The 54,056-nt window shown below is 72.3% G+C and carries 53 protein-coding genes, 1 tRNA gene and 1 pseudogene; 22 read left to right on the forward strand and 33 right to left on the reverse strand.

The window, feature by feature from the left end; translation table 11 throughout:
- Positions 1-167 precede the first annotated feature (167 nt).
- Positions 168-1,766: an outer membrane protein assembly factor BamB family protein gene (locus tag EUA98_RS13125; protein ID WP_130103144.1), complete on the reverse strand. Its 1,599-nt coding sequence runs from the start codon at positions 1,764-1,766 to the stop codon at positions 168-170.
- A gap of 287 nt (positions 1,767-2,053) precedes the next feature.
- Between EUA98_RS13125 and EUA98_RS13130 the strand changes: the two genes are divergently transcribed.
- Both EUA98_RS13130 and EUA98_RS13135 read left to right on the forward strand, forming a co-directional pair.
- Positions 2,054-2,719: a hemerythrin domain-containing protein gene (locus EUA98_RS13130; protein WP_207219087.1), complete on the forward strand. Its 666-nt coding sequence runs from the start codon at positions 2,054-2,056 to the stop codon at positions 2,717-2,719.
- A gap of 28 nt (positions 2,720-2,747) precedes the next feature.
- Positions 2,748-3,203: an SRPBCC family protein gene (locus EUA98_RS13135; protein ID WP_130103146.1), complete on the forward strand. Its 456-nt coding sequence runs from the start codon at positions 2,748-2,750 to the stop codon at positions 3,201-3,203.
- Positions 3,204-3,285: 82 nt separating this feature from the next.
- Here the strand turns inward: EUA98_RS13135 and ychF are convergent, their stop codons facing one another.
- Genes ychF through EUA98_RS13150 form a run of 3 tightly spaced genes read right to left on the reverse strand, consistent with a single transcriptional unit; the run spans position 3,286 to position 6,805 of the window.
- A complete protein-coding gene (gene ychF, locus EUA98_RS13140) occupies positions 3,286-4,371 on the reverse strand; it encodes a redox-regulated ATPase YchF (protein ID WP_130103147.1) in 1,086 nt (361 codons plus the stop codon).
- A gap of 56 nt (positions 4,372-4,427) precedes the next feature.
- Positions 4,428-6,002 (reverse strand): hypothetical protein, encoded by a 1,575-nt coding sequence (locus EUA98_RS19790; protein WP_165372832.1) that lies wholly within the window; start codon positions 6,000-6,002, stop codon positions 4,428-4,430.
- Entirely contained in the window at positions 5,984-6,805 is an 822-nt protein-coding gene (locus EUA98_RS13150; protein ID WP_130103148.1) for an ABC transporter ATP-binding protein, read from the reverse strand. The genes EUA98_RS19790 and EUA98_RS13150 overlap by 19 nt, the downstream gene beginning before the upstream one ends.
- A 111-nt stretch (positions 6,806-6,916) precedes the next feature.
- Here EUA98_RS13150 and EUA98_RS13155 point away from each other — a divergent pair, with 111 nt between their 5' ends.
- Positions 6,917-8,242, forward strand: coding sequence for a DNA recombination protein RmuC (locus EUA98_RS13155; protein WP_130103149.1), 1,326 nt, complete (start codon positions 6,917-6,919; stop codon positions 8,240-8,242).
- A 62-nt stretch (positions 8,243-8,304) separates the two neighbouring features.
- On the opposite strand, the gene EUA98_RS13160 is transcribed toward EUA98_RS13155, so the two are convergent.
- Positions 8,305-9,330, reverse strand: a complete 1,026-nt coding sequence (locus EUA98_RS13160) for a 4-hydroxy-3-methylbut-2-enyl diphosphate reductase (protein WP_130103150.1) — start codon at positions 9,328-9,330, stop codon at positions 8,305-8,307.
- Between EUA98_RS13160 and xseA the strand changes: the two genes are divergently transcribed.
- Genes xseA through EUA98_RS13175 form a run of 3 tightly spaced genes read left to right on the forward strand, consistent with a single transcriptional unit; the run spans position 9,329 to position 11,880 of the window.
- Positions 9,329-10,657 carry an exodeoxyribonuclease VII large subunit gene (xseA, locus tag EUA98_RS13165; protein WP_130103151.1) on the forward strand — a complete coding sequence of 443 codons (1,329 nt, stop codon included), beginning with the start codon at positions 9,329-9,331 and terminating at the stop codon, positions 10,655-10,657. The two genes, EUA98_RS13160 and xseA, sit on opposite strands and share 2 nt — an antisense overlap.
- Before the next feature lie 24 nt (positions 10,658-10,681).
- Entirely contained in the window at positions 10,682-10,942 is a 261-nt protein-coding gene (locus EUA98_RS13170) for an exodeoxyribonuclease VII small subunit (protein WP_130103152.1), read from the forward strand.
- Positions 10,939-11,880 carry a carbohydrate kinase family protein gene (locus tag EUA98_RS13175; RefSeq protein ID WP_130103153.1) on the forward strand — a complete coding sequence of 314 codons (942 nt, stop codon included), beginning with the start codon at positions 10,939-10,941 and terminating at the stop codon, positions 11,878-11,880. The genes EUA98_RS13170 and EUA98_RS13175 overlap by 4 nt, the downstream gene beginning before the upstream one ends.
- 19 nt (positions 11,881-11,899) lie before the next feature.
- Here the strand turns inward: EUA98_RS13175 and EUA98_RS13180 are convergent, their stop codons facing one another.
- Positions 11,900-12,307 carry a rhodanese-like domain-containing protein gene (locus tag EUA98_RS13180; protein ID WP_130103154.1) on the reverse strand — a complete coding sequence of 136 codons (408 nt, stop codon included), beginning with the start codon at positions 12,305-12,307 and terminating at the stop codon, positions 11,900-11,902.
- A 134-nt stretch (positions 12,308-12,441) separates the two neighbouring features.
- Between EUA98_RS13180 and EUA98_RS13185 the strand changes: the two genes are divergently transcribed.
- Positions 12,442-13,077: a carbonic anhydrase gene (locus EUA98_RS13185; protein ID WP_130103155.1), complete on the forward strand. Its 636-nt coding sequence runs from the start codon at positions 12,442-12,444 to the stop codon at positions 13,075-13,077.
- A 67-nt stretch (positions 13,078-13,144) separates the two neighbouring features.
- Complete coding sequence (locus EUA98_RS13190) at positions 13,145-14,578, forward strand: class II fumarate hydratase (RefSeq protein ID WP_130103156.1); 1,434 nt, start codon at positions 13,145-13,147, stop codon at positions 14,576-14,578.
- Here EUA98_RS13190 and fes read toward each other — a convergent pair.
- Positions 14,544-15,854 (reverse strand): enterochelin esterase, encoded by a 1,311-nt coding sequence (gene fes, locus EUA98_RS13195; protein WP_130103157.1) that lies wholly within the window; start codon positions 15,852-15,854, stop codon positions 14,544-14,546. The two genes, EUA98_RS13190 and fes, sit on opposite strands and share 35 nt — an antisense overlap.
- A gap of 89 nt (positions 15,855-15,943) precedes the next feature.
- On the opposite strand from fes, the gene fepB reads away from it, so the two are divergent.
- From fepB to EUA98_RS20090, 4 genes and pseudogenes are all read left to right on the forward strand, one after another.
- Positions 15,944-16,957 (forward strand): Fe2+-enterobactin ABC transporter substrate-binding protein, encoded by a 1,014-nt coding sequence (gene fepB / locus EUA98_RS13200; protein WP_130103158.1) that lies wholly within the window; start codon positions 15,944-15,946, stop codon positions 16,955-16,957.
- Positions 16,954-17,994 carry a FecCD family ABC transporter permease gene (locus EUA98_RS13205; protein ID WP_130103188.1) on the forward strand — a complete coding sequence of 347 codons (1,041 nt, stop codon included), beginning with the start codon at positions 16,954-16,956 and terminating at the stop codon, positions 17,992-17,994. Before fepB ends, EUA98_RS13205 begins: the two co-directional genes overlap by 4 nt.
- Entirely contained in the window at positions 17,991-19,076 is a 1,086-nt protein-coding gene (locus tag EUA98_RS13210) for a FecCD family ABC transporter permease (protein WP_242511490.1), read from the forward strand. The genes EUA98_RS13205 and EUA98_RS13210 overlap by 4 nt, the downstream gene beginning before the upstream one ends.
- A 5-nt stretch (positions 19,077-19,081) precedes the next feature.
- Positions 19,082-19,890 (forward strand): annotated as a pseudogene (locus EUA98_RS20090) (ABC transporter ATP-binding protein).
- A 15-nt stretch (positions 19,891-19,905) separates the two neighbouring features.
- Here EUA98_RS20090 and phoH2 read toward each other — a convergent pair.
- On the reverse strand, positions 19,906-21,285 hold the full coding sequence (phoH2, locus tag EUA98_RS13220; RefSeq protein ID WP_130103159.1) for an RNA 5'-3' helicase PhoH2: 1,380 nt from the start codon (positions 21,283-21,285) through the stop codon (positions 19,906-19,908).
- Between the two features lie 297 nt (positions 21,286-21,582).
- On the reverse strand, positions 21,583-22,344 hold the full coding sequence (locus tag EUA98_RS13225; RefSeq protein WP_130103160.1) for an isoprenyl transferase: 762 nt from the start codon (positions 22,342-22,344) through the stop codon (positions 21,583-21,585).
- A 268-nt stretch (positions 22,345-22,612) separates the two neighbouring features.
- On the opposite strand from EUA98_RS13225, the gene trhA reads away from it, so the two are divergent.
- Positions 22,613-23,326: a PAQR family membrane homeostasis protein TrhA gene (gene trhA, locus EUA98_RS13230; RefSeq protein WP_130103161.1), complete on the forward strand. Its 714-nt coding sequence runs from the start codon at positions 22,613-22,615 to the stop codon at positions 23,324-23,326.
- Here trhA and EUA98_RS13235 read toward each other — a convergent pair.
- From EUA98_RS13235 to mca, 3 genes are read right to left on the reverse strand one after another with little or no spacing between them, the layout of a single operon-like run.
- Positions 23,323-24,192, reverse strand: coding sequence for a carbon-nitrogen hydrolase family protein (locus EUA98_RS13235; protein ID WP_130103162.1), 870 nt, complete (start codon positions 24,190-24,192; stop codon positions 23,323-23,325). The genes trhA and EUA98_RS13235 overlap by 4 nt on opposite strands.
- Positions 24,189-24,539, reverse strand: coding sequence for a hypothetical protein (locus EUA98_RS13240; RefSeq protein WP_130103163.1), 351 nt, complete (start codon positions 24,537-24,539; stop codon positions 24,189-24,191). Before EUA98_RS13240 ends, EUA98_RS13235 begins: the two co-directional genes overlap by 4 nt.
- The gene (gene mca, locus EUA98_RS13245) at positions 24,539-25,396 is read right to left on the reverse strand and encodes a mycothiol conjugate amidase Mca (RefSeq protein WP_130103190.1); all 858 of its coding nucleotides are present in this window, start codon (positions 25,394-25,396) and stop codon (positions 24,539-24,541) included. The genes EUA98_RS13240 and mca overlap by 1 nt, the downstream gene beginning before the upstream one ends.
- Positions 25,397-25,560: 164 nt before the next feature.
- On the opposite strand from mca, the gene EUA98_RS13250 reads away from it, so the two are divergent.
- Both EUA98_RS13250 and greA read left to right on the forward strand, forming a co-directional pair.
- A complete protein-coding gene (locus EUA98_RS13250; RefSeq protein WP_130103164.1) occupies positions 25,561-25,977 on the forward strand; it encodes a DUF4307 domain-containing protein in 417 nt (138 codons plus the stop codon).
- A gap of 197 nt (positions 25,978-26,174) precedes the next feature.
- Positions 26,175-26,660, forward strand: coding sequence for a transcription elongation factor GreA (gene greA, locus EUA98_RS13255; protein WP_130103165.1), 486 nt, complete (start codon positions 26,175-26,177; stop codon positions 26,658-26,660).
- Between the two features lie 149 nt (positions 26,661-26,809).
- On the opposite strand, the gene ilvA is transcribed toward greA, so the two are convergent.
- Genes ilvA through EUA98_RS13270 form a run of 3 tightly spaced genes read right to left on the reverse strand, consistent with a single transcriptional unit; the run spans position 26,810 to position 30,482 of the window.
- Complete coding sequence (gene ilvA, locus EUA98_RS13260; protein ID WP_130103191.1) at positions 26,810-28,042, reverse strand: threonine ammonia-lyase; 1,233 nt, start codon at positions 28,040-28,042, stop codon at positions 26,810-26,812.
- 23 nt (positions 28,043-28,065) lie between these two features.
- Positions 28,066-29,253 (reverse strand): AI-2E family transporter, encoded by a 1,188-nt coding sequence (locus EUA98_RS13265; protein ID WP_434063496.1) that lies wholly within the window; start codon positions 29,251-29,253, stop codon positions 28,066-28,068.
- Positions 29,250-30,482: a cystathionine gamma-synthase gene (locus tag EUA98_RS13270; protein WP_434063497.1), complete on the reverse strand. Its 1,233-nt coding sequence runs from the start codon at positions 30,480-30,482 to the stop codon at positions 29,250-29,252. The genes EUA98_RS13265 and EUA98_RS13270 overlap by 4 nt, the downstream gene beginning before the upstream one ends.
- 121 nt (positions 30,483-30,603) lie before the next feature.
- Between EUA98_RS13270 and msrA the strand changes: the two genes are divergently transcribed.
- Positions 30,604-31,263, forward strand: coding sequence for a peptide-methionine (S)-S-oxide reductase MsrA (gene msrA / locus EUA98_RS13275; RefSeq protein ID WP_130103166.1), 660 nt, complete (start codon positions 30,604-30,606; stop codon positions 31,261-31,263).
- A 107-nt stretch (positions 31,264-31,370) separates the two neighbouring features.
- Here msrA and EUA98_RS13280 read toward each other — a convergent pair whose 3' ends face one another.
- The 4 genes from EUA98_RS13280 to EUA98_RS13295 all read right to left on the reverse strand — a co-directional run bounded on the left by EUA98_RS13280 (position 31,371) and on the right by EUA98_RS13295 (position 34,691).
- Entirely contained in the window at positions 31,371-31,808 is a 438-nt protein-coding gene (locus EUA98_RS13280) for a nitroreductase family deazaflavin-dependent oxidoreductase (RefSeq protein WP_130103167.1), read from the reverse strand.
- 6 nt (positions 31,809-31,814) lie between these two features.
- A complete protein-coding gene (locus tag EUA98_RS13285; RefSeq protein WP_207219088.1) occupies positions 31,815-32,219 on the reverse strand; it encodes an FKBP-type peptidyl-prolyl cis-trans isomerase in 405 nt (134 codons plus the stop codon).
- Between the two features lie 62 nt (positions 32,220-32,281).
- Positions 32,282-33,685, reverse strand: coding sequence for a cystathionine beta-synthase (locus EUA98_RS13290; protein ID WP_130103169.1), 1,404 nt, complete (start codon positions 33,683-33,685; stop codon positions 32,282-32,284).
- Positions 33,686-33,842: 157 nt separating this feature from the next.
- Complete coding sequence (locus EUA98_RS13295; RefSeq protein WP_130103170.1) at positions 33,843-34,691, reverse strand: Bax inhibitor-1/YccA family protein; 849 nt, start codon at positions 34,689-34,691, stop codon at positions 33,843-33,845.
- A gap of 295 nt (positions 34,692-34,986) precedes the next feature.
- Between EUA98_RS13295 and EUA98_RS13300 the strand changes: the two genes are divergently transcribed.
- From EUA98_RS13300 to EUA98_RS13315, 4 genes are all read left to right on the forward strand, one after another.
- On the forward strand, positions 34,987-35,958 hold the full coding sequence (locus tag EUA98_RS13300; protein ID WP_130103171.1) for an ABC transporter ATP-binding protein: 972 nt from the start codon (positions 34,987-34,989) through the stop codon (positions 35,956-35,958).
- Positions 35,955-36,827 carry an ABC transporter permease subunit gene (locus EUA98_RS13305; RefSeq protein WP_130103172.1) on the forward strand — a complete coding sequence of 291 codons (873 nt, stop codon included), beginning with the start codon at positions 35,955-35,957 and terminating at the stop codon, positions 36,825-36,827. The genes EUA98_RS13300 and EUA98_RS13305 overlap by 4 nt, the downstream gene beginning before the upstream one ends.
- Positions 36,828-36,984: 157 nt before the next feature.
- On the forward strand, positions 36,985-38,298 hold the full coding sequence (locus tag EUA98_RS13310; RefSeq protein WP_130103173.1) for a sensor histidine kinase: 1,314 nt from the start codon (positions 36,985-36,987) through the stop codon (positions 38,296-38,298).
- Positions 38,299-38,384: 86 nt separating this feature from the next.
- On the forward strand, positions 38,385-39,101 hold the full coding sequence (locus EUA98_RS13315; protein WP_255424309.1) for a response regulator: 717 nt from the start codon (positions 38,385-38,387) through the stop codon (positions 39,099-39,101).
- Here the strand turns inward: EUA98_RS13315 and EUA98_RS13320 are convergent.
- From EUA98_RS13320 to EUA98_RS13335, 4 genes are all read right to left on the reverse strand, one after another.
- Complete coding sequence (locus tag EUA98_RS13320; protein ID WP_130103175.1) at positions 39,098-40,306, reverse strand: bifunctional 2-methylcitrate synthase/citrate synthase; 1,209 nt, start codon at positions 40,304-40,306, stop codon at positions 39,098-39,100. The genes EUA98_RS13315 and EUA98_RS13320 overlap by 4 nt on opposite strands.
- Entirely contained in the window at positions 40,303-41,211 is a 909-nt protein-coding gene (prpB, locus tag EUA98_RS13325; protein ID WP_130103176.1) for a methylisocitrate lyase, read from the reverse strand. Before prpB ends, EUA98_RS13320 begins: the two co-directional genes overlap by 4 nt.
- Positions 41,211-42,719, reverse strand: coding sequence for an MmgE/PrpD family protein (locus tag EUA98_RS13330; RefSeq protein ID WP_130103177.1), 1,509 nt, complete (start codon positions 42,717-42,719; stop codon positions 41,211-41,213). The genes prpB and EUA98_RS13330 overlap by 1 nt, the downstream gene beginning before the upstream one ends.
- A gap of 94 nt (positions 42,720-42,813) precedes the next feature.
- A complete protein-coding gene (locus tag EUA98_RS13335; RefSeq protein WP_130103178.1) occupies positions 42,814-43,674 on the reverse strand; it encodes an oxygenase MpaB family protein in 861 nt (286 codons plus the stop codon).
- A gap of 58 nt (positions 43,675-43,732) precedes the next feature.
- On the opposite strand from EUA98_RS13335, the gene EUA98_RS13340 reads away from it, so the two are divergent.
- Positions 43,733-44,086, forward strand: coding sequence for a hypothetical protein (locus EUA98_RS13340; protein ID WP_130103179.1), 354 nt, complete (start codon positions 43,733-43,735; stop codon positions 44,084-44,086).
- Here the strand turns inward: EUA98_RS13340 and EUA98_RS13345 are convergent.
- Positions 44,068-44,141 (reverse strand) — tRNA-Leu (locus EUA98_RS13345). The genes EUA98_RS13340 and EUA98_RS13345 overlap by 19 nt on opposite strands.
- On the opposite strand from EUA98_RS13345, the gene EUA98_RS19805 reads away from it, so the two are divergent.
- On the forward strand, positions 44,142-44,279 hold the full coding sequence (locus tag EUA98_RS19805) for a hypothetical protein (protein ID WP_165372835.1): 138 nt from the start codon (positions 44,142-44,144) through the stop codon (positions 44,277-44,279).
- On the opposite strand, the gene EUA98_RS13350 is transcribed toward EUA98_RS19805, so the two are convergent.
- The 9 genes from EUA98_RS13350 to EUA98_RS13390 all read right to left on the reverse strand — a co-directional run bounded on the left by EUA98_RS13350 (position 44,276) and on the right by EUA98_RS13390 (position 53,833).
- Positions 44,276-45,694, reverse strand: a complete 1,419-nt coding sequence (locus tag EUA98_RS13350) for an NAD(P)/FAD-dependent oxidoreductase (RefSeq protein ID WP_130103180.1) — start codon at positions 45,692-45,694, stop codon at positions 44,276-44,278. The genes EUA98_RS19805 and EUA98_RS13350 overlap by 4 nt on opposite strands.
- A gap of 117 nt (positions 45,695-45,811) precedes the next feature.
- Positions 45,812-46,834 (reverse strand): LacI family DNA-binding transcriptional regulator, encoded by a 1,023-nt coding sequence (locus EUA98_RS13355; protein WP_130103181.1) that lies wholly within the window; start codon positions 46,832-46,834, stop codon positions 45,812-45,814.
- Between the two features lie 56 nt (positions 46,835-46,890).
- Entirely contained in the window at positions 46,891-47,841 is a 951-nt protein-coding gene (locus tag EUA98_RS13360) for a Ppx/GppA phosphatase family protein (RefSeq protein ID WP_130103182.1), read from the reverse strand.
- An 81-nt stretch (positions 47,842-47,922) separates the two neighbouring features.
- A complete protein-coding gene (locus EUA98_RS13365; RefSeq protein ID WP_130103183.1) occupies positions 47,923-48,441 on the reverse strand; it encodes a DUF501 domain-containing protein in 519 nt (172 codons plus the stop codon).
- 82 nt (positions 48,442-48,523) lie between these two features.
- Positions 48,524-49,339, reverse strand: coding sequence for a septum formation initiator family protein (locus EUA98_RS20285; protein ID WP_242511494.1), 816 nt, complete (start codon positions 49,337-49,339; stop codon positions 48,524-48,526).
- A gap of 160 nt (positions 49,340-49,499) precedes the next feature.
- On the reverse strand, positions 49,500-50,783 hold the full coding sequence (gene eno / locus EUA98_RS13375) for a phosphopyruvate hydratase (protein WP_130103184.1): 1,284 nt from the start codon (positions 50,781-50,783) through the stop codon (positions 49,500-49,502).
- A 119-nt stretch (positions 50,784-50,902) separates the two neighbouring features.
- Positions 50,903-52,339: an NAD(P)(+) transhydrogenase (Re/Si-specific) subunit beta gene (locus tag EUA98_RS13380; protein WP_130103185.1), complete on the reverse strand. Its 1,437-nt coding sequence runs from the start codon at positions 52,337-52,339 to the stop codon at positions 50,903-50,905.
- Positions 52,336-52,692 (reverse strand): NAD(P) transhydrogenase subunit alpha part 2, encoded by a 357-nt coding sequence (locus tag EUA98_RS13385; RefSeq protein ID WP_130103186.1) that lies wholly within the window; start codon positions 52,690-52,692, stop codon positions 52,336-52,338. Before EUA98_RS13385 ends, EUA98_RS13380 begins: the two co-directional genes overlap by 4 nt.
- On the reverse strand, positions 52,682-53,833 hold the full coding sequence (locus tag EUA98_RS13390) for a Rossmann-fold NAD(P)-binding domain-containing protein (RefSeq protein ID WP_130103187.1): 1,152 nt from the start codon (positions 53,831-53,833) through the stop codon (positions 52,682-52,684). Before EUA98_RS13390 ends, EUA98_RS13385 begins: the two co-directional genes overlap by 11 nt.
- Between the last annotated feature and the right edge of the window lie 223 nt (positions 53,834-54,056).

Genomic DNA, 54,056 nt, shown 5'->3' on the forward strand with positions numbered 1-54,056 from the left:
GCGCCCGTGTGGCGCTTATCCCCGCATTTTGGTATCTCCACACGCTCATCATATCCACGCTAAGCGACACACTACACCTGTTCGATGCGCCAGGGCCACGGCGCAACGCTCTATCGACAGCGCGGCCCTATCGACAGCGAGGTCGTCCGCCGTCCCGGTCCGCTCGATCAGCCCAGTGCGAGGAGACCGTGCTCGGACTGGCCATAGAGCTCGCCGGCGACCTCGTCGAGCCACACGCCCGTCGGCAGGGTGCTCTCCCAGAGCTCTACGCCGTTGTCCAGTCGGTAGGCGGCGAGCCGCAGGGGCCGGGTCGCGTCGGAGCTGGCCAACAGGACCACTCGACCGTCGGTGAAGGTCGAGGTCGACGCCGAGACGTAGGTGTGGGTCGACGTGCTCGACTCGTCGGTCGAGGCAGGTGACTGGTCGGTCGCCGTGCTCGGCTTGTTGATCGGCGTCGACCACACGGTCTCACCCGTGCGGCCGTCGATCGAGACGAGGCGGTTGGCCTCTGCCCAGATGACGCGACCATCGATGACCATGGCGCCGGAGCTGCCCGGGCTCGGGACCGTCCACAGGGTTCGTTCCGCAGCAAGATCGTGGGCGAGCAGATCGTCACCCGTGAGCGAATGAGCCAGGATCAGGGAGTCGAGCGAGCCGTCGTCGGGCCAGGGGTCGAACGGGCTCGCATCCACCCGGAACAAGGACCCTGTGGCCAGGTCGGTCAGGGTTGCGTAGGCCGTGCCGGCTGTGCTGCCGGACGCCACGAGCAGCTGGCCGTGACGCAGCACGGTGAATCCGACGCCGTACCCGCCGGAGTCGGTCGCCGCCGGTGAGCGTAGGGCGGTGCCGTCGGCGGCGAGCACCCAGCTCGACCTGGCGCCGCCCCCGGTGCTCATCGACCACGACTCGACCTGGACGAGGTCGCCGGTCGCGAAGACCTGCGCCGAGCGGTGCCCGAACTCGTCGACGTCGAGCGGTTCTGGGGTGGTGAAGGTCCACCGGGCAGGCGTGTCCCAGGCGCTCCGTCTGCTCACCTGGTAACGGCCGTCGGACAGAACCTGGCCGATCACGAGGTTCGGGCCGGCGGAGGAGACCGTGGTGCTCGGATCTGTCGGCTCGGCCAGCAGGACGGTGCCGTCGGTCGCATCGAGCACGAGCAGGTTCGCCGTGGCCGGCAGGCTCGGGTCACCGGCCGCGGTGGCCGTCTCGTTCTCGGTCCCCGCGGCCAAGACGCACACGACGACGTCGACGCCCGCTGGGTCTTGGGTCGCCTCGGTGGGGGCGGTGCACTGGGTGGCGTTGGTGACGTCACCGGCCGGTCGGACGGGAACCTCCCAGATGGGGTTGCCGGAGTTCGCGTCCAGGCCGACGACCGCCTCGCTCCCGTCCGCCCGGTCGAGCGTCCCGATCAACAGCCCGGTGCTGGTGCCCAGGACCGAGTACGGCCCGTCACCCGTACGCCACTTCTCGGTGACGGTGTCCCCGAGCGTGGTGACGACGCCCGGGACTCCGGCCAGGTCCGCCATGCGATCGCGCTCGCGCTGCTCGGCGACAACGGACGTCGTGACCAGGATGAGGGCTAAGCCGACCGCCGCGGGCCACCAGCGCCGCGCGCCCCGATTCCAGGCGATTCGCCGGTCGCTGGGCGGGCTCGGCGGTCCGAGCGAGCCCGGAGCGCCGGCGCCGGATCGCACATCGTCGGCCGGCGAACCCGTCTCATCGTCCACGAAGGCGACGTCGACCATCCTCCGGCGCGCAGACCTCATACCGCGACCCTACTCAGCGGCGACCCCCACGGACCGGGACCAGACCAAGTACCGCATCGTCACCGTGCTCGTCGTCGAACACCGCCGCGACGTCTACCGGCGACCAGTCCGCCGGAGTCGTCCAGCACCGCCGGCGGGGATGTGGCGCGCAGCGGGTGGGAGTAGCGTTTTTCCAGCGCTGCGACGACGCCGATGTCGATGATCGGGTGGAGGACGGGATGGCCAAGAAACTCCCTTCCCCCGGGCCGTTGCCCGCGGGGCAGCACCCTGGCTGCGACACGTCGGGGATGATCCTCGTCCATCGGATCTTCCGCTGGCTGTATCGGGAACTCCCCGAGCTGGTGCGCGAGGTCGAGCCCGGCGACACCGCACGCTCCGCGGTCGTCGGCCGCTACGCCCACCTCGACTTCTTCGCCCTGCACATGCACCACGAGACCGAGGACATGGTGCTGTGGGACAGGCTGGAAGCACGCGAACCCGCCTGCACCCTGCACGTCGGTCAGATGCGAGCGCAGCACGCCGAGGTCGCGGTGCGGCTCGCACGGATCGAGCCGCAGCTGGCGCCCTGGGTGGTCACCGCCGATCCCCGGCTTCGCGAGGTCTTCGCCACCGACATCGAGGGTCTCCGCGACCTGCTGTCGGCGCATCTCGGGCAGGAGGAGGACGACATCCTCCCGGTCGCCGGGGAGGTGATGTCGCAGCAGGAGTGGGACTTCATGGAGGAGCACACCCGCGCCACCCTCATGGCGCACCGCAAGGAGCTCGGGAAGGACGTCATGTCGCTGCAGCTCGGCCTGCTGATCGCGAGCGTCCCCGAGGCCGAGCGAGAGGACTGGGTCCGCGCCAACGTGCCCGCCCCGATCCGGCTCCTGTACCTCCTCCTCATGAAGCGGAGGTACGACAGCGCGATGCGGGAGCTCTATCCCGACCGTCCCGTGCCCACGATGGTGTGACGCGGCGACCGGCGAGGCGGAGGAACTCATGTGGCGACGTGTGACGCTCGACGTCCATCTCGATCACCCGCCGTCGCGCGTGTACCCGTACTTCGCCGATCCGGGTCGGTGGCCCGAGTTCGCGCCTGCGGTCGACTCCCGCCGCCCGTTGGACAGCGGTCCGCTGCAGGTGGGGAACCGGTGGGCCGCTGTCGACCGCATCGGGCCGTTCCGGATCCGGTTCACCGACGTGCTCGAGGTCCTCGAGCACGACCGGCGGGTCGTGTGGCACTCGACCTCGCCGTGGAACTCCGGCGTCGAGTACGTGTGCACGCCCGACGCCGGGGGCACGCGCGTCCATGCCGACTACGGCGGCGACGTCGCCGCCTGGCTCCGGCTGGTGGCGCTCCTGCCGACCTTCGTGCTGGCGCGGATCCTGCTGCGCGACTTCACCGGCCTCCGTCGGGTGCTCGTGGCAGCAGACCGGGCTCGCTGCGAACCCTGAGATAGTCCATCGCGGTTGAGATAGTCCTTCGAAACGGACTATCTCAACGCTGAAGGACTATCTCGAGGCCAGTCCTTGGCGGCTAGACGTTGAAGCGGAACTCCACCACGTCGCCGTCGGCCATGACGTAGTCCTTGCCTTCGATGCGGGCCTTGCCGGCGGCGCGGGCAGCGACGATCGAGCCGGTCTCGAGCAGGTCGTCGAACCCGATGACCTCGGCCTTGATGAAGCCGCGCTGGAAGTCGGTGTGGATGACGCCGGCCGCCTGCGGGGCGGTCCAGCCGCGGTGGATCGTCCAGGCCCGGGTCTCCTTCGGGCCGGCCGTCAGGTAGGTCTGCAGGCCGAGGGTGTGGAAGCCGACCCGCGCGAGCTGGTCCAGGCCGGGCTCGCCCTGGCCGCTCTCGGCGAGCATCTCGGCGGCCTCGTCGGGCTCGAGCTCGACGAGCTCTGCCTCGAACTTGGCGTCGAGGAACATCGCGTCGGCCGGGGCGACCAGCGCGCGCAGCTCGTCCTGCATCGCGGTGTCCGCCAGCCCGGCGTCGTCGGTGTTGAAGACGTAGATGAACGGCTTGGAGGTCATGAGCTGCAGCTCGGCGACGCGGTCCGGGTCGAGCCGCGCGCCGGCCGCCCCCTGGGCGAGCGTCGTGCCGGCCTCGAGCAGCTTCTGGGCGCCGATCGCCGTGTCGAGCAGCTCCTGGGGCGCCTTCTTGCCGCGGACCTCCTTCTCGAGGCGCGGGATCGCCTTCTCGAGGGTCTGCAGGTCGGCGAGGATCAGCTCGGTGTTGATGGTCTCGATGTCGTCCTTCGGCGAGACCTTGCCCTCGACGTGGATCACGTCGGGGTCGGAGAACACGCGGGTGACCTGGCAGATCGCCTCGGCCTCGCGGATGTTCGCGAGGAACTTGTTGCCGAGCCCCTCCCCCTCGCTGGCGCCGCGCACGATGCCGGCGATGTCGACGAACGACACCGTGGCGGGCAGGATGCGCTCGCTGCCGAAGATCTTCGCCAGCTGGGCCAGGCGCGGGTCCGGGAGCGGGACCACGCCGACGTTGGGCTCGATCGTCGCGAACGGGTAGTTCGCCGCGAGAACCTGCGCCCGGGTGAGCGCGTTGAAAAGGGTGGACTTGCCGACGTTGGGCAGGCCGACGATGCCGATAGTGAGTGCCACGGGCGTCGAGTCTACGGGGCGCCCACCTCCGCCGGGTCAGGCCAGATGTCCGCCGGTCAGGTGTACGAGACCATGCGGGCGAGCAGCTCCGGGGCGGAGCGGTCCAGGGTGCGGCCGCCGGACCGGATCCCGACGGCGAGCACCACCCCGCCGAGCGCGATCCCCACGACCAGCGCGAGCACCCCGAGGACGACGGATCCCGTGCCCACCGAGAACCCCGCGAGCACGAGCGCGGGCAAGCACAGCCCGAGGATCGCGCTCCACCCGAGCAGCTGGGAGGCGGCGGCGGCCATGGACGCCCCCTGCTGGGAGGCGAACGGGTTCTGACCGGCCAGCGGCACCTGGTAGACGACCCGCGCCGAGACCACGCTCGAGCAGCCGAGGGCCGTGAGCAGCAGGCCGCCGCTCGCGCCGAGCACGGCCGGCAGCGCATCGACCCGCCCCGTCACCAGCACGGACGCGACGACCAGGAGGAGCGTCACCGGCACGGCGATCAGCCCCGTGGCCAGGACCCGGCCCGTGCGGTCCACGCGGCCACTGATCGGCGCGGCCACGTGTGTCCAGAACGGCGTGCCGTCGTAGGCGACGTCGGCCGAGATGGTCCAGCCGAGCAGGAAGGCGGCGATCGGCCCGGTCAGCAGCATCGCGTCGCTGATGCCGCCGCCGGTCGAGAAGTACAGCAGGACGGGAAGCAGGGGCACCACGACGATGCCGGCCGCGTAGCGGGGGTCCCGCACCCAGTAGGTCAGGCAGCGGGCAACGACCGCGCCCGTCGGGGTCGCGGGCAGGCGGCCGAACGCGCCGAGGCCGCGGCCGCGCACCGGACGCCGGGCAGACCCGGACGATGCGGGCTGCACGAGGGCACGCCCCAGGGCCCGGTCCCAGACGACCACGAGCCCGGCCAGGGTCGCGACGGCGATGAGGAGCTTCAGCCCCGCGGCCCCCCAGGCCCCCGCCGCGACGTCCGCCGGGATCGCCCAGGCCGCACCCCAGGGGGTCCACCCGACGACCCGGGCCGCGGCGGGCATCGACGCGAGGCCCTGCTCGACGCCGGTGGCCAGCCCCCGCATCAGGGGTCCGAGCAGGAACAGCGGCACGATCAGGACGATCGTGAGGAACTCGCGGTACCGCCGCCGACCGACCACCCGGGCCAGCGCGGTGGTGGTCGCTCGCGAGCCGACGATCGCCGTCGCCAGGCTGAGCACCGCGCAGGGCAGCGCCACCAGGGCCACGCCCGGCTGCCGCCACCACGCCAGGACCGTGGCCAGGACGACGACGGCGGTCGTGACGCCGGGGATCCCGAGCACCCCGCTCAACGCCAGACCGGTCAGGAGGTCACGGCGCGGGATGGCGAACGTGACGAAGCGAGCCGGATCGAGCGTGGCGTCCACCCCGAACGCCACCAGCGGCACGATCCACCACGCCAGCACGAGCACGGACCCCATCAGGACGAGCACGGTCTCGATCAGCTCGGCGTCGGACCTGCCGAGCAGGAGGAGCCCGGGGATCGCCACGCCGATGGCACCGAACGCGTACAGCGCGGCGAACCCGAGCCCGATCGTCTGCCACACGCTCCGGCGCAGGCCGTTGCGCAGCAGCGTCAGCTTGAGCCTCAGGAGGTGCGCAACCATGCCAGCCCCTGCCCCGTCGTCCGGCCGCCGACGAGCTCCACGAACTTGTCCTCGAGGCTCCCGTCGCCGCGCACCGCGTCGACGGTCCCGGCGGCGAGCACGCGGCCGCCGGCGATGACCGCGACGTGGTCGCACATCCGCTGGACCAGGTCCATGACGTGCGACGAGACGATCACCGTCCCGCCGCCCTCGCGCACGTAGGTGCCCAGGATGTCCCGGATGTTGGCCGCCGAGACGGGGTCGACCGCCTCGAACGGCTCGTCGAGCACCAGCAGCCGGGGTGCGTGCACGAGGGCGCAGGCCAGGGCCACCTTCTTGGTCATCCCGGCCGAGTAGTCCACCACCAGGTTGTTCGCGTCGCCGGTGAGGTCGAGCGCCTGCAGCAGATCGGTGGTGCGCGCCGCGACCGTGTCGCGGTCCAGGCCGCGCAACAGCCCCGAATAGGTGATGAGCTGCGCGCCCGTGAGCCGGTCGAACAGGCGCACGCCGTCGGGAAGCACCCCGAGCAGCATCTTGACCTGCGTCGGGTCGGCCCACAGGTCCTGCCCGTGCACCCACACCTGTCCGAAGTCGGGGCGGAGCAGCCCGGTCGACATCGACAGGGTGGTGGTCTTGCCCGCACCGTTCGGACCGACCAGCCCGTAGAACGAGCCGACCGGGACGTCGAGGTCGAGGTCGCTGACCGCGATCTTGTCGCCGAACCGCTTCCACAGCCCGCGCACCGCGAGGGCCGGGGGGATCAGGGCAGGGGCCGACGGCGGCGTGGGGCCGGCCGATGGTGCGGAGGCAGTTCCGGACGTCATGGCTGCAGGGTAGCCGGGCCAGTGCCGCTGACCTGCCCAAAGGCTGGATCGCGGCCGACCGGGGAGGCACCGGCGAGCGGGTGTGTCGGAGGGCCGTGGCACGGTACGGACATGACCCTCACGACCGCCTTGATCCTCGTCGCCGGCGCGTTGCTGCTGGGCGGCCTCGCGGGCTGGTCCCTCGCGGCCGCTCGGGTCGGCTCCGCGCAGGTCCGGACCGCATCGCTGCAGGCCCAGCTCGACGCCGAACGCTCGTCCGGTGCGGAGCGGGTGCGCTCGCTGCAGGCCGACCAGCTGCACCTCGCCGAGCAGTTCCGGGCGCTCGCCGCGGACGCGCTCGCGACCAACAACGAGCAGTTCCTCGCCCTGGCCGACCAGCGGCTCGCGGCGAGCCAGCAGACCCAGTTCTCCGAGCTCGCGCGCCGCGAGGAAGCCGTCAAGCAGCTGGTCGAGCCGCTCACGCGCACGCTCGACCAGGTCAAGGCCGAGATGACCCTCGCCGAGAAGGCCCGGCTGACCGGCACAGCCGCGCTGGGCGAGCAGGTCCGGGCGATGCGCGAGTCGTCCGACCTGCTGCGCACCGAGACCAGTCAGCTCGTCACAGCCCTGCGCTCGTCCCAGGTGCGGGGCCGGTGGGGCGAGATCCAGCTGCGCCGCGTGGTCGAGTCGGCCGGGATGGTCGAGCACGTCGACTTCGTCGAGCAGGACCAGGTCCGCACCGACGACGGCCTGCTGCGACCCGACATGATCATCAACCTGTCGGGCGGCAAGAACGTCGTGGTGGACGCGAAGGTCGCCTTCCTGGGGTACCTCGACGCGACCCAGGCGACGGACGACACCGTCCGGGCCCAGCGGCTCGCCGCCCACGCGCGGCACTTCCGCAAGCACATCGACGACCTCGCCACGAAGCGGTACTGGGACCAGTTCGCCCCCGCACCCGAGTTCGTGGTGATGTTCGTCCCGGCCGAGGCGTTCTTCCACGCGGCCCTCGAGCAGGACGCCACCATCTTCGAGTACGCGTTCGAGCGCAACGTGATCGTCGCGACCCCGATGACGCTGATCGCGCTCCTGCGGACGGTCGCCTACGCGTGGCGCCAGGACGCGCTCGCGGCGAACGCCCAGCAGGTGCTCACCCTCGGCAAGGAGCTGCACGGTCGGATCGCGACCCTCGGCGGGCACCTGGCCAAGCTGGGCCGCGCGCTCGACGGCGCGGCCGGGGCCTACAACCAGACCGTGTCGTCGCTCGAGACCCGGGTGCTCGTCAGCGCCCGGCGGTTCGCGGACCTCCAGGTCGTGGACGGCGACCTGCCGACGCCGCCCCCGGTGAACCCGCAGCTCAGCGCCGTGAGCGCGCCGGAGCTGGTCGCCTCGGCCACCGAGCAGATGGTGGCGCTGGCGGACGTGCCGCGGACCGACGCCGCGACGAGCGCGGGCTAGGGGCGAGCGCGGGCTAGGGGCGAGCGCGGGCTAGGACGAGCGCGGGCTAGGACGAGCGCGGGCTAGATCCTCGAGACGCCGAGCTCCGGACGCGCGCCGCGGCGCAGCGGGGGGACGGGGGTCCCGGCCGCCTTGAGGTCGGAACGCAGCTCCTTCGGCAGCGAGAACATCAGGTCCTCGGTCGCGGTGCGCACCTCCTCGACGTCCTCGAAGCCGAAGCTCGCCAGCAGCGCGAGCACGTCGCGCACGAGGATCTCGGGGACCGAGGCCCCCGAGGTCACCCCGACCGTGGAGGCGCCGTCGAGCCAGGTCGGGTCGACCTCGGCGGCAGTGTCCACGCGGTAGGACGCGCGTGCACCGGCGTCGCGGGCGACCTCGACCAGCCGGACGGAGTTCGACGAGTTCGCCGACCCGACCGTGATCACGACGTCGCACTCCGGCGCGAGCTTCTTGACGGCGACCTGCCGGTTCTGGGTGGCGTAGCAGATGTCGTCGCTGGGCGGGTCCTGCAGGGACGGGAACCGCTCGCGCAGCCGGCGCACGGTCTCCATCGTCTCGTCGACCGAGAGGGTGGTCTGCGAGATCCAGATCAGCTTCTCCGGGTCGCGGACGGTGACCTTGTCGACCTCGTCCGGGGACTCCACCACCTGGATGTGCTCCGGCGCCTCGCCGAGGGTGCCCTCGACCTCCTCATGCCCGGAGTGCCCGATGAGCAGGATGTCGTAGTCGTCCGACGCGAACCGGATGGCCTCCTTGTGCACCTTCGTGACCAGCGGGCACGTGGCGTCGATGGTCAGCAGCGACCGGGCGGCGGCGGCCGCGAGCACGGCCGGGGAGACCCCGTGCGCGGAGAACACGACCCGGGCACCCTCGGGCACCTCGTCGGTGTCGCTCACGAAGATCGCCCCGCGGGCGGCCAGGGTCTCGACCACGTACTTGTTGTGGACGATCTCCTTGCGGACGTAGACGGGCGCCCCGTAGTGCTCGAGCGCCTTCTCTACGGCGATCACTGCTCGGTCGACGCCCGCGCAGTACCCGCGAGGGGCTGCCAGGAGGACTCTCTTGCGCTGCTCGGACACGCTGCCCATGCTACGTGGCACCCTGGTCCGGGTGACCGCCGAGCAACCAACCGCACCCGCCGCCCCGTCCGCTGCGCCGCCCGCGGCACCGCCCGCCGCTCCGCCCGCGGCGCTGCCGGCCCGCGCGCTGGACACCACGCCCGAGCACCCCTGGCCCGTGCGGCTGCTGTCGTCGAAGATCGCCGACTACGTCGCGAAGATGGCCCCGGTCTGGGTCGAGGGGCAGATCGTGCAGCTCAACCGGCGGCCCGGCGCGGGGATGGCGTTCCTCACGCTGCGCGACACCGACGCCGACATGTCGTTGCCCGTCTCGGCCTACGCGCGCGTGCTGGACGCGGTCGCGATGCCGCTCACGGAGGGCTCGCACGTCGTCGTGCACGCGAAGCCGACCTTCTGGACCAAGCGCGGCACCCTGCAGCTGCAGGCCGACGACCTCCGGGCCGTGGGCGTCGGCGAGCTGCTCGCGCGCATCGAGCACCTCAAGCGCGTGCTCGCGGCCGAGGGCCTGTTCGACGTCGCACGCAAGGTCCCGCTGCCGTTCCTCCCCGGCGTCGTCGGGCTCATCTGCGGGCGCGAGTCGAAGGCGGAGCACGACGTCGTCGTCAACGCCCAGGCGCGCTGGCCCCAGGTCCGGTTCGAGATCCGCGAGGTCGCCGTGCAGGGCGTCGGTGCGGTCCCTCAGGTCAGCGCCGCGATCGCCGAGCTCGACGCCGATCCGCGCGTCGAGGTGATCGTCGTCGCCCGCGGCGGGGGCGCCGTCGAAGACCTCCTGCCGTTCAGCAACGAGGCTCTCGTCCGGGCCGCCGCCGCGTGCCGCACCCCGCTCGTGAGCGCCATCGGGCACGAGACCGACACCCCGCTGCTCGACCTCGTGGCCGACTACCGCGCCTCGACCCCGACGGACGCCGCCAAGCGGATCGTGCCGGACGTCACCGAGGAGCGCTCGCGGCTCGTCCAGGCCCGGACCCGGATCCGGTCCGCCGTGGTGCATCTGCTCGGTCGCGAGCAGGCGGGCCTGGACGCGGCGCGGTCACGGCCCGTGCTCGCGGCCCCGGAGTCGATGGTCGAGGCGCGCGAGCGGGACGTGCGGCAGCGGAGCGAGGCCGGGCGGCGGTCGCTCGACTCGTGGCTCGCCCGGGCGACCGGTCAGAACCAGCAGCTGGCGGCCCAGCTGCGCGCCCTGTCGCCCGCCGCCACGCTCGACCGGGGCTACGCCGTCGTGCAACGAGCCGACGGCGCCGTCGTGCGCGACCCGGCGGAGGTCGCCCCGGGTGAGGCGCTGCGGATCCGCGTCGCCCGGGGCGAGATCCGGGCCACGGTCGCGGCCCCCCGCTGAGCCCGGGTGGGTGATACTTGGCCCGTGCCGACGACGACCACACCTGACCCGACCGCGCCCGACGACGGGCTCGCCGCCCTGAGCTATGAACAGGCCCGGGACGAGCTGATCTCCGTCGTCGCCCGCCTCGAGGCGGGCGGGGCCACGCTCGAAGAGTCCCTCGTGCTGTGGGAACGCGGTGAGGCGCTCGCCGCCCGCTGCCAACAGTGGCTCGACGGCGCACGCGAACGCTTGGACACGGCCCGCACGGCCGCCACCGGAACGACCGAGGAGACCGGCTCATGACCGCCACGCCCGGAGCTCAGCCGACGCCGCGCGCGCTTGTCGTGGGCGAGGCCCTCGTCGACGTCGTGCGCCAGCTCGACGGCAGCATCGAGAACCATGTCGGCGGGAGCCCGGCGAACGTCGCGATCGGCCTCGGCCGCCTCGGGCGTCCCGTCGACCTGCTGACCTGGTTCGCACCCGACGCGCACGGCGAGCTCGTACGCCGGCACCTCGAGGACTCCGCCGTGCACGTCCTGCCCGGCAGCGACGGCGCCGGCTCGACGTCGGTCGCGCTCGCCACCCTGGACGAGACCGGCGCGGCGACGTACACGTTCGACCTCGACTGGCAGGTCCCGGCCGGGACCGAGCTGGCGGCCGACGTCGTCGTCGTGCACTCGAGCACGATCGGTGCGGCCCTCGAGCCGGGCGGCGAGGCCGTGCTGCAGCTCCTCGGCCAGGCGCGCTCCCAGGCCACCGTGACGTACGACCCGAACGTGCGGCCCGCGCTGCTCGGGAGTGCCGAGCAGATGCGTCCGCTCGTCGCCCGGCTGGTGGAGCTCGCCGACGTCGTCAAGGTCAGCGATGAGGACCTCGCCTGGCTCGAGCCCGGTGTGGCCCTCATCGAGGTGGCCGCGAAGTGGGCCACCTCCGGTCCCGGGATCGTGGTGGTGACCCGCGGCGGTGCGGGCGTGGTCGCGGTGACCTCCGGCGGGGTGCACGTCGAGGTGCCGGCGCGGACCGTCGCCGTCGCCGACACCGTCGGGGCGGGCGACTCGTTCATGTCCGGCCTGATCGACGGGCTGTGGACGGCGGGCCTGCTCGGTGCCGAGCGCCGGGGAGATCTCGGCGGGATCGACGCCGGGACGCTCACGCGCATCCTCGAACGGTCCGCCCGGATCGCGGCCATCACCGTCTCGCGCGCCGGCGCCAACCCGCCTCGGCTGGCCGAGCTGATCTGAGCTGGTCGCTGGTCTGGCGCTAGTCCAGGACGACCGGGCCCCCCTCGGCCTGCCAGGCGGCGATGCCGCCCTCGACGTCGTAGACGTCCGTGAAGCCGAGGCCGGCGAGCGTGTCGGTCGCGACCCCGGAGCGGTTGCCGGACTGGCAGTACACGACGTAGGTGGCGTCCTTGGGCAGGTCGGCGACCCCGCTCTCGAACGCGCCGCCCTCGACGTCGATGTTGACCGCGTCGGCGAGGTGACCGGCGGCGAACTCGCCCGCGGTCCGCACGTCGATCACGGTGACGTCGGGTTCGGCGAGCACCGTCGCGGCGTCGGACACCGTGACGTCGGTGACGGCGTCGGGCGCCGTCGAGCAGCCCGCCAGTCCTCCGATCACCATCGTGGCGGACACGATCACTGCGGCTGCGCCTCGTCTGATCTGCATACCCCCTAGGGTATCAGTCGACCGGAGCGCGCACCCGCGAACAGGGCCGGCACCTCCCGACGGCGGGCGCCGCCGGAGCGAGGACCCGCTGAGACGGACACGGGGCCCGCGGCGGGGTCTGTCAGGATGCCCGCATGGCCCCGCAACCCACTCCCGCCGCCGCCTGGGCGACCCTGCGTGCCGGCAACGCCCGCTTCGTCGCCGGCACCATGGAGCACCCGTCACAGAGCGCCGACCGCCGCACCGAGCTCAGCGAGGAGCAGCAGCCGTTCGCGGTGATCTTCGGCTGCTCGGACTCGCGCGTCGCGGCGGAGATCGTCTTCGATCAGGGCCTGGGCGACCTCTTCGTCGTGCGGACGGCCGGGCACGTGCTCGACACGACCGTCGTCGGCTCGATCGAGTACGGGGTCGACCTGCTCGACGCCCCGCTCGTCGTCGTCCTCGCGCACGACCGCTGCGGTGCCGTCGCCGCCGCGACCGCGGCACTGACCACGGGCGAGCTGCCGCGTGGGTTCGTGCGCGCGATCGTCGACCGGGTGATCCCGAGCATCGTCGGCCTGGGGGTCGGCGGGATCGGGGGCATCGGTGCGCTGGATGCCGAGACGCTCGGCCGCGAGCACACCCGCCACACCGTCCAGATGCTGCAGAGCTACTCCGCCGGGCTGTCCGAGGCGATCGCGGCCGGGCGGTGCGCGATCGTGGGCGTCGAGTACACGCTGGCCGATGGCCGGGTCTCGCTGATCGAGTCGGTCGGCGACATCGGCGTGTGACGCGCGCGGCGTCGTACCGGCGCCCGGTTGGCCGCCCCACCCGCGCGGGGTACGGCACGATGACCCCATGACCGACAACGCCGTCACCCCGACCGCCGCCACCGAGCCCGCCTTCCGCGTCGAGCGCGACACCATGGGCGAGGTGCGGGTGCCCGCCGACGCGCTCTACCGTGCCCAGACCCAGCGCGCCGTCGAGAACTTCCCGATCTCCGGCACCGGGCTCGAGCGCAGCCACATCGAGGCGCTCGCCCGCATCAAGAAGGCCGCCGCCCGGGCGAACGCCGAGCTCGGGGTGCTCGACGCCGATCTCGCCGCCGCGATCGTGCTGGCCGCCGACGAGGTCGCGGGTGGCGCGCACGACGCGCACTTCCCGATCGACATCTTCCAGACGGGCTCGGGCACGAGCTCGAACATGAACGCCAACGAGGTCATCGCGACGCTCGCCACCCGCCACCTCGGTCGCGACGTGCACCCCAACGACCACGTGAACGCGTCGCAGTCGTCCAACGACGTGTTCCCGACGTCCGTGCACGTCGCCGCGACGGCCGGCGTCGTGCACGGTCTGATCCCCGCGCTGACCCACCTGGCGGGAGCCCTCGAGGGCAAGGCGATCGAGTTCGCGGACGTGGTCAAGTCCGGCCGCACGCACCTCATGGACGCGACGCCGGTCACGCTCGGGCAGGAGTTCGGCGGGTACGCCGCCGCGATCCGGTACGGGATCGAGCGCGTGCAGTCCGCCCTCCCCCGGGCCGCCGAGGTCCCGCTGGGCGGGACCGCGGTCGGCACCGGCATCAACACCCCCGCGGGCTTCCCGCAGCGGGTCATCGCCCTGCTGGTCGAGGACACCGGGCTGCCGCTGACCGAGGCGCGCGACCACTTCGAGGCCCAGGGCGGCCGCGACGGGCTGGTCGAGCTCTCGGGGGCGCTGCGCGGCGTCGCGGTGAGCCTGACCAAGATCTGCAACGACCTGCGCTGGATGGGCTCGGGCCCCAACACCGGGCTCGGCGAGATCGCGATCCCCGACCTGCAGCCCGGCTCGTCGATCATGCCCGGCAAGGTGAACCCGGTGATCCCCGAGGCGGTGCTCATGGTCGCCGCGCGCGTGATCGGCAACGACGCCACGGTCGCCTGGGCCGGCGCGAGCGGCTCGTTCGAGCTCAACGTCCAGATCCCGGTGATCGCCCTCGGCGTGCTCGAGTCGATCCGGCTGCTCTCGAACGCCTCGACCCTGCTCGCCGACAAGACCGTGACCGGGATCCAGGCGAACGTCGCGCGGGCCCGCGCCCTCGCGGAGTCGTCGCCGGCGATCGTCACCCCGCTCAACCGGGTGATCGGCTACGAGTCCGCCGCCAAGGTGGCCAAGCACGCCGTCGCGCACGGGGTCACGGTGCGCGAGGCCGTGACCGCGCTGGGCTTCGTCGAGCGCGGCGAGCTCAGCGAGGCGGACCTGGACACGGCCCTGGACGTCATGTCGATGACCCGCCCGCCGACGCGCCCCTGACGACCCCTCGGTCCCCGAGCAGCTCGACGAGCCCGGCGCCGAACCGCACGCCCCACCAGGCCCAGTCGTGACCACCGGGGACCTCCGTGAACCGCAGCCACTCGCCCCGGTCCGTCACGAGCGCGGCGACCTCACGGTTCGCCTCGGTGAGGTCGCCCTCGAACAGGCCGACCTGGATGACGGCGCGCGCGGTGCGCGGAGGGGCGGTCCGCAGCCAGGTCGCGACCCGCCGGGTCGACGTGTCCTGCAGGTCGGGCCACCAGAACGACCCCGACTGGCTCAGCGACGCACCGAACCGGTCCGGGCGGTGGATCGGGGCGTAGAACGCCGCGAGCCCGCCGTAGGACTGACCCCCCACGACCGTGGCCCCCGGATCTCGGGTCGCAACGAGCCCCCGCGCGCTCAGGACCGAGCTCACCAGCCCGGGGATCAGGTCGTCGGCGATCGCGTCGATGAACGTGCCTCGGCAGGTGAGGTCGTCCCGACGCTCGTCGGGCGTGCCGGAGTCGAGGAGCACGGCGGCGGTCGCCGGGAGCGCACCGTCGTCGATGAGCTCGTCGAGGACGGGCAGGAGCGGGACGCCTGCGGACCACACCTGGCCGTCGAACACGACAGCGAGCGCGACGACCTCGCCGGGACGGGCCGTCGGCACATAGACCCACACCCGTTGGTCACGGTCCACGTCGGGCCGCCGCCAGGTCGTCGCGACCAGCTCGCCGCGCATCGGTGCGGTCGATGAGCACCGAGCGCGCGGAGCGGCCGCGCCCGCGCCCGCGCTCGCGCTCGCGCTCGCGATCGACCGGCGTCCGTCGCGCAGGCCCGCGAACGCGGCACCGGTTCCGAGCGGATCGGGACGAGCCGTCGCGAGCACCGAGACCCACCAGGCCCGCGCCTCATCGGTGTCCCGGGGGCCGGGGGAGACGAGCGGTGCGTCGTGCGAGATCAGGCTGTACGAACCGACGAAGTCGCTCGGGACGCCGAACGCCGCGCACCAGACATCGGTCCCCGCGACCCGATCCATCGCGCCTGTGCTCAGATCCTCGCGGTCCGTGAGCCCGATGAGGTCGACATAGGCGCCGCCCGCCTGTCCGTCGCGGTACAGGAACACCAGGACCTCGGTGCCGTCGACCGCTCCCGGCAGGTGGAGCGGCGTCCCGGTCGCGGCGATCCACTGCCACCAGCCCGACGAGCCGACCTCCTCGGCACGCATGAGGTCGAGCGCGGGGGAAGCAAGCGGGACCCGACCGATCCCGACGGGCAGATCGAGCCGGCTCATGGGCGGATCACACAACGACGAAGGTGCATAAAGATAGGTTAGCCTTACCTTCCTTCGCCTGCCGACCCTTTCAGAATGAGGACATTGCCATGTCTCGCACGTCCCGCAGCCTCGGTGTGGTCGCCCTCACCGCCCTCGTCGCGCTCGGCTCGGCCGCATGCTCCAGCCCCGGCCCGGCCGAGGCCGACGCGACCGCCGATACCGCCGCGTCGTCCGCCATCGCGGACGCCGCCTGGCCCCGCACCGTCACGCATGCACTCGGTGAGACCGTCATCGAGACAGCGCCGACATCGATCGTCTCGACGTCGCTCACCCTGACCGGCGTGCTGCTGTCGATCGATGCACCGGTCACGGGGAGCTCGGCGTCGACCCCTGCCGACAGCAACGACGGCACGGGCTTCTTCGACTGGTGGGCCGACATCGCGCAGGAGCGTGGCGTCGAACCGCTCTATCAGAACCTCGAGCACGACGAGGAAGCCATCATCGCCGCGGCCCCGGACCTCATCGTCGTCTCGACGAGCGGCGCCGACTCGACCGCCGACCAGTACGACGCGCTGAGCGCGATCGCGCCGACGATCGTCCTGGACTACAGCGCGAGCACCTGGCAGGACATCGCCCTGGAGCTCGGCTCCGCGACCGGCCTCGAGGAACAGGCGAAGGCGACCGTCGACACGTTCGACCAGCGGGTCGCCGAGGTCGCCGGAAAGATCACGATCCCCGAGGGCACCGTCAACGCGGTCGTGTACTACGGCGACGGCGGCGACACCGCGTTCGCGAAGCCCGAAGGCTCGCACGGCACCCTGCTCGCCTCCCTCGGCTTCGACGTCGTCGGAGCCGACGACGCGTTCGACACGAGCGCGCAGACGCGCACCGACTTCGCGTTCGTCTCGCTCGAGAACACCGTCACCGCACTGACCGGGGAGACCGTCTTCATCATCAGCGGCTCGGACACCAACGTCGACGCCATGCGCACCACCCCGGTCCTCGCCAACGCACCCGCGGTGACCAACGGCCAGGTGTACGCGCTCGGGGACGACTCGTTCCGCATCGACTACTTCAGCGCGACGCAGGTCCTCGACGTCATCGAGGGCCTGTTCTCCTGACCCGGGCGGACACCTCCGCTCCACCCCGCCGGCCCGATCGCGTCCGTCGTCGGACGATCGGACTCGGGTGCGCGCTCGCCGCGCTCGCAGCGATCACGCTGCTGAGCCTGGCGATCGGGTCCCGGTCCGTGCCGATCGGGTCGGTGTGGGATGCGCTCGTCACCTTTGACGCGTCACATGACGACCACCTCATCGTCCACACGTTGCGCATCCCTCGGACCCTGCTCGGGCTGCTCGTCGGCTCGGCGCTCGGGGTCGCGGGCGCGCTCATGCAGGCCGTGACCCGCAACCCGCTCGCCGACCCCGGGCTGCTCGGCATCAACGCGGGCGCGGCGGCCGTCGTCGTGACCGCGATCGCCGCGTTCGGTGTCGTGCGACCCGGGTCCTACCTCGTCTTCGCGCTGCTCGGCAGCGCGGCGACCGCCGCCCTGGTGTTCGCGCTCGGCGGCGCGATGCGCGGCGGGTCGAGCCCGGTGCGCCTCGTGCTCGCCGGGGTAGCGCTCTCGGTGGTCCTCGGGGCGTTCACCTCCACGGTCACGATCAACTACCCCGACGTGTTCGACGTGTTCCGCTTCTGGGTCGTCGGGTCGCTGCAGGGCAGGGGGTACGACGTCCTGATCCCGGCCGGGGTCCTCATCGTCGTCGGGCTCGTCCTCGCGCAGTCGCTGGCCGGGTCGCTGAACGCGCTCGCGCTGGGGTCCGATGCGGGCACCGCGCTCGGGGTCGCGGTACGCCGCACGTGGACCCTGGCGCTCGTCGCCGTGGTGCTGCTCGCCGGTTCGGCGACGGCCGCCGCGGGCCCCCTCGCGTTCATCGGGCTCGCGGCACCGCACGTCGCCCGGCTGCTCGTCGGACCCGACCAGCGCTGGGTGATCCCCTTCTCGACCCTCATCGGGGCGGACGTGCTGCTCGGCGCCGACGTCGTCGGCCGGATCGTCGCGCTGCCCAGCGAGGTCCCTGCCGGCGTCATCACCGCGATCGTCGGTGCGCCGCTGTTCATCGCGCTGGTGCGACGGCGCCGGCTCGCGGCGCTGTGAGCCCGGCCGAGACCAGCACGGCCGCAACCAGCACGGTCGAGCCGGGTCGCCACCTGCCGGGCCGCGTCGTGCGCCGAGGTGCCCTGTCGCTGCGCTGGCAGCCGCGCTCGGTCGTCGTCGCCCTCGGGCTGCTCCTGCTCACCGCCGTCGTCGGCGTGCTCGCGATGACGCAGGGCACGGTCGAGGTGAGCCCGTCGGACGTGCTGCGCGGGGTGCTCGGGACCAGCCAGGACGCGACGACCGCACGGGTCGTGCGCGGCATCCGGCTGCCCCGGTTCGTCACGGGCGTCGCGGTCGGCGCCGCGCTCGGCATGGCCGGGGCCATCTTCCAGTCGGTGTCGCGCAACGCGCTGGGGTCACCCGACATCATCGGCTTCACCGCGGGGTCTGCGACCGGGGCCGTGCTCCAGATCATCGTGTTCGACGGCGGGCCGCTCGACGTCGCGATCTGGGCCGTCGGCGGCGGCGTGCTCTGTGCGGTCGGCGTCTACACGCTGTCGATGCGGCGTCGCACCAGCGGCGGATACCGGCTCGTCCTCGTCGGCATCGGCGTCGGTGCGCTGCTGTCCGCCGTCAATTCCCTCCTGCTCACCCGAAGCGACCTCGACCACGCGCTCGAGGCCCAGCTGTGGCTCCAAGGCAGCCTCACGGCGCGACGCTGGGAGCAGGCGGTCCCCGTGCTCGCCGTGCTCACGGTCGTCGGCCCGATCGCCGCTGCCGCCGGTCGCCGGCTCGACCTCATGGAGATGGGCGACGACACCGCAACCCAGCTCGGCCTGCGCGTCGAGCGTGAGCGCCTGTTCCTCGTCGTCGTCGGCGTCGTGCTGACCGCGGTCGCGACCGCCGCCGCAGGCCCGATCTCCTTCGTCGCGCTCGCCGCACCTCAGCTCGTGCGCCGGCTGACTCGCGGCACCGGCGCACACCTCGTTCCCGCGGCAGTCATGGGCTCGACGCTCCTGGTCTGCGCCGACCTCCTCTCGCAGCATGTCCCGTTCCGCTGGTCCGTCCCGGTCGGCCTGACCACCGGACTGCTCGGCGGTATCTACCTCCTGTGGCTTCTCGGCCGCAGCGGAAAGGTGTGAGCACCATCGGTACCTCACGGCTGCACGGCGACGACCTCACGCTCGCCTACGACGATCGCGTCGTCTGCGAGCACCTCGACCTGCGGATCCCCGACGGGTCGTTCACGGTCGTCGTCGGCCCCAACGCCTGCGGCAAGTCCACTGCCCTGCGCGCGCTCGCCCGGCTGCTCCGGCCGCGCGCGGGAGAGGTCTTCCTCGACGACGCACCGATCGCCTCACGCCCCGCGAAGGAGACCTCACACCGCTTGGGACTTCTTCCGCAGGCCCCCCTCGCGCCCGACGGGATCGCGGTCGTCGATCTCGTGGCCCGCGGTTCCCGCACCAGCGGCTCCTGCGGCAGTGGTCGGTCCACGACGAGGCCGCCGTGAACCGAGCGATGCATGCGACCGGCATCGACGACCTCGCAGAACGGTTGGTCGACGAGCTGTCGGGCGGCCAGCGCCAGCGCGTCTGGCTCGCGATGGTCCTCGCCCAGGACACGCCGCTGCTGCTGCTCGACGAGCCGACGACGTTCCTTGACATCGCCCACCAGATCGACGTGCTCGACCTGTGTCGCGACCTGCACGAGGCGCACGGACGCACGCTCGTCGCGGTGCTGCACGACCTGAACCACGCGGCGCGCTATGCGACGCACCTCATCGCGATGCGCGACGGGCGCGTGGTCGCCGAAGGGCCCCCCCACGACGTCGTGACCGAAGCGATGGTCGCGTCGGTGTTCGGCCTCGCCTGCCGAGTGATCGAGGACCCCGTGACCGGTGCGCCGCTCGTGCTGCCGCTCGACCGACGCCGGTCGGCAACCGCACCCGCCTCCTAGCCTGCGTCGGGGACGTCAGACTTCGATGCCCTCGAGCATCTCCGTGACCAGGGCGGCCACCGGGGAGCGCTCCGATCGGGTCAGGGTGACGTGGGCGAACAGGGGGTGACCCTTGAGCGCCTCGATCACGGCCGCGACGCCGTCGTGCCGCCCGACGCGCAGGTTGTCGCGCTGGGCGACGTCGTGGGTGAGCACCACGCGCGAGCTCTGCCCGATCCGGGAGAGCACCGTGAGCAGCACGTTCCGCTCGAGGGACTGCGCCTCGTCGACGATCACGTAGGCGTCGTGCAGCGACCGTCCCCGGATGTGGGTCAGGGGCAGCACCTCGAGCAGCTCGCGGTCCATGATCTCCTCGACGACCTCCTTGGAGACGACGGCCTCGAGGGTGTCGAAGACGGCCTGCGCCCACGGCCCCATCTTGTCCGAGGCGTCGCCCGGCAGGTATCCGAGGTCCTGGCCGCCGACGGCGTACAGCGGGCGGAAGACCATCACCTTGCGGTGCTGCCGCCGCTCGAGCACCGCCTCCAGGCCGGCGCACAGAGCGAGCGCGGACTTGCCGGTCCCGGCCCGGCCGCCGAGCGAGACGATGCCGATCTCCGGGTCGAGCAGCAGGTCGATCGCGACCCGCTGCTCGGCGCTGCGCCCGTGCAGGCCGAACACGTCCTGGTCGCCGCGGACGAGCTGTACGTGCTTGTCGGCCGTGACCCGCCCGAGGGCGGACCCGCGCGGCGAGTGCAGCACGAGTCCCGTGTGGCACAGCAGCCCGCGGGCCGAGGCCCCCTCGACCTCCGCGAGATCGATGGACTCGTGCTCCCAGGCGGTGGCCATCTGGGCCTCGGAGATGTCGAGCGCGTCCATCCCGGTCCACCCGGAGTCCACCGCGAGCTCGGCCCGGTACTCCTCGGCGCGCAGCCCGACGGCGGACGCCTTGACCCGCATGGGCAGGTCCTTCGACACGAGCGTCACGTCCCGCCCCTCGAGGGCGAGGTTCTTCGCGACGGCGAGGATCCGGTTGTCGTTCTCGCCGAGCCGGAAGCCGACGGGCAGCTGGTCGGCGCTCGTGTGGTTCAGCTCCACGTGCAGGGTGCCACCCTCGTCCCCGATGGGCAGGGGCTCGTCCAGTCGGCCGTACTCGATGCGCAGGTCGTCGAGCAGCCGCAGCGCCGACCGGGCGAAGTACCCCAGCTCGGCGTGGTGCCGCTTCGCCTCCAGCTCCGTGATCACCACGACGGGCAGGACGACGTCGTGCTCCTTGAAACGCAGGATCGCACGCGGGTCGGACAGGAGAACGGAGGTGTCGAGGACGTACGTCCTGCGGCCGGCGAGACCGTCGGCGTCGCTGCTCGCTGCGTCCGCGGTGCGGGTGGTGTCCTGGCTCGATGCGTCAGTGACCACGACGGGCTCCCTCCGGCGCCTGCGCGCCGTTCTCGCTACCTCCGACCGGCGCTGCGCCGATCGTCGGTGACTGGGTGGGGGTCGGTCGGCCGTGAGAGCCGGAACCGGCCCTCCCCCGGGAGCACGTGCTCCATGGGCTGACCTCCCGCGGGACGACAGGTGCCGTCCGTTACCGCGGGAGGTTACGCCGGGGGCGCAGCCGCCGACAGCGACACGCCAGGGCGAAACACGATGTTCATCCGGACCCACCCGGGCGGTCACCTGGGGCGCGCGCACCGCCGGGAACGGGGTGCGCGCTCAGCGCCCGAGCCGTCGCTCCCGGGCAGCGAACGCCCGCAGGGCGCGCAGGAAGTCGACCCGCCGGAAGTCCGGCCAGTAGGCCTCGCAGAAGTAGAACTCCGAGTGCGCGCTCTGCCAGAGCAGGAACCCGCCCAGGCGCTGCTCCCCGGAGGTGCGGATGACGAGCTCGGGATCCGGCTGCCCCTTGGTGTAGAGGTGGTCCGCGATCTGGTCGACGTCGAACGACTCGGCGAGGGCCTCGAGCGAGTTGCCCTGCGCGACGTGCTCGCGCAGCAGCGACCGGAAGGCCTCGGCGATCTCGTGCCGGCCGCCGTAGCCGATGGCGACGTTCACGTGCAGGCCCTGGACGTCGCGGGTGCGCTCCTCGGCGGCCCGCAGCGCCCCGGCCGCGTTCGCCGGGAGGAGCTCGAGGTCGCCCATGACCTGGATCCGCCAGCGACCGGTGTCGGCGAGGTGGCACACCGCGTCGGTGATGATCTCCACGAGCTCGGCGAGCTCGTCCGGGTTGCGTCCGAGGTTGTCGGTCGAGAGCATCCACAGCGTGACGACCTCGACCCCGACCTCCTCGGACCAGGCGAGCAGCTCGGTGATCTTGTCGGCGCCGCGCTTGTGGCCGGTCGAGGCCGGCTCCCCGAAGGACTTCGCCCAGCGCCGGTTCCCGTCCAGGATGACCCCGACGTGCCGCGGGATCGCGTCCTTCGGTAGCGAGGCCGCCAGACGTCGCTCGTACAACCCGTAGAGCGGATGGGGCAGGCGCACGCGAGGGACCTTCCGGCGGGGGGAAACGTGTGAGGTCACGCTACCGCGCACCGGGGCCCCCGCCTCGCTCCCCGGTCCGCGCCGAGCGGTGCCCGGGCGCGTCCCGACCGCGCGTGCCGGCCACCGGAGACCAAGGACCAGCCGAGCGCCGCGGCGGCCGTGTCGGTCCTCCCGGACACGTACCTACGGTGCAGTAACCTACGAAGGCGTAAGGGAGAGATCCGCGAGGATGCTTGCAGGACCCGCAGACCGAAGGAGCCGATCGAAGATGGCACGCAGTCGAACCGCAGGCGAGGGCGCAACCGTCGGGGACGCGCTGCGCAGCGGCGCCACCCAGATGGCCGACGCCGTCAAGCCGCGGCTGCGCGGCTGGATCCATGCGGGGATGTTCCCGCTGGTCGTGGCGGCCGGGATCGTGCTCGTCGTGCTGTCCCCCACCGCGCCCGCCAAGATCTCCACCGCGGTGTTCGCGGCCTCGTCGGTGCTCCTGTTCGGGGTGAGCGCCGTGTACCACCTGGGCACCTGGTCCCCGCGCGTCACCGCTGTGCTGCGGCGCATGGACCACTCGAACATCTTCCTCATCATCGCGGGGACCGGCACGCCGCTCGCCGTCATCCTGCTGCCGCCCGCCACCGCGCAGGTGATGCTCTGGGTCATCTGGACCGGTGCCGTGCTCGGGCTGCTCGGCCGGGTGATCTGGCTCGGTGCGCCGCGCTGGGTCTACACGCCGGTGTACGTCGCGCTCGGGCTCGTGAACCTGTTCTTCCTCCCCGACTTCTGGCGCGAGGGCGGGCCGGCGATCGTCTGGCTCATCGTCGCCGGCGGCGCCGCGTACATCGCCGGCGCCGTCGTCTACGCGCTCAAGCGCCCCAACCCGAGCCCGCGGTGGTTCGGGTTCCACGAGGTGTTCCACGCGCTCACCGTGGTCGGTTTCACCTGCAACTACGTGGCCGTGTCGATCGCGTCGTACGGCTCGGCCTAGGCCTCGCGGGGCACGACGGCGTAGCGCCGGTTCGCCAGCGACGGGTTCCGTTCGCGCACGGCAGCCAGGGCGATCGGGTCGAGGTCGGTCGTCCCCGCCCCCGGCACCGCCCCGAGCTCGAGCCGGACGTCGCCGTCCGGTCCGACCACGAGCGAGCGGCCGATCACCCCTCGCCCCGCCTGCCCGACGGCGACCACCACGGACGTGTTCTCGATCGCCCGGGCCACGGCCAGGGCCCGCCAGTGCTCCGGCTTGCGCGGTCCGGCGGCCCAGGCCGCGGGCACCACGAGCACCTGCGCGCCGGCGTCCACCAGGCGCCGGGCCATCTCGGGGAAGCGCAGGTCATAGCAGGTCATGATCCCGAAGCTCAGGCCCGCGACGTCGAGCACGACGGGCGGGGTGTCCGGCGACCCCGGTTCGAGGCGGTCGGACTCGCGCTGACCGAACGCGTCGTAGAGGTGGACCTTGCGGTACACCCCGACGAGCGACCCGGTCCCGTCGACCGCCACGACCGCGTTGACGGCCCGGTCCGCGCTCGCGCCGGGCAGGGTGGTACCCGCGATCACGGCCACGCCGGTGGCCGCGGCCCGGTCGCGCAGCGCCTGGACGAACGGGCCGGACAGCGGTTCGGCATCCTGCGCCCCGGGGCCGCGCGGGTCGAGGCCGGAGGCGTACTCGGGCAGGACCAGCAGGTCGGAGCCGGCGGCGGCGGCGGCGTCCACGGCAGCGACGGCCTGACGCAGGTTCGCCGCATGGTCGGCCCCGACCGCGACCTGCCCGAGCGTCACCCGGACGGCGGGCCGCAGCGGCCGGGCGGGCAACGGCAGGACACCGGGACGGTCAGCTCCGGGCAGCGACCCGGTCATCGATCGGCGCCGTCCGAGGCGTCGTCGTCGCGCACCACCCCCGGCGCCGTCGTGGCCGCGCTCGCCGCGGCGGCTTCCTCGGCATCGATCTGGGCCTGCTTGCGGTTGACCTTGCGCAGCTTGGACGTCAGCGACAGGAACAGGCCGATGCAGGCCAGGGCGATGAGGAACACCGGCAGGAAGCCGATCAGTCCGGGCGAGACGTCGCCGGGCTCGAGATCGCCGGTCCGGCCGGGGCTCGGGGACGGCGTCGCGGCGCTCGTCGACGTGGACAGGGCCCCCGAGAGCGGCCCGGAGTCCCACCCCGAGAGGTCCAGCGCGGGACGGTCGAACGGGACGGTGGTCATCACGAGCCTTCCGGACGGATTCCGGCGAACAGGTCGTCCTCCGGCAAGGTGGTGGGCACGTGGGACACGGCCAGCTCGAAGTCCTCGAACGGCCAGGTCTCGGCCTCGATCGCGCGGGGGATCGCGAAGAAGAAGCCGTCCGGGTCGATCTGGGTCGCATGGGCGCGCAACGCGTCGTCCCGCGCGGGGAACCAGTCGGCGCACGCGATCCGCGTGGTCACCGAGCGTTCGGGGATCTCGCGCGCCTGCCGGGACTCGATCCACTCACCGAACGGCGACTCCCGGTCGGCCGCGACCAGTGCCTCGTGCATGGCGCGCATCCGCACCATGGAGAAGCCGTGGTTGAAGTAGAGCTTGAGCGGCTGCCACGGCTCGCCCAGCCCGCGGTAGCGCTCGGGGTCGCCCGCGGTCTCGAACGCCTCGACCGAGACCCGGTGGCACATGATGTGGTCCGGGTGCGGGTAGCCCCCGCTCGGGTCGTAGGTCGTCACCACGTGCGGGCGGAACTCGCGGATGAGCTGCACGAGCGGGGCGGCGGCCTCCTCGAGCGGGGTCATTGCGAAGCACCCTTCGGGGAGCGGCGGCAGCGGGTCCCCCTCGGGCAGCCCCGAGTCCACGAAGCCGAGCCAGCGCTGGCGCACCCCCAGGGCCCGGGCGGCGCTCGCCATCTCGGCGCGCCGGATCTCGCGCATCGCCTCGATCCCGCCCTCGACCGGCGGGTAGGACGGGTTGAGCAGGTCGCCGCGCTCGCCGCCCGTGCAGGTCGCCACGAGCACGTCGACGCCCTCGGCGACATAGCGGGCGGTGGTCGCCGCCCCCTTGCTCGACTCGTCGTCGGGATGGGCATGTACCGCCATGAGTCGAAGTCGATCTGTTGCCACCGAGATCCTCCTGCGTCAGTCGCCACATCTTTCGGTGCCGGGTCGAGAGACAATGTTCTCGCACCCCGGCGACGTTCTCGCACCCCAGCGACCCGACGCGCCAGATCGTCGTGCGCGCGCCGCCTGACGGAAGGACACCCATGAGCGAGTCGACCACCCAGCACCTCCCCGCGCGGCGGTACGGGCCGGAACCGACGGCGCGCCGCAAGCGCTCGATCGTCGTCGGCCTCGCGGTCGGCGGCGCCGTGGCGACGGCGCTGGGGATCTGGATCGGGATCGGGGTGCTCCAGGACCCGGTGCAGTGGAAGGACGTCGGCTTCTCGGTCGAGGGGCCGGAGCGGATCGATGTGACCTTCGACGTGATCAAGGACCCGGCGGCGACCGCCGAGTGCACGGTGCACGCGCTCAACCAGGGCTTCGCCGAGGTCGGGCTGGCCCGGGTCACGGTCGGCCCGGGAACGACCCGCATCCACCGCGAGACCGTCCCGGTGGCCACCCAGGAGCTCGCGGTGACCGGCCTCGTCGAGACGTGCGCGATCGTCGCCGACGCCGACTGATGGGCCGTTCGGAGGCGCTGACCAGCGCCGAAAGGCATCCGGTTGCTAGACTGAGCGATTCACACGCTGCCCCCGGCTCGGCGTGGCCTTAGGTCGACGCAGTCGGGAGAGTCCAAGCGTGGTCACTGGCGTATCCAATTCCACGGGTGCGTCCCGTGCCGACAGATGCGCGCTATTGAAGCAAGGAAGGAGCGATCGTGACCGAGACTGCCGCCGTCACATGGCTGACCCAGGAGGCCTACGACCGGCTCAAGGCCGAGCTCGACCAGCTGTCCGGGCCGGGCCGCACCGACATCACCGGGAAGATTGCCTCGGCCCGCGACGAGGGTGACCTCAAGGAGAACGGCGGCTACCACGCCGCCCGCGAGGAGCAGGCCAAGATGGAGGCCCGCATCCGCGAGCTCACCGCGAAGCTGCGCCACGTCGAGATCGGCACCCCGCCCGACGACGGCGTCGTCGAGCAGGGCATGGTCGTCACCGCCGTGGTGGCGGGCGACGAGATGACGTTCCTGCTCGGCTCGCGCGAGATCGCCGGGTCGACGCAGATCGACGTGTACTCCCCGACGTCCCCGCTCGGCGCCGCGATCAGCGGGAGCAAGGTCGGCGACAAGGTGAGCTACGAGACGCCGAACGGCAAGCAGGTCCAGGTCGAGATCCTGGCCGCCAAGCCCTTCCAGCCCTGACCCCACCCGCCCAGCCTCAGGCACGTCGCGAGGCGGGCGGCCGGCGAGGTCGACCGACAGCGAAGTCGACGAACCGGGAGAAGTGGTCGCCCTGACCCTCGGTCAGGCAGCCACTCCTCCCGGTTCGTCGCTGTCTGGGCGGCGGGCGGTCAGCCGGGGACGATGCGGAAGCCGGCCGCGCTGAGCTGGTCGAGCACCTGGGCGCAGTGGTCCGGGCCCTTGGTCTCGAGCTGGACGTCGATCTCGACCTCGGCGATCGCGAGGTCCCCACGCGTGCGCACGTGCCCGATGTGCATGACGTTGCCCCCGCTGGCGGCCAGCTGCGCGAGCAGAGCGGCGAGCGATCCGGGCCGATCGTCGATCCGCACCCGGAACTGCAGGTAGCGCCCCGCCGACGCGAGCCCGTGGCGCAGCACGCGCAGCAGCACGAGCGGGTCGATGTTCCCGCCGGACAGGACCGCGACCGCGGGCCCCTCGAACTCGCCCGGATCGGCCATCAGGGCCGCGACCGCAGCGGCACCCGACGGCTCGACGAGGAGCTTGCCGCGCTCGGCCACGAGCAGCAGCGCCCGGGAGATGCCCTCCTCGCTGACGGTCCGGACCTCGACGCCCGCCTGCTGCAGCAGCGTGAACGGCACCAGGCCGGGCGTGCCGACCGCGATCCCGTCCGCCATCGTCGCGAGCCGGGCCGCGGTGACCGGGTGACCGGCCGCCAGCGAGTCCGGGTACGACGCCGCGTTGGCCGCCTGCACGCCGACGACGCGCACGTCGGGCCGCAGGGCGCGGACCGCGGTCGCGATGCCCGCAGCCAGGCCACCGCCGCCGATCGGCACGAGGATCGTCTTGACGTCGGGGACCTGCTCGAGGATCTCGAGACCGACGGTTCCCTGGCCCGCGACGATGTCGACGTGGTCGAACGGGTGGATCAGCACCGCGCCGGTCCGCTCCGCGTCGGCGCGCGCGGCGACGAGGGCCTCGTCGACCGAGGTACCCACGAGGCGGACCTCGGCACCGTAGTCCCGGGTGGCGGCGATCTTCGGCAGCGCGGCGTCGGTCGGCATGTACACGACGGCGTCGATCCCGAGCAGCTGGGCCGCGAGCGCCACGCCCTGCGCGTGGTTGCCGGCGCTGGCCGCCACCACTCCACGGGCCTGCTCGGCCGCGGACAGTCGCGCCATCCGCACGTAGGCGCCGCGGATCTTGAACGAGCCCGCGCGTTGGAGGTTCTCGCACTTGAACACGACCCGGGTGCCGGCCAGGGCCGAGAGCCCGCGGCTCTCCTCCACCGGGGTACGGGTCGCGACGCCGTCGAGCAGGCGAGCCGCGGCCTGGATGTCGGCCAGGGTGACCCCCGGGGCGTCGGGCGATGCTGCGAGGGCCACCTGAGCCGGCTCGCCGTGCGCGGTCACGCCACGGACCGGGTCGGGACGAACGGGTCGGTCCCGAGCTCGGGGTACTTGTCGTGCCCGTTGAGGTACAGGAGCACCGTGTTGACCACCGCCGCGATCGGCACGGCGAACAGCGCGCCGACGATGCCCGCCGCCAGGGTGCCCGCGGCGACGGCGAGCAGCACCGCGACCGGGTGCAACGAGACCGCGTGCCCCATCAGCAGGGGCTGCAGCAGGTGCCCCTCGATCTGCTGCACCAGCAGCACGACGGCGAACATGGCGAGCGCGATCACCGGACCGTGCGCCACCAGGGCGACCAGGACCGCAACCGAGCCGGACACCAGCGCACCGACGATCGGGATGAACGAGCCGAGGAAGACGAGCGTCGCGAGCGGCAGCGCGAGCGGGACCTGCAGGATCGCGGCGCCGATCCCGATGCCGACGGCGTCCACCAGCGCCACCAGGATCTGCGTGCGGGTGTACGCGCCCAGCGCGACCAGGCCCCGACGGCCGGCCTCGTGCGTGCGCTCACGTGCCGACTTCGGCAGCAGCCCGATCAGCCACGACCAGATCTGCCGCCCGTCGATCAGGAAGAACAGGGTGCAGAACAGGGTGATGAGCGCACCGGCACCGACATGTCCGAGCGTGGTCGTCACCGACAGCGCACCCGAGAGCAGCGACGAGGCGTTGTCGCTCACCGACGTCGAGATCTGGTCGCGGTACACCTCGATCTGTTCGGCGCTGATCTGCAGCGGCCCGGTCGACAGCCAGCTGACCAGCGTGTCGATGCCGGCGGAGGCCTGGTCCGCGAGGTCGGCGAAGCCGTTGGCGATCGAGCTGCCCGCGAGGGTGAGCAGACCGCCGACCACCACGAGCAGCCCGACCACGGACGTGGCGGACGCCGCGACCCGCGAGAACCGCACGCGCCGGCGCAGCCACCTCGCCACCGGCGCCAGGAGCACGCTGAGCAGCAGCGCGACCGTGACCGAGACCGCGATGACCTTGAAGAACGCGAGCAGCCACAGCCCGGCCGCGGTCGCCGCCGCGATCAGGAGCAGCCGCCACGACCAGGCCGCCGACAGCTGCACGGACCTCGGGAGCGCAGCGTCCAGCGGGTTCGGGCTCGGGCTCGGGCTCGTCTCCGGCACCGGCACCGGCACGGCAGCGTCCACGGTCGGGTTCGAGGTGGGGTCCGACGGCGTCACGCGAGGGCCTGGGTCAGGTCGGCGATCAGGTCGGCGACGTCCTCGATCCCGACCGAGAGCCGGATCAGGTCCGCCGGCACCTCGAGGGCGGTCCCGACCAGCGCGCCATGGGTCATCTGCCCGGGGAGCTCGATCAGCGACTCGACGCCGCCGAGCGACTCGGCGAGCGTGAACACGTGCGTGCGTGCGCACACCGCGAGCGAGGTCTCGACATCGCCGGTGCGGAACGAGATCATGCCGCCGAAACCGCTCATCTGCGCCGCAGCGACCTCGTGCCCGGGGTGCGAGGCGAGCCCGGGGTAGATCACCTCGGTGACCTTGTCGTGCCCCTCGAGGAACGCCGCGACCGCGGCGGCGTTCGCGCAGTGCCGGTCCATGCGGACCGCCAGCGTCTTGAGGCCGCGCAGGGTGAGCCAGGAGTCGAACGGGCCGGCGACCGCGCCCGAGGCGTTCTGCTGGAACGCGACCGCGTCGGCGAGCGCCGTCGTGCCGGTCGGCCCGTCCAGCCCGATCGGCAGCTGCGCGCCGTCGGCCACCACGAGGGCCCCGCCGACGACGTCGCTGTGGCCGCCGATGTACTTGGTCGTCGAGTGCACGACGACGTCCGCCCCGAGCGCCAGCGGCTGCTGCAGGTAGGGCGTGGCGAAGGTGTTGTCGACGACGAGCAGCGCGCCGGCCGCACGGCACATCGCGGCGATCGCCGCGATGTCGCTGACCCCGAGCAGCGGGTTGGTCGGCGTCTCGACCCAGACCGCCTTCGTGCGACCGGGCTCGATGGCCGCGAGCACCGCGTCGAGGTCGGTGAGGTCGACGGGCGTGTGGTCGATGCCCCAGGGCCCGAACACCCGCGCGATCAGGCGGTAGGTGCCGCCGTAGGCGTCGTTGCCCATCACGACGTGGTCGCCGGGACGCAGCACCGCGCGCAGCAGGGTGTCCTCGGCCGCGAGACCCGAGGCGAACGCGTAGCCGTGCGCGCCACCCTCGACGGCCGCGAGGGCCTCCTCGAGCGCGGCCCGGGTCGGGTTGCCGGAGCGCGAGTACTCGTACCCGCCGCGCAGCCCCCCGACGCCGTCCTGCTTGAACGTGGACACCTGGAAGATCGGGGTCACCACCGCGCCCGTGGCGGCGTCCGGATCCTGTCCGGCGTGGATCGCGCGGGTCGCGAAACCTGCGGTGGTCCAGTCGGGCTCAGGCGGCAGGTGCTGGGGCGAGGTGGTCACGGGAGCCAGGCTACGCGGACGGGCAGACGGGAACACCCGTCGGGTCTGCGCGCGTTGCACCGGTCGAGCGGAACGCTCACGCGCCGGAGGCTGCAGCGGGCGCGTTGGTGTTGGACGGAAGGTGACGCACATGTTCGGATCGATGCTCAAGACGACGATGGTGGCCCCCGAGCGCGCGCTGCGCGGTCGGGACGGGTACGCGTACGAGATCCCGGCGACGCACGCCGTGCTGGGCACGTCGCTGCAGGGTCCATGGCCGGCCGGGACCGCCCAGCTGTTCCTTGCGATGGGGTGCTTCTGGGGCGCCGAGAAGGCGATGTGGCAGCTCCCGGGCGTGGTGACGACCGCCGTCGGGTACCAGGGCGGGTTCACGCCGTTCCCGACCTACGAGGAGGTCTGCACCGGCCAGACCGGGCACACCGAGGCGGTGATGGTCGCGTACGACCCGGCCGTGCTCTCGCACGAGGACCTGATCCGCGCGTTCTGGACGTCGCACGACCCGACGCAGGGCTTCCGGCAGGGCAACGACTCGGGGACGCAGTACCGGTCCGCGCTGTACGTGACGCCCGAGCAGGAGGCCGCCGTCGAGGCGACCCGCGCCGCGTACCAGGTGGAGCTGACCCGCGCGGGCTTCCGCGCGATCACGACCGAGATCCGCCCGGCGGCCGAGGCGGGGACGTTCTACTACGCCGAGGAGTACCACCAGCAGTACCTCGCGAAGAACCCGAACGGCTACTGCGGGCTGGGTGGCACCGGGGTGTCATGCCCGATCGGGCTCACGAAGAGCTGAGCCCGCCGCCGACGGCAGCGGATGCCGCCGTCGGGCAGCGGTAGCAGTGAGATCGTGCTTTCGCGCTGAGGTAGTCCTTCACGAAGGACTACCTCAGCGCAGAAGGACTACTTCGGCCCGGGATCGCGCGGTTCGCAGACCACGACCGGGATCGGCCGGGTGGTCTTGGTCTGGTAGCCGGCGTAGCCGGGGTTGTTCGCCACCGCCGCGGCCCACAGCTCGACCCGCTCGTCGCCCTCGGCGGTGCGCGCACGCATCGGTCGGGGCACGGCGCCGCGCTGGACGACCACGTCGGGGTGGGCCACCAGGTTGCGGTACCACCCGGGATCGCGATCCGCGCCGCCGGCCGAGGCGATCAGGACGAGCTTGTCACCCACCACCGTCACCGCGAGCGGCGTGGTGCGCGCATGGCCGGTGGTGCGCCCGGTGGTGGTGAACAGGACCTGCTCGAGGTGCCCGAGCCGGCCGCCGACCCGCCCGCCGGTCCACCGGAACACGAGCCCGTGCAACCGGATGACGAGCAGGGCGGCTCGGCTGATCGCCATCTCAGGTCAGTTCACGCCGACGATGTCGACGACGAACACGAGGGTGTCGGTGCCCTTGATCCCGGCGGCGGGCATGCCGCGGGGGCCGTAGCCGAGGTGCGGCGGGATCGACAGGAGCAGGCGGGAGCCGATCTGCCGGCCGACGAGGCCCTCGTCCCAGCCCGCGATGACGGCGCCCAGGCCGATCGGGAAGCTGATCGGGGTGCCGCGGTCGTAGGAGTTGTCGAAGATCGCCCCGCCCCACGTCTGACCGAGGTAGTTCACGACGAGGTCGTCGCCGGCCACGACCATCTCGCCGTCACCCGGCTCGAGCACGACGACCTGGAGGTCGGCCGGCGCGGCGACGTCGGGGAAGGTGAGCGTGGGCTTGTCGCCGAACGTTCCGGTGGCCACGGGCAGCTGAACAGTCACAGGTACATCTCCTTGAGTCGGTGAAGCGATCATCTTCCCCGGGACCTGCCCGGGGCTGGGGGTCAGCGGGTCAGGTAGCCCAGCAGGTCGGAGCGGGTCAGGACGCCGACGGGGTTGCCGTCGTCGACCACGAGGAGCGCGTCGCACTCGGCCAGCGCCTTGCGGGCGGTCTCGACGCTCTCACCGGTGCCGATGAGCGGCAGCGGCGCGGACATGTGCTTGTCGACCCGGTCCGCCAGCGCCGCAGCCCCGGAGAACACCGCATCGGTCAGGGTGCGCTCGCTGACCGAGCCCGCCACCTCCCCGAGCATCACCGGGGGCTCGGCCTTGACGACGGGCATCTGCGAGACGCCGTACTTCTGCAGGATCTCGATCGCGTCGCGGACCGTCTCGGTCGGGTGCGTGTGCACCAGCTCGGGCAGGTCGCCGGACTTGGTGCGGAGCACGTCCGCGACGCTGGCCCCCTCGCCGCCGCTGAGGAAGCCGTAGGACCGCATCCACGGGTCGCTGAAGATCTTCGACAGGTAGCCGCGACCGCCGTCGGGCAGCAGGACGACGACGACCGGGGCCGGCCCGCCGGGGTTCTCTGCGCGGGCTGTCTCGAGCCGCGCGGCCAGCCGCAGCGCGGCGACCACCGCCATCCCGGACGAGCCGCCCACGAGCAGCCCCTCCTCCCGGGCGAGCCGGCGGGTCATGGCGAACGAGTCGGCGTCGGAGACGGCGATGATCTCGTCGGGCACGGTCGGGTCGTAGGCGGTCGGCCAGAAGTCCTCGCCGACGCCCTCGACGAGGTACGGGCGTCCGTCCCCGCCCGAGTACACGGACCCCTCGGGGTCGGCGCCGACCACGACGACGCCGCCGTCGGCCCGGGCGGCGCTCGCGTCCTTGAGGAACCGGCCCGTACCGGTGATCGTGCCGCCGGTGCCGACCCCCGCGACGAAGTGCGTGATGCGCCCGTCGGTGTCGGCCCAGATCTCGGGCCCGGTGGTCTCGTAGTGGCTCGCGGGACCGTTCGGGTTCGCGTACTGGTTCGGCTTCCACGCCCCCGGGATCTCGCGGCTGAGGCGGTCGGAGACCGAGTAGTACGAGTCCGGGTGGTCCGGCGCGACGGCGGTCGGGGTCACGAGGACCTCGGCGCCGTAGGCCGTGAGCACGTCACGCTTGTCCTGGGACACCTTGTCGGGGCACACGAACACGCACCGGTAGCCCTTGCGCTGGGCCACGAGCGCGAGCCCGACCCCGGTGTTGCCGCTCGTGGGCTCGACGATGGTGCCGCCCGGGAGCAGCGCGCCGCTGGCCTCGGCCGCCTCGACCATCTTCAGCGCGATCCGGTCCTTGACCGACCCGCCGGGGTTGAGGTACTCGACCTTCACCAGGACGGTCGCCGACAGCCCGCGGGTCACGGACGTGAGCCGGACGAGGGGGGTGTTCCCGACGAGCTCGGTGATGTGCTGGGCGTACTTCATCGCGTGAGGACTTTCGAATCGGGGCGGCCGGGACGGGAACGTGCGGCGGCTCGATGCTACCGGCGCGGCTGCCCGCGCCCCCGGACCGCCCTGAACGGCCGAGCGCCGACGCCCTCTCGGACGTCAGCGCTCGGGTGGTGCGGGTCGTGCGAACCGGTCAGTTCCGCAGGATCGCGATCAGGCGGAGGAACTCGAGGTACATCCACACGAGCGTGACGATGAGGCCGAAGGCCGCGGTCCAGGCGAACTTCGCCGCCACGCCCTGCTCGACGCCGCGCTTGATCGAGTCGAAGTCCATGATCAGCATGGCTGCGGCCAGGCCGACGGCGAACAGCCCGACGACGATGCCCAGGCCGCCGCTGCGCAGCGGGCCGAACTCCCCGCCACCGACGTTGAAGACCATGAGCAGCACGTTGACCAGCGAGAACACGAGGTAGCCGACCATCGCGACCAGCAGCCACTTGGTGAACTTGGGCGTGACGCGCACCTTGCCGGAGCGGAACAGCACGAGGCAGGCGGCGAACGTCGACATGGTCGCGAGGACGGCCTGCACCACGATGCCGGGCCACTGGGCCTCGAAGTACCAGGAGATCCCTCCGAGGAAGACGCCCTCGGCCGCGCCGTACAGCATGATCAGCGCGGGGCTCGGGCTCTTCTTGAACGAGTTGACCATGCCGAGCACGAAGCCGATGAGCGCGCCGCCGATGGCGAGCGGCATCCGAGCCGCCTCGGGCGCCACGACCCAGGTGACGGCAGCGAACGCCACGACGATGGTGAGCAGGAAGCCGCTCTTCATGATCACGTCGTCGTACGTCATCCGGCCGGTCTGCACGGAGGTGGCCGACGGCGCGTTGTACATCTGGTCCAACGACGCGGCGTTGTAGCCGGCGGTCGCGGTCGCGTTGCCCTGCAGCACCGTGCCGGACTGCTGGCCGGCCTGGTTCGGCTTTCCTGCCTTCTTCGGGTCGCGGAAGATCGCGTTGTTCTCGAAGACGGGGTTGCTCATCAATTCCTCCTGGTCATGCGCTGCCCGCTCCGCAGCTGCGGAGGATCGGTGCAAGGCCTCTGGCCGTTTCTTACTCTACGCAACGCACCGTCCGCGGATCTCGTTCCCGACCCGGCGATCTCACCGGCGATCCACAGCCTCATCCCGAGGACCCGCGCATCCTCCTTGCGGCGTACAGGCGGTCCACAGACAGATCACTCCCCCGGGGGGCTCGCCGCGGTGGGCGCACGCCGTAGCGTCGCTCCTGGCGGCCTGTTGCGACTGCGCCACTCCCGAATCCGAAGGACTCCTCACCATGATCGAGGCCCACGGCCTGACCAAGCGATACGGAAGCAAGACGGCGGTGGACGACGTCTCGTTCACCGTCCACCCGGGCAAAGTCACCGGCTTCCTCGGCCCGAACGGCGCCGGGAAGTCCACCACGATGCGGATGATCGTCGGTCTGGACCGCCCCACGCACGGCACGGTGACCGTCAACGGCCGCCCGTACGCCCAGCACCGCGACCCGCTGCGCCAGGTCGGCGCCCTGCTCGACGCCAAGGCCATCCACACCGGCCGCAGCGCGTACAACCACCTGCTCGCGATGGGCGCCACCCACGGCATCGGCAAGACCCGCATCCGCGAGGTCATCGAGATGACCGGGCTGGAGTCCGTCGCCAAGAAGCGGGTCGGCGGGTTCTCGCTCGGCATGGGCCAGCGGCTCGGGATCGCGTCGGCGCTGCTCGGCGACCCGCGCACCCTGATCCTCGACGAGCCGGTGAACGGTCTCGACCCCGAGGGCGTCGTCTGGGTCCGCAACCTGGTGCGCTACCTCGCGAGCGAGGGCCGCACCGTGTTCCTGTCCTCGCACCTCATGAGCGAGATGGCCCTCACGGCCGACCACATCATCGTCGTCGGGCGCGGCCGCGTGCTGGCCGACGCCACGACGGCCGACATCGTCGCCCGCGCAGCCGGCACCACGGTGCGCGTGCGCAGCCCGCAGGCCTCCCGGCTGGTCGAGCTGCTCGCAGGCCCCGGCGTGTCGTTCACGTCCACCGCCCCGCAGGCCGTCGAGATCACCGGCAGCACGGCCGAGGCGATCGGCGAGGCCGCTGCGGCCGCACAGCTCGTGCTGCACGAGCTCACCCCGGTGAACGGCTCCCTCGAGGACGCGTACATGTCCCTGACGCAGGACTCGGTCGAGTACCACTCCGGCGAGCCCGGCCCGCACACCGACCACGCCGGCGCGCACACCGCGCCCGCCACCCAGGAAGGCGCACACCGATGAGCACCGAGACCCTCACCTCCGCCACGGACACGCCCCTGGGCACGGCCTCGACCGGCCGCATCCACCTCACCTTCCCGCGCGTGGTGCGCTCCGAGTGGATCAAGTTCCGCACGCTGCGCTCGACGGTCTGGACGCTCGCCACGACCATCGTGCTGATGGTCGGCATCTCGCTGCTGTTCGCGTGGGGCGTGACCAGCAGCACCGGCGCGGGCGGCAACCCGGAGGACTTCGGCGGCCTGACCGGCGCCAACGTCGTGACCGGCGGGTACTACTTCGGCCAGCTCACGCTGGCAGTTCTCGGCGTCCTGGTGATCAGTGGCGAGTACTCGACCGGCATGATCCGCTCGACGCTCGCGGCCGTGCCGACCCGGCTGCCCGCACTGTGGGCCAAGGCCCTCGTGCTCGGCGTCACCTCGTTCGTCGTGAGCAGCATCGCGATCGGGCTCTCGTACGTGGCGACCCGGGCGATGCTCGACCCGATCGACCTGGCGACCGACCTGGGCGACCCGGAGCAGATCCGGATCCTGCTCGGCACGGCGCTGTACCTGACCGCCATCGCCCTGCTCGCGTTCGCGTTCGGTGCACTGCTGCGGCACTCCGCAGCGGCCCTGGCCGCGGTGCTCGGCCTCCTGCTGGTCGTGGAGAACGTCTTCCTGCTCATCCCGCTGACGTTCTTCGAGAAGATCAGCCCGTTCCTGCCGTCCACGGCGGGCAGCCAGCTGATGATGCCGCAGGCACAGATCGACCTGATGGCACAGAGCGCCACCGGCGCGGTCCTCACCCCGTGGGAGGGCTTCGCGGTCCTGGCCGCCTGGGTGGTCGTGCTGCTCGGGGTGGCAGCGGTCCTCCTCAAGCGCCGCAACGCCTGACCGGACCGGCCCACCGCCAGCCCGCCTGCGAACCCGCCGATCCGCCGGGTCCGCAGGCGGGTTTCGCGGTGGTGGGCAGGTGGGGCGAAGGTGGGGTCGGGCGCGGACCGACAGTTCTGCATGGTCCTGGAGCGATGACGGAAGGAGCGCGGAAGCCGTGAGTGTGCCGGAACCGGTGTTCACCGAGCTGAACACGCGGCGGCTCGGACCGGTGCGGCGCTACTTCCTGCGCCACCCGCGCACGATGGACGCGACCGTCGCCGCCCTGTTCGGGGTGCCGGCGTTGCTCGTCGCGATCTTCTCCGACGCGTCGCAGCTCGCGCTCGGGGTGTTCGCGGTGCTCGGTGCCGGCGCCCTGATGTGGCGGCGGCTCTACCCGGTCTGGACCGCGACCGCGATCGGCGTCCTCACGGCGCTCACGGTCGCGGTGACCGGCCAGGTCAACGGGTACGACCTCGCCATCGGGTTCGCGATCTACGCGGTCGCCGCCGCCCGCCCGCTGCGCACCACCTGGCTGACGTCCGCCGCCCTCGGGCTCGCCGCGTCCGGGGCGGTCTGGTTCTGGCAGCAGGACCTCCCGGGCAACGACGGGTCAGGACTGTTCATCGGGTCGCCCGACGGTGAGTCGCTCACCGATTCGCGGTTCTCCTCGATCGCGAGCCTGCTGATCCTCGCCCTGGCCGCGATCGCCATCGGCACCAACGTGCGCAACCGGCGGCTCCACCTCGCCGCTCTCGTCGACCGGGCGAACCGGATCGCCGTCGAGCGGGATCACGAGGTCAAGCTCGCCGCGGCCGAGGAGCGTGCCCGCATCGCGCGGGAGATGCACGACGTCGTCGCGCACAGCCTGTCGGTGATGATCGCCCTGGCCGACGGCGCCGGCGCCGCCCTGGACCGCTCCCCCGAACGCGCTCGCGACGCGGTGACCGAGCTCTCGGCGACCGGCCGGACCGCGCTGGCCGACATGCGCCGCGTGCTCGGGGTGCTGCGCGACCCCGAGGCGCCGCTCGGCCCGCAGCCGGGGGTGCCCGACCTCGCCGAGCTCATCGAGAGCTTCCGCAGCGCCGCGCTGCCGGTCCGCACGACGTTCGCCGGTGCGCCGCTGCCCGCCGACCCCGGGCTGCAGCTGGCGGTCTACCGGATCATCCAGGAGTCCCTCACCAACGCCCTGCGGCACGCCCCCGGCGCCGGCCTGGTCGACCTGAGGCTCTCCTATGCCGCCGGCCGGGTGGAGATCACGGTGACCGACGACGGCGGCCTGCGCGCGCGGGCCCCGGCGGCACCCGGTCCCGCCGGGAGCGGCTCCGGCGGGGGGCCCGGTGGGGGGGCCGGCGGGGGGCCCGGTGGGGGGAAGGGCATCATCGGGATGCGCGAGCGGGCCGCGGTCTACGGCGGCGTCGTCTTGGCCGGCCCCCACGGGGGTGGTTGGCGCACCCACGCGGTCCTGACCTGGGAAGAGGACCAGCGATGAGCACCGGGCACGCCGCGAGCGGTCCTGCGGGACGCGATCCGGCGAGCGTCGCCGAGGCGACGGCCCCTCTGGGGGAGACTGCTCCGGTGGAGACTTCGCAGGCCCGGCCCGGATCGTCCGCCGGGCACCAGATCGGCCTTCTGCTGGTCGACGACCAGGCGCTGCTGCGGATGGGTTTCCGGCTCGTGCTCGAGGCCGAGGACGACCTCGTCGTGCTGGGCGAGGCGGGTGACGGTGAGCGGGCCGTCCAGCAGGCCGTCGCGCTGCGCCCCGACGTCGTGCTGATGGACGTCCGGATGCCCGGGGTGAACGGGATCGAGGCGACCGAGCGCATCGTCGCCGCCCTGCCCGAGTGCCGGGTCATCATCCTCACCACGTTCGACCTCGACGAGTACGCGTTCGCCGGGCTGCGCGCCGGGGCGAGCGGGTTCCTGCTCAAGGACGCCCGCCCGGCCGAGCTCACCGCGGCGATCCGCACCGTGGCCGCGGGCGACGCCGTCATCTCGCCCCGCGTGACGCGGCGGATGCTCGAGATGTTCTCCGGCTACCTGCCCGCGCCCGGCGATCTCGCCCCCGACGCAGGCGGGCTCGATCCCCGCCTGCGTGCGCTCACCCCGCGCGAGCTCGAGGTGCTGGGGACGATGGCCGAGGGGATGTCGAACGCGGAGATCGCCGACCACTTCGTGCTCTCGGAAGCCACCGTCAAGACGCACGTCGGGCGGATCCTGGGCAAGCTCCAGCTCCGCGACCGGGTCCAGGCCGTCGTGCTCGCCTACGAGTCGGGCCTCGTCCGGCCCGGCTAGCGCGTGGCCAGCTCGATCGGGACGGCCCGCTGCGGGACGCCGTCGTAGCTGCTCAGCGGCCGGATCAGCGCGTTGTGCGCGCGCTGCTCGGCGATGTGCGCGGTCCAACCGACGACGCGGGACATCACGAACATGGGCGTGAACATCTCGATGTTGAACCCCATGAGGTAGTACGCCGGCCCCGTCGGGAAGTCGAGGTTCGGATAGATCCCCCGCTCGGCGAGCATGGTCTGCTCCATCGCGGTGTACATCTCCGTCCAGCGCTCGCCACCCCCGACGACCGCGGCGGTGTCCCACAGCGCGGCTTTCATGGTCGGGACCCGCGAGTCCTCGTTCTTGTACACGCGGTGCCCGAACCCCATGATCTTGCGGTGCGCGGCCAGCTCCGCGCGCATCCAGTCGGCCGCCTTCGCCGGGTGGCCGATCTCCAGCATCGTGTGCATGACGGCCTCGTTCGCGCCGCCGTGCAGCGGGCCCTTGAGCGCGCCGATCGCCGCGGTGACGGCGCTGTACTGGTCGGACATGGTCGAGGTGACCACCCGCGCCGTGAACGTCGAGGCGTTGAACGAGTGCTCCATGTACAGGATCAGAGACGTCTCGAAGGCGCGCGCGATCTGCGGCGAGGGCACCGAACCGAAACACATGTGGAAGAAGTTGTCGACGTAGTTGAGCGACTCGTCCGGAGGGATCGGTTCCTGGCCGAGTCGGCGTCGATGGTCGATCGCGACCACGGTCGCGATCTGGGCGAGCAGCATCTCGCTCTTGCGCTGGTTGGCCGCCTCGTCGTAGGTGCCCGCGTCGGGGTCCTCCGTGCCGATCCAGCTCACGGCGGTGCGCAGCGTGTCCATCGGGTGGCAGCTGGTCGGGAGCAGCCGCAACGCCAGCATCAGCCCTGGCGACAGTGCGCGACGGGGCCGCTGCATGGCCTGGAAGTCCACCAGCTCCTCGGGCGTCGGGAGCTCGCCGTGCCACAGCAGGTAGGCGACCTGCTCGAAGCTGCAGTGCGCGGTCAGGTCCTGCACCGCGTACCCGCGGTAGGTCAGCGAGTTGGTCTCCGCCATGACGTTTGAGACCTTCGTGGTGTCGGCGACCACGCCGGCGAGCCCGCGGTGGATCACCGGCTCCGTCGTCGCGCCGGTCGTGCTCGTCGTGCCGGTCGTGCCTGTCGTGCCTGTCGTCGCCGAAGCGTCCGCTGCTGTCGTCATTGATCAGCACCCCCCAAGGTGAAGTTGAAGATGGTGGAGTCGAACCGGTTGTACTCGGCGTAGTCGATCAGCTCGTAGAGCCGCGCCCGGGTCTGCATCATCGGCACCACGGACTCCTGCGTCCCGGTCGCCGCGATCGTGCGCAGCCCCGCCTCGACGGCGCCCATGGCGATCCGCAGCGTCGTGACCGGGTAGATGACGACGTTGAACCCGAGGTTCTCGAGCGTCGCGGCGTCGAGGAGCTTCGACTTGCCGAACTCCGTCATGTTCGCCAGCAGCGGGAGGTCCACCCCCGCACGGAACGCCTCGAACTCCGACTCGTCCGCGAGCGCCTCGGCGAAGATCAGGTCGGCGCCGGCGTCCGCATACGCCTTCGCGCGGTCGATCGCTGCCGACAGGCCCTCGACGCTTCGCGCGTCGGTGCGCGCGCAGATCACGAAGTCCGGGTCGGTGCGCGCATCGACGGCGGCCCGGATCCGGCCGAGCATCTCCGCGACCGTCACGACCGCCTTGTTGTCGAGGTGACCGCACCGCTTGGGGTTGACCTGGTCCTCGAGGTGCAGCCCCGAGAGCCCGGCCTGTTCGAGCACCCGCACGGTCCGGGCCGCGTTCAACGGCTCACCGAAGCCGGTGTCGGCGTCGATGAGGGTCGGCAGGTCGGTTCCCTGCGCGATCGCCCCGCCCCGGGCGGCCACCTCGCTGAGCGTGGTCAGACCGATGTCGGGCAGGGCGAGGTCGGCGGAGAGCGCCGCCCCCGACACGTAGACGCCGTCGAACCCGACCTCCTGGACGATCCGCGCGACGAGCGGGGAGAACGCCCCGGGCATCCGCAGCAGGTTCCCGGAGGCCAGGCCGGCCCGGAACGTCTGGCGCTTGGCCGCGGCGGTGCGCGTCGAACCCAGCATCAGAAGATCCCCCGGCTCGTGGCGGCGAGATCGCCGAGCCGGGCCGGATCCACGGTGAACGTGAGCCGGTGCAGCTCGCCGGCCGGCAGGTCCGGCAGCTCGGCGACCGCGGCGAGGAAGCGGTCCTGCTCGACGTCGTCGATGACGTCCGTCGCCAGGGTCCGGAACTTCTCGATGTACTGCGGGCGTGCGAACGGCCGGGCACCGAGCGGGTGGGCGTCGGCCACGGCGAGCTGGTCCTCGAGCACCGTCCCGTCGTCCAGGGTGATGACCACGCGACCGCCGAACGCCTTCTCGGCGGGGTCGACCGCGTGGTACCGGCGCGTCCACTCCGGATCCTCGGCCGTGCTGACCTTGTGCCACAGGGCGACGGTGTCCGGGCGTGCGGCGCGCTCCGGGGCGTACGAGCGCTCGTGGTGCCAGGCGCCGTCCTGCAGGGCGACCGCGAAGATGTACATGATCGAGTGGTCGAGCGTCTCGCGCGACGCGGTCGGGTCCATCTTCTGCGGGTCGTTCGCGCCGGTGCCGATCACGTAGTGCGTGTGGTGGCTGGTGTGGATCACGATGCTGCGCACGCGGGCGGTGTCCCCGACGAGCGGGCCCATCCGCCGCGCGAGGTCGATCAGCGCCTGGGACTGGTACTCGGCCGAGTGCTCCTTCGTGTACGTGTCAAGGATCGCGCGCTTGGCCTCCCCCGGTCCGGGCAGCGGGATCTGGTAGACGTGCTCCGGGCCGGACAGCAGCCACGCGATGAAGCCGTCCTCGCCCTCGTAGATCGGGGTCGGCGACGTCTCGCCGCGCATGGCCCGGTCGACGGCCTCGACGGCCATCTTCCCGGCGAAGGCCGGGGCATAGGCCTTCCAGGACGAGATCTCACCCTTGCGAGACTGCCGGGTCGCCGTGGTCGTGTGCAGCGCCTGGCCGATCGCCTGGAAGATGACCTCGGGATCGAGCCCGAGCGCGGTGCCGATCCCGGCCGCGGCGCTCGGGCCGAGGTGGGCGACGTGGTCGATCTTGTGCTCGTGCAGGCACATGCCCTTGACCAGGTCGACCTGGATCTCATAGCCCGTGGCGACACCGCGCACGAGGTCGAGTCCGCTGCGACCCCGGTGCTGCGCGACCGCGAGGATCGGCGGGATGTTGTCGCCCGGGTGGGAGTACTCGGCGGCCAGGAACGTGTCGTGGTAGTCGAGCTCGCGCACGGCCACGCCGTTCGCCCAGGCGGCCCACTCCGGCGAGGACCGCCGCGCGGCGGCCAGGCCGAACACGGTGGCGCCGGGCGCCGTGGGGTGGGCCACGGCCTGCGCGCGGGCGGAGACCGCCGGGTGGCGCGCGATCGAGGCGGCGGCGACGGCCGCGTTGTCGATGATGCGGTTGCCGATCATCTCCGCGACGGCCGGCTCGACGTCGACCGGGTCGACGGCCAGGGCCGCGAACCGCCAGGCGAGCTGTTCCTCGCGCGGCAGCCGATCGGCCGAGGGGTGGGTGCGGACAGGATGCATCTTCATTGGTACGTCCTCCGGGGTCTTCCTCGCAGAGTACGGCCGCCCCGCGGTCCGTGGGCCAGATCGCCGCGGTGGGCCCGTCCTGGCCCGGCGCGCGTCAGGCGGCCGGCGCCATCGCCCACCGGATGATCGAGGTGATCGCGTGACCGCTCGCGCGCACGACGGTCTCCTCGACCGGCGGGAAGTACGGCAGCCCGAGCGGCTTGCGGGCCCACCGGGGCAGGAGCCCGACGGCGGCACCGGTCAGCGCGGTGTACGGCGGCAGGGCCACCCACGGCACGGGAGGACGCAGCAGGATGAACCGGGCGGCCTCGCGCGCCGCCGGAGTCTCGGCGAGCTCGGGCCGGTAGGCCTCGAGCTCGGCGGTGAGCTCGGCGAGCGTCCGCGGCGGGTCGATCACCCCCAAGGCCTCGCCGACGACGGCGACCTCGGCCACGTACCGGTCGCACCCGGCGCGGTCCAGGGGCTTGTCGCCGTAGCGCTGGTGCGCAGCGAGGAAGCTGTCTGCCTCGGCGACGTGGACCCAGCGCAGCAGGTGCGGGTCGGAGGCGGCGTACTCGAGCCCCTCCGGGGTGACCCCGCTGATGCGTTCGTGGACGGAGCGCACGTGCGCGACGACGGCGGCGGCGTCGTCGGCCGCCCCGAAGGTGGTCATGGCCAGGAAGGTGCTCGTCCGCTCGAGCCGGCCCCACGGGTCACCCAGGTAGCCCGAGTGCGCCGCGACCGCGGCCATGGCCCCGGGGTGCAGCGACTGGAGCAGGAGCGCGCGCAGGCCGCCGACGAACATCGACGCGTCGCCGTGCACCCGCTGGATCGCGGAGTCGGGCGTGAACCAGCGCGGTCCGGGCCGGTGGTGGATCCGGTCGCGCTGGGCCGGACCCCGCTCGCCCGCGACCCGCGCGAACAGCGCGGCCCCGACGCGGAGCCGCACGCCCTCGACCAGTGCCAAGTCACTCATGCCCGCGCTCCGCTCGTTGATCCCGCCGCCATCATCACCCGCGCGCCGACGATCGACAATGCCCGCACCGAAGGGGGGTGTCGACCGGGCACGATCAGTCAGATCGGGAGCCGGTCGGCACGGTCGACAGCGGGAGCGGGTCGGGTCCGGTGTCCAGCGTCTCGGTGCGGGCACCGTCGGGCTGTGCGCCGGGATCGCGGCGCCCGCCGCCGCGCTCATCGGCGCGCTCTTCAGCGCCCCCTTTCCGGCGCGGGGAGCCTGGCTGGGGATGGCCGTGATCGCCGCCGGTCTGCTCATCGGGTTCCTGCCGAGCCGCGGCTCGGCGCAGCGCACCGACACGATCAGCCGCACCGCCACGGTCAGCTCAGCCACGGTCAGCTCAGCCACGACGAGTGCCCCCGACGGGGTTTGAACCCGCACTGGACCGGGTTTAAGCCGGTTGCCTCTGCCAATTGGGCTACGGGGGCGTGCGCCCCATCCTGCCCGACGGCGAGACGTCGTCGGGCAGGCGATCGCCGTCGGGCAGGCGGGGTCGTCGGGCAGGCGGGGTCGTCGGGCAGGCGGACGTCGTCGGGCAGGCGGACGTCGTCGGGCAGGGGACCTAGCCGAGCGACTCCGCCGGCGGCAATGGGATCCGCACCGACGCGGCGCGGAACTCGGCACGCGGGTCGTGCAGCGACCCGAGGGCGACCACCTCGCGCCGGAAGATCAACGAGCTGGTCCAGTCGGCCATGATGCGGACCTTGCGGTTCAGGGTCGGCATGGCGAACACGTGGTACGTGCGGTGCAGCACCCAGGCGAGGAAGCCGCGGACCTTGATCCGGCCGAACATCTGCGCGACGCCCTTGTACATGCCGAGCGAGGCGACCGCGCCGACGTTGCGGTGCTTGTACTCGGTCGGTGCGTCGCTGCGCAGGATCCGGGCCAGGTTGTCGCCGAGGTGGTTGCCCTCCCGCAGGGCGTGCTGGGCGTTCGGCGGGCAGGTCTGACCCGGGTTGAACAGGTCCGGGACGGCGGCGCAGTCGCCGGCGGCCCATGCGTCGGGGATGACCTCCCCCTCGGCGGTCGCGACCTGCAGCGTCGGCAGGCAGATGACGCGGCCCAGCTTGTCGAGCGGCAGGTCCGACTTCTTGAGCACCGGGTTGGCCATCACCCCGGCGGTCCAGACCAGGGTCTCGGCGTCGAACTCGACCCCGCTGGACAGCACGACGTGCCCGCCGACGCACGACGTGAGGAAGGTCGACAGGTGGATCTCGATGTTGCGCTTGCGCAGCTCGTCGAGCGTGTAGCCCCCGAGCTCGGCGCTCACCTCGGGCAGGATCCGGGCGGACCCCTCGACGAGCACGAACCGCAGCTCGGACACGTCGAGGGAGTCGTAGTACTTCGCCGACGCGCGCGCCATGTCCTCGACCTCGGCGAGCGCCTCGATCCCGGCGAACCCGCCGCCGACGAACACGAACGTGAGCATCTTGCGGCGCAGGTCGGCGTCCCAGATGGACGACGCCACGTCGATCCGGTTGAGCACGTGGTTGCGGACCGCGATGGCCTCTTCGATGTTCTTGAACCCGATGCCCTCCTCGGCGAGGCCGGGGATCGGCAGCGTGCGGGCGACCGAACCGAGACCCACGATCAGGTGGTCGTACGAGATCTCGTAGGGGTCGCCCTCCTCCGGCGTGATCTCGACCCGCCGGTCGCCGTGCCGGATCGAGGAGACCTTGCCGTACAGCACGTCGATGCCCTTGAGCGCGCGGCGGTGCGGGGCGACCGCGTTGCGCGGGTCGATCGAACCGGCGGCGGCCTCCGGCAGGAACGGCGCATAGGTCATGTACGGACGGGGATCGACGACGACGATCGCCGCCTCGCGCTTGCCCAGGCGCTTGCGCAGGCGTCGGGCCGAGTACACCCCGACCGTCCCGCCACCGAGGATCACGATCCGGGGCACCTTGCGCGGGGGCAGCGCGTCGTCGGACTCGGGCACGGAGCCGTGAGCGGCGTCGACCGGCTGATCAGAGGGGGACATACCGGCAGTTTATCGACGGGCCCCGCCGCGGAGATAGCCCTGGCGCCGGTGATGCCGCGCACACGAAGGCGCCGGCCCCGCCGGGGTGGGAGCCGGCCCTGATCGTCCAGCGGCCGCTCACCGGCCTCGAGCTGGGCCCGTGGACGAACGCACGACGAGTTCCGGCATGATCCGAGCGTCCCGCGCGACGTCGCCCCCGGCGGCCTCGCCGAGGAGGAGCGCGACCGCGCGACGACCGAGGGCCGAATGATCCTGGCGCACCGTGGTGAGCGGCGGGAGATAGTGCTCGGCGTCGGGGATGTCGTCGAAGCCGACCACGCTCACGTCGCGGGGAACGTCCAGGCCCTCGTCGCGGAACGCGTGCAGCAGCCCCAGCGCCATCTGGTCGTTCGCGGCGAACACGGCGGTGAACTCCCGGGACCGCAGCAGCTCGCGTCCGGCGAGGTAGCCGCACTTCGCCGTCCAATCCCCCAGGAGCGGCGGGTAGGCCGACAGGTCGGACTTGTCGATCTCGACGAGGTAGCCCTGCATCCGGGCCTCCGCCTCGATCCAGTCCTGCGGGCCGGCAAGGTGGATGATCTCGCGGTGCCCCAGCTCGATCAGGTGGCGGGTCGCCATCAACCCGCCCGCGATCTGATCGGCAGAGAGCGTGCGGGGGTTGGTGTCAGCCGTGGACTGCAGGCTCACGTACGGCACGTCGATCGACAGCTTCGCAAGGACGTCGAAGACCCGCACCTGCGGGGCGATGACCACGAGCCCCTCGATCGCCTGCTCCATCAGGTGCCCGATCGCACCCGCGATCGACTCAGGATCGACCACCGAGAGGTTCGCCGTGTTCACGTAGTAGCCGGCTTCGCGGGCGGCGTCCTCGATCGCGGCGACGCTCCGCGCGGGACCGTACTGCGCATTCGACGCCGAGAGCACCCCGATCGTGCGGGAGTGCTTCGTCGCCAGCGCCCGGGCGGCCTGGTTCGGCCGGTACTGCGTCTCCTCCATGACCTGGAGCACGCGCGCCTTCGTGTCGTCGCGCACGCTCGGGTGGTGGTTGAGGACCCGCGAGACGGTCTGGTAGGAGACTCCGGCGAGGCGCGCGACATCCCGGATGCTCGGGATGCGGCCCGGGGGGAGCTTTGCTGACACGGGGTTCAACCTCGATCTGCGGACGGGTCACGATGGTGGCAGGACAGGTAGGTGACTCATCCGGCGATGCTCCACGCTATGCCGTCAAGGATGTCGTGCTCCGAGGTCACGACGAAACCGAGCTTGCCGCCCGCGATCCCCACCTCTGCCCGGACGCGCGCGACGACGTCGGACCACACCAGCGCCCCCGCACCGATCACATCCGCGCGGCCCGGGTGCATGAACGGCAGCGCGGCCCGCTCGGCCCGTGAGCGACCGAGCAGGTCCGCGCAGGAGGCGAGCACGGCGTCGACCCGCAGCTCCGCCCCGTCGATGGCGAACGGGTCGTACGTCTTCAGCTTGAGCGTGTGCGCCGTGACCGTGGTGACCGAGCCGGCCAGCCCCACGAGGGTCGCCGTCCGCCCGAACGGCACGACGGCGGCGGCGGCGTCGAGCGCGGCCGTGACGTCGGCGCTGGCGGCGGCGATCTGCTCGCGGGTGGGGGGATCGTCGTGCAGGTGCCGCTCGGTGAGCCGCACGCACCCGACGTCGATCGAGTACGCGGCGACGGGCGACGTGGTGCCGAAGGCGAACTCGGTCGAGCCGCCGCCGAGGTCGACCACGAGGAACGGGCCGCGGTGCCGGCCCGCGAGCACGGCGGTCGCACCGCGGAACGACAGCGCGGCCTCCTCCTGCCCGCCGATCACCTCCGGCTCGACCCCCAGGGCGGCGTGCACGCCGTCGACGAACTCCTGCCGGTTCGCCGCATCGCGGGTCGCGGACGTGGCCACGAACCGGATCCGTTCGACCTCGAGGTCGGCGCAGATCTCGGCATATCGGCGCGCCGCATCCAGCGTGCGCTCGAGCGCCTCCGGCGCGATCCGTCCGGTGCGGTCCACGCCCTGCCCGAGCCGGACGACCTCCATCCGCCGCTCGAGGTCGGTCAGGGTCCCGGCCCCAGGGTCGACATCGGCAACCAGGAGGCGGATGGAGTTGGTCCCACAGTCAATAGCCCCGACACGAGTCATTCGAGCAGCCTGCCACCCTGGAGGCACCTCTCCCGACCGCCGGCTCGCGGCGACCGGGCGGTGCAGCTCAGCAGGTGCAGCTCAGCAGGTGCAGCGGGTGGGGGTCCAGGTGGCGGCGATGAGCGCCAGAGCCTCGTCGCCCAGGGGGTTGACGCCCGGGCCGGCGGCGAGCGCGTGACCGACCAGGACGTGCAGGCACTTGACCCGGGTGGGCATCCCGCCCGCGGAGATGCCGGCGATCTCCTCGACATGGCCGAGCGCCTCACGTTCGGCGAGGTAGTGCTCGTGCGCTCGGGCGTACGCCGCCGCGAGGTCCGGATCGCGTCCCAGCCGGGCGGTCCACTCCTTCATCAGGCCACCCGCCTCGAGCGTGCTGACCGCCTGCACCGCCGGCGGGCAGGTGAGGTAGAACGTGGTCGGGAACGGGGTGCCGTCGTCGAGCCGCGGCGCCGTGCGGACCACGAGCGGGCGGCCGCACACGCAGCGCGCAGCGATCCCGACCACGCCGCGCGGGACGCGCCCGAGCTGTTCGCGGAGCGTGTCGAGATCACGCTCGACGACCTCGGGGCCGGTCGTGTACGGGCGGGGATTCTCGGTCACGGTGATCCGTTCACAGGTCGGGGCGGGGTCGGGCGAGGAGCAGGCGGGGGCAGGCGATCGGGCGGGATGCGTCGCCAGGCACTCAGGGCGCGGCCGGGTCGGCCGGCGGGTCGGCCGGCGGGTCGGCCGGGGGGCTGATCGCCGGATCGGTCGGCTGGCTGGTGGGCACGCCGGTCGGCGAGTCGGCCGGCAGGGTCGGCAGCGGATCAGCGACGTCCGCCTCCCCCGCGATCCGCACCGACTCCCAGATCGTGGCGTACCACGGTGTCGTGGTTCCCTCGGCGGCGAGCGCAGGTCCGCTCCCGGTCACATCGACGAGCGGCGCGGCGGGGTCGTGGACCGTCTCGGGGTCGACCACCCGGAAGGCCGTGTCGCCGGGGAGCACGAACGCGAGCCGCTCCCGGGCCTGGGCCGCGACGTAGGCATCGTCCGTCCAGCGATCGAGCTCGGCGGCGAGGTCCTCGTTCTCGGCGCGCGCCTGAGCCACGTGCTGGACCAGCCGGTCGTTGTCCGCCCGCTGCGCGAGATACGCGCGCACGGTGGGAAACAGCAGGACGAACGCGAGGAGCACGACGACGAACAGCACGAGCGCGCGGACGCTGAACAGCCGGGGCAGCCGTGAGCCCTGGACCGGACCGCGGTCGGTCCCACCAGTACCCCGACCGCCCGAGGACGACCCCGACGACGGGCCGGTGCCGTTCGATCGCGAGGCGGGCCGGCTCGGGCCGTGGCCGGAAGAGCGCGCCCCGACCGAGGGCGCCGCGGGCCGAGGAGAAGCGGTGCGTGGTGCCGCCGGACGCCGCGGGGCGCCGGCTCCCGCCCCGGGCCCGGGGTTCGTCCGGCGCGCGCCCGTCTCCCGGTCGCCGGCGTGCGGCGCGTTCGGTCGGCGGGCGGACATGCATCGATTCTCCCCCGCGCCGGCGTCAACCCGGTGCAGGTGCCGCCCTTCGCGTGTCCGTCGCCCGAACGCACCGGAGCCCGGCATCCCGTGTCGGGATACCGGGCTCCGGTGGATCAGCTCGCGCAGGTGCCGCTCGCCGATACTGGGCCTGAGGTTGTCAGGCCTGCTTGTGACGCGGGAAAGCACTGGCGCCGGCGTAGACCGCGGCGTCGTCCAACTCCTCCTCGATGCGGAGCAGCTGGTTGTACTTCGCGATGCGCTCGCCACGGGCGGGCGCACCGGTCTTGATCTGGCCACCGTTGACCGCGACCGCGAGGTCGGCGATCGTGACGTCCTCGGTCTCGCCCGAGCGGTGCGAGACCATCGCGGTGAAGCCCGCGCGGTGCGCGAGGTCCACGGCGTCGAGCGTCTCGGTCAGGGTGCCGATCTGGTTGAGCTTGACCAGGAGCGAGTTCGCGCTCTTGAGCTCGATGCCCTTGGCCAGGCGGATCGGGTTCGTGACGAACAGGTCGTCACCGACGATCTGCACGCGGTCGCCGACCTGGGACATGAGCGAGGACCAACCGGCCCACTCGTCCTCGGACAGCGGGTCCTCGATGGAGACCAGCGGGTAGTCGCGCACGAGCTGCTCGTAGTACGCGATCATCTCGTCGGACGTGGTCGCCTTCCCCTCGAACTGGTAGGCGCCCTCCTTGAAGAACTCCGTCGCGGCGACGTCGAGCGCGAGGCCGACGTCCTTACCGGCAACGAAGCCAGCCTTCTCGATCGCGACCAGGATCAGGTCGAGCGCGGCCCGGTTGCTGGACAGGTTCGGGGCGAAGCCGCCCTCGTCGCCGAGGCCCGTGGACAGGCCCTTCGACTTGAGCACCGACTTCAGGGAGTGGTAGATCTCGGCACCGGTGCGCAGCGCCTCGCGGAAGGTCGTGGCGCCGATCGGGGCGACCATGAACTCCTGGATGTCGACGTTGGAGTCGGCGTGCGAGCCACCGTTGAGGATGTTCATCATCGGGACCGGCAGCACGTGCGCGTTCGGTCCGCCGAGGTAGCGGAACAGCGGCAGGTCGGCGGAGTCCGCAGCGGCCTTGGCCACGGCGATGGACACGCCGAGGATCGCGTTGGCGCCGAGCTTGCCCTTGTTGGACGTGCCGTCGAGGTCGATCAGGGCGGCGTCGACGAGACGCTGCTCGCTCGCCTCGAACCCGATGAGCTCGGGAGCAATCTCGTCGATGACGGCGTTGACCGCGTCCTCGACGCCCTTGCCCAGGTAGCGGGACTTGTCGCCGTCACGGCGCTCGACGGCCTCGAAGGCGCCGGTCGAGGCACCGGAGGGAACCGCCGCGCGGGCGATCGTGCCGTCGTCGAGTGCGACCTCGACCTCGACGGTCGGGTTGCCGCGCGAGTCAAGAATCTCGCGTGCGCCTACAGCCTCGATGCTAGCCATGGATGCTCCTTTGTCGAACGAGTAGGTATGCGTCGTCAGGCTACCGTTGATCACCGGGGTGACGGCCAGGACCTTCCGCCCGCGGACTGCGGGTGCTACATGGATCGTGCCGGTCGAAATCAGCCGACGAGCGTCTTGACCGCCGCGAGGATCTCGCGCAGGCCCTTCTTGGCGTCGGCGAACAGCATCCCGGTCTGGGGCTGGCCGTAGAGCTCGTTGTCGAGCCCGGCGTACCCGTGACCGAGGGACCGCTTGATGACGATCACCGAGCGGGCCTGGTCGACGTCGAGGATGGGCATCCCCGAGATGGCGTTGCCCGGCCGGCGAGCGGCGGGGTTGGTCACGTCGTTGGCCCCGACCACCAGCGCGACGTCGCAGGTGGCGAACTCGGGGTTGACCTCGTCCATCTCCAGCAGCTGCGTGTAGGGCACGTCGGCCTCGGCGAGCAGCACGTTCATGTGCCCGGGCATGCGCCCGGCCACCGGGTGGATCGCGTACAGCACGGTGATGCCGCGCTCGGTGAGCAGCGCACCGAGCTCGCCGCACTCGCGCTGGGCCTGCGCCGCGGCCAGGCCGTAGCCGGGCACGATGATGACCTTCGTCGCGTAGGCGAGCTGGATCGCGACGTCGTCGGCGTCCACCTTGCGCACGTCGGCGCCCGCGACCCCGGCGCCGGCGTCGGAGGCGGTGTCCCCGGTGCCGAAGCCGCCGATCATGATGGCGATCACGGACCGGTTCATCGCGTCGGCCATGAGCTTGGTGAGGATCGTGCCGGACGCCCCGACCAGGGCACCGGCGATGATGAGGATCTGGTTGCCGATGACGAAGCCGGCCATCGCGACCGCCAGGCCGGTGAAGGCGTTCAGCAGCGAGATCACCACGGGCATGTCCGCGCCGCCGATGGGCAGGACCATGAGGATCCCGAACCCGAGCGAGGCGATCACGACGGCGACCAGCAGCCACCCGCTGGGCGCTGCGACCAACCAGGCCGCCCCGCCCAGGGCCACCACCGCGGCGGCGATGTTCAGCGCCCGGGAGCCCTTGAACGTGATCGGCGCCCCGGAGACCCAGCCCTGCAGCTTGCCCGCGGCGATCAGCGACCCGGAGAACGTGACCGAGCCGATGATGACGTCGAGCACGACCGGGACAGAGAACCCGGCGGTGACCGCGCCCTCACCCGAGAGACGGACGAAGTCGATGATCCCGACCAGGGCAGCCGCGCCACCACCGACCGCGTTGAAGATCGACACCAGCTGCGGCATGGCGGTCATCTGCACCGCCCGCGCGGTGTACAGACCGGCGAACGAGCCCACCGCCAGACCGGACAGGAGCATCCCCCAGCCCCACCCGGTCACCGAGTAGGTGCCCCCCTCGGACGTCTGCCCGCCCGCGGCCACCAGGGCCACGGTCGCGACGATCGCGGCGGTCATGCCCGCCGCGGACAGCCAGTTGCCGCGCCGCGCCGTGGCGGGCGAACGCATCAGGTGCAGGCCGAGCACGAAGCACACGGCCGCGACCAGGTAGATGAGCCGGACGGCGACCTCGAGCCCGCTCATCGCGCGCCACCTTCAGTAGTTGCGGAGCCAGCGGACGACGACGCGTCGGCGGCAGCGGGCGCGGGGCGCGCCGGGCGCGCCTTGAACATGCCGAGCATGCGGTCGGTGACCACGTATCCGCCGACCACGTTCATCGCGGCGAACGCCGCCGCCACGAACGTCAGGAAGTACGCGAACGGGTCGTCCGCGAGGCCGGCCACGATCACCGCCCCCACCACCACGACCCCGTGGATCGCGTTGGCGCCCGACATCATCGGCGTGTGCAGGGTCGCGGGGATCTTGGAGATCACCTCGAAGCCGACCAGCACCGCCAGCACAAACAGTCCCAGGTTGCTCAGAAGTTCACTGCTCACCGGTCGCACCCTCTGCTCGAATCCACACGGCCGCGACGATGTCGTCGGCCGGGTCCAGCGCCACAGCGCCGTCCTTCACGATCGCGGCCAGCAACGCCGTGACGTTGCGCGCATACGCCGACGACGCCCCGGTGGCCATCTGCGCGGGCAGGTTCCCCGCCCCGATGACGCTCACCCCACCCGGGGTGACGACCGTGGAGTCGGGCACGGAGCCCGCGACGTTGCCCCCGAGCGGCCCCGACGCGAGGTCCACCAGGACCGCGCCCGGCTTCATCCCCGCCACCGTCGCCGCGGTGACCAGCACCGGGGGGACCCCGCCGGGGACCTGCGCGGTGGTGATCACGATGTCGAACTTGCGGATCGCGGCGTCGAGCTCGGCCCGCTGGGCCTTGCCCTCCTCCTCGGTCAGCGCACGGGCGTAGCCACCCGCGCCGTCGCCCGCGGCAACCGTCGAGGTCGTCGTCAAGAACGCCGCACCCATCGAGGTCACCTCGCCGCGCGCGGCGTCGCGCACGTCATACCCGGTCACCTGCGCACCCAGCCGGCGCGCGGTCCCGATCGCCTGCAGCCCCGCGACGCCGGCGCCGAGCACGAGCACCGTGGCGGGCCGGGCTGTGCCGGCCGCGGTGATCATCATCGGGAAGTACCGGGCGAACGCCTCGGCCGCCACGATCGCGGCCCGGTACCCGGCCACCGACGCCTGCGAGCTCAACGCGTCCATCGTCTGCGCCCGCGGCAGCGTGCGCGGCAGCAGGTCCAGGCTCAGCAGCCGCACCCCACGCCCCGCGGCGTCGTCCAGGTCCAACCGACCCGCACCGGTGGCGCGCCCGTCCAGCAGGCCGATCACGACCTGACCGGGGCGCAGCTGGGCCAGCACCGCGGCCGACGGCCGACGGACCGCGAGCAGCACGTCGCACGCGGCCAGCACCTCGTCGGCCGGGGCGACCTTCGCGCCCGCCTGGAGGTACGCATCATCGAAGAACAGCGCCTCAGCCCCAGCACCCGTCTCGAGCAGCACCTCGAACCCCTGGCCGACCAGCTTCTCGACCACCTCGGGCACCAGCGCCACCCGCCGCTCGCCCGGCGCACGCTCCGCCAGCGCAGCGATCACGAGCACCTTCGCATCTTCGGGCGCAGTCATCAGTCCTCCTTGGGTGCCGTCCCGTTCGGGCGGCGGGGATGATTCTGCCCTTGTGAAGGCGAAGCGACCAAGGACGTTCGCCCTGGCAACGCCACGAACCCCCGCGTTGCACCCCGAAACGGGGTGAATCGCAGGGGTCCGAGGTGGGTCAGGAGCGGAACTGCCCGACGAGCTGCTGCAGCTCGGCGGCCATCCGGGCCAGCTCGTCCGCGGCCTGCGCCGT

This window comes from Pengzhenrongella frigida (assembly GCF_004168625.1).
GTDB classification, from domain to species: Bacteria; Actinomycetota; Actinomycetes; order Actinomycetales; family Cellulomonadaceae; genus Pengzhenrongella; species Pengzhenrongella frigida.

Bases quoted from the DNA above. Each gene is read 5' to 3' on its own strand.
- EUA98_RS13125 (WP_130103144.1), bottom strand. From the start codon at position 1,766: ATGAGGTCTGCGCGCCGGAGGATGGTCGACGTCGCCTTCGTGGACGAT.
- EUA98_RS13130 (WP_207219087.1), top strand. From the start codon at position 2,054: ATGATCCTCGTCCATCGGATCTTCCGCTGGCTGTATCGGGAACTCCCC.
- EUA98_RS13135 (WP_130103146.1), top strand. From the start codon at position 2,748: ATGTGGCGACGTGTGACGCTCGACGTCCATCTCGATCACCCGCCGTCG.
- EUA98_RS19790 (WP_165372832.1), bottom strand. From the start codon at position 6,002: ATGGTTGCGCACCTCCTGAGGCTCAAGCTGACGCTGCTGCGCAACGGC.
- EUA98_RS13150 (WP_130103148.1), bottom strand. From the start codon at position 6,805: ATGACGTCCGGAACTGCCTCCGCACCATCGGCCGGCCCCACGCCGCCG.
- EUA98_RS13155 (WP_130103149.1), top strand. From the start codon at position 6,917: ATGACCCTCACGACCGCCTTGATCCTCGTCGCCGGCGCGTTGCTGCTG.
- xseA (WP_130103151.1), top strand. From the start codon at position 9,329: ATGCTACGTGGCACCCTGGTCCGGGTGACCGCCGAGCAACCAACCGCA.
- EUA98_RS13160 (WP_130103150.1), bottom strand. From the start codon at position 9,330: ATGGGCAGCGTGTCCGAGCAGCGCAAGAGAGTCCTCCTGGCAGCCCCT.
- EUA98_RS13175 (WP_130103153.1), top strand. From the start codon at position 10,939: ATGACCGCCACGCCCGGAGCTCAGCCGACGCCGCGCGCGCTTGTCGTG.
- EUA98_RS13180 (WP_130103154.1), bottom strand. From the start codon at position 12,307: ATGCAGATCAGACGAGGCGCAGCCGCAGTGATCGTGTCCGCCACGATG.
- EUA98_RS13185 (WP_130103155.1), top strand. From the start codon at position 12,442: ATGGCCCCGCAACCCACTCCCGCCGCCGCCTGGGCGACCCTGCGTGCC.
- EUA98_RS13190 (WP_130103156.1), top strand. From the start codon at position 13,145: ATGACCGACAACGCCGTCACCCCGACCGCCGCCACCGAGCCCGCCTTC.
- fes (WP_130103157.1), bottom strand. From the start codon at position 15,854: ATGAGCCGGCTCGATCTGCCCGTCGGGATCGGTCGGGTCCCGCTTGCT.
- fepB (WP_130103158.1), top strand. From the start codon at position 15,944: ATGTCTCGCACGTCCCGCAGCCTCGGTGTGGTCGCCCTCACCGCCCTC.
- trhA (WP_130103161.1), top strand. From the start codon at position 22,613: ATGGCACGCAGTCGAACCGCAGGCGAGGGCGCAACCGTCGGGGACGCG.
- EUA98_RS13235 (WP_130103162.1), bottom strand. From the start codon at position 24,192: ATGACCGGGTCGCTGCCCGGAGCTGACCGTCCCGGTGTCCTGCCGTTG.
- EUA98_RS13240 (WP_130103163.1), bottom strand. From the start codon at position 24,539: ATGACCACCGTCCCGTTCGACCGTCCCGCGCTGGACCTCTCGGGGTGG.
- mca (WP_130103190.1), bottom strand. From the start codon at position 25,396: ATGGCGGTACATGCCCATCCCGACGACGAGTCGAGCAAGGGGGCGGCG.
- EUA98_RS13250 (WP_130103164.1), top strand. From the start codon at position 25,561: ATGAGCGAGTCGACCACCCAGCACCTCCCCGCGCGGCGGTACGGGCCG.
- msrA (WP_130103166.1), top strand. From the start codon at position 30,604: ATGTTCGGATCGATGCTCAAGACGACGATGGTGGCCCCCGAGCGCGCG.
- EUA98_RS13280 (WP_130103167.1), bottom strand. From the start codon at position 31,808: ATGGCGATCAGCCGAGCCGCCCTGCTCGTCATCCGGTTGCACGGGCTC.
- EUA98_RS13290 (WP_130103169.1), bottom strand. From the start codon at position 33,685: ATGAAGTACGCCCAGCACATCACCGAGCTCGTCGGGAACACCCCCCTC.
- EUA98_RS13295 (WP_130103170.1), bottom strand. From the start codon at position 34,691: ATGAGCAACCCCGTCTTCGAGAACAACGCGATCTTCCGCGACCCGAAG.
- EUA98_RS13300 (WP_130103171.1), top strand. From the start codon at position 34,987: ATGATCGAGGCCCACGGCCTGACCAAGCGATACGGAAGCAAGACGGCG.
- EUA98_RS13305 (WP_130103172.1), top strand. From the start codon at position 35,955: ATGAGCACCGAGACCCTCACCTCCGCCACGGACACGCCCCTGGGCACG.
- EUA98_RS13320 (WP_130103175.1), bottom strand. From the start codon at position 40,306: ATGACGACAGCAGCGGACGCTTCGGCGACGACAGGCACGACAGGCACG.
- prpB (WP_130103176.1), bottom strand. From the start codon at position 41,211: ATGCTGGGTTCGACGCGCACCGCCGCGGCCAAGCGCCAGACGTTCCGG.
- EUA98_RS13330 (WP_130103177.1), bottom strand. From the start codon at position 42,719: ATGAAGATGCATCCTGTCCGCACCCACCCCTCGGCCGATCGGCTGCCG.
- EUA98_RS13335 (WP_130103178.1), bottom strand. From the start codon at position 43,674: ATGAGTGACTTGGCACTGGTCGAGGGCGTGCGGCTCCGCGTCGGGGCC.
- EUA98_RS13340 (WP_130103179.1), top strand. From the start codon at position 43,733: ATGCCCGCACCGAAGGGGGGTGTCGACCGGGCACGATCAGTCAGATCG.
- EUA98_RS13350 (WP_130103180.1), bottom strand. From the start codon at position 45,694: ATGTCCCCCTCTGATCAGCCGGTCGACGCCGCTCACGGCTCCGTGCCC.
- EUA98_RS13360 (WP_130103182.1), bottom strand. From the start codon at position 47,841: ATGACTCGTGTCGGGGCTATTGACTGTGGGACCAACTCCATCCGCCTC.
- EUA98_RS20285 (WP_242511494.1), bottom strand. From the start codon at position 49,339: ATGTCCGCCCGCCGACCGAACGCGCCGCACGCCGGCGACCGGGAGACG.
- eno (WP_130103184.1), bottom strand. From the start codon at position 50,783: ATGGCTAGCATCGAGGCTGTAGGCGCACGCGAGATTCTTGACTCGCGC.
- EUA98_RS13380 (WP_130103185.1), bottom strand. From the start codon at position 52,339: ATGAGCGGGCTCGAGGTCGCCGTCCGGCTCATCTACCTGGTCGCGGCC.
- EUA98_RS13390 (WP_130103187.1), bottom strand. From the start codon at position 53,833: ATGACTGCGCCCGAAGATGCGAAGGTGCTCGTGATCGCTGCGCTGGCG.